At 72.8% G+C, this 57,379-nt stretch carries 43 protein-coding genes, 1 other RNA gene and 1 pseudogene; 23 read left to right on the forward strand and 22 right to left on the reverse strand.

Features of this window, described 5'->3' with window-relative positions; genetic code table 11:
• Nucleotides 1–350: 350 nt before the first annotated feature.
• The 7 genes and pseudogenes from IO30_RS44810 to IO30_RS0124325 form a co-directional block, all read right to left on the reverse strand.
• Nucleotides 351–482, reverse strand: a pseudogene (locus IO30_RS44810) (IS5/IS1182 family transposase); the annotation flags it as partial.
• Nucleotides 483–566: 84 nt separating this feature from the next.
• Nucleotides 567–908, reverse strand: coding sequence for a hypothetical protein (locus IO30_RS0124300; protein ID WP_031146143.1), 342 nt, complete (start codon nt 906–908; stop codon nt 567–569).
• A 109-nt stretch (nt 909–1,017) separates the two neighbouring features.
• Nucleotides 1,018–2,328 (reverse strand): DUF58 domain-containing protein, encoded by a 1,311-nt coding sequence (locus IO30_RS0124305; RefSeq protein ID WP_031146145.1) that lies wholly within the window; start codon nt 2,326–2,328, stop codon nt 1,018–1,020.
• Entirely contained in the window at nt 2,328–3,308 is a 981-nt protein-coding gene (locus IO30_RS0124310; protein WP_031146147.1) for an AAA family ATPase, read from the reverse strand. Before IO30_RS0124310 ends, IO30_RS0124305 begins: the two co-directional genes overlap by 1 nt.
• Entirely contained in the window at nt 3,305–4,510 is a 1,206-nt protein-coding gene (locus IO30_RS0124315; protein WP_031146149.1) for a DUF4350 domain-containing protein, read from the reverse strand. Before IO30_RS0124315 ends, IO30_RS0124310 begins: the two co-directional genes overlap by 4 nt.
• The gene (locus IO30_RS0124320) at nt 4,507–5,187 is read right to left on the reverse strand and encodes a DUF4129 domain-containing protein (RefSeq protein ID WP_031146151.1); all 681 of its coding nucleotides are present in this window, start codon (nt 5,185–5,187) and stop codon (nt 4,507–4,509) included. The genes IO30_RS0124315 and IO30_RS0124320 overlap by 4 nt, the downstream gene beginning before the upstream one ends.
• A gap of 7 nt (nt 5,188–5,194) precedes the next feature.
• Nucleotides 5,195–6,547 (reverse strand): hypothetical protein, encoded by a 1,353-nt coding sequence (locus IO30_RS0124325; protein ID WP_031146153.1) that lies wholly within the window; start codon nt 6,545–6,547, stop codon nt 5,195–5,197.
• 235 nt (nt 6,548–6,782) lie between these two features.
• On the opposite strand from IO30_RS0124325, the gene mtrA reads away from it, so the two are divergent.
• The 6 genes from mtrA to IO30_RS0124355 all read left to right on the forward strand — a co-directional run bounded on the left by mtrA (nt 6,783) and on the right by IO30_RS0124355 (nt 14,151).
• Nucleotides 6,783–7,472: a two-component system response regulator MtrA gene (gene mtrA, locus IO30_RS0124330; protein WP_189973359.1), complete on the forward strand. Its 690-nt coding sequence runs from the start codon at nt 6,783–6,785 to the stop codon at nt 7,470–7,472.
• 1 nt (nt 7,473) lies between these two features.
• The gene (gene mtrB / locus IO30_RS0124335) at nt 7,474–9,414 is read left to right on the forward strand and encodes an MtrAB system histidine kinase MtrB (protein ID WP_373316497.1); all 1,941 of its coding nucleotides are present in this window, start codon (nt 7,474–7,476) and stop codon (nt 9,412–9,414) included.
• Nucleotides 9,404–11,329: an LpqB family beta-propeller domain-containing protein gene (locus IO30_RS0124340; RefSeq protein ID WP_234321922.1), complete on the forward strand. Its 1,926-nt coding sequence runs from the start codon at nt 9,404–9,406 to the stop codon at nt 11,327–11,329. Before mtrB ends, IO30_RS0124340 begins: the two co-directional genes overlap by 11 nt.
• Before the next feature lie 101 nt (nt 11,330–11,430).
• Complete coding sequence (locus IO30_RS0124345) at nt 11,431–12,165, forward strand: ComF family protein (protein ID WP_037895016.1); 735 nt, start codon at nt 11,431–11,433, stop codon at nt 12,163–12,165.
• 345 nt (nt 12,166–12,510) lie between these two features.
• On the forward strand, nt 12,511–13,206 hold the full coding sequence (hpf, locus tag IO30_RS0124350; RefSeq protein WP_031146164.1) for a ribosome hibernation-promoting factor, HPF/YfiA family: 696 nt from the start codon (nt 12,511–12,513) through the stop codon (nt 13,204–13,206).
• Nucleotides 13,207–13,410: 204 nt separating this feature from the next.
• The gene (locus tag IO30_RS0124355; RefSeq protein WP_031146166.1) at nt 13,411–14,151 is read left to right on the forward strand and encodes a response regulator; all 741 of its coding nucleotides are present in this window, start codon (nt 13,411–13,413) and stop codon (nt 14,149–14,151) included.
• Between the two features lie 52 nt (nt 14,152–14,203).
• Here IO30_RS0124355 and IO30_RS0124360 read toward each other — a convergent pair whose 3' ends face one another.
• Together IO30_RS0124360 and IO30_RS0124365 are read right to left on the reverse strand one after the other, a co-directional pair.
• Nucleotides 14,204–15,397 carry a winged helix-turn-helix domain-containing protein gene (locus tag IO30_RS0124360; protein WP_031146168.1) on the reverse strand — a complete coding sequence of 398 codons (1,194 nt, stop codon included), beginning with the start codon at nt 15,395–15,397 and terminating at the stop codon, nt 14,204–14,206.
• 9 nt (nt 15,398–15,406) lie between these two features.
• Nucleotides 15,407–15,988 (reverse strand): GNAT family N-acetyltransferase, encoded by a 582-nt coding sequence (locus tag IO30_RS0124365; RefSeq protein ID WP_031146170.1) that lies wholly within the window; start codon nt 15,986–15,988, stop codon nt 15,407–15,409.
• Nucleotides 15,989–16,228: 240 nt separating this feature from the next.
• Here IO30_RS0124365 and secA point away from each other — a divergent pair, with 240 nt between their 5' ends.
• On the forward strand, nt 16,229–19,033 hold the full coding sequence (gene secA, locus IO30_RS0124370; RefSeq protein WP_031146172.1) for a preprotein translocase subunit SecA: 2,805 nt from the start codon (nt 16,229–16,231) through the stop codon (nt 19,031–19,033).
• Nucleotides 19,034–19,206: 173 nt separating this feature from the next.
• On the opposite strand, the gene IO30_RS48160 is transcribed toward secA, so the two are convergent.
• On the reverse strand, nt 19,207–19,467 hold the full coding sequence (locus IO30_RS48160) for an Rv3235 family protein (RefSeq protein ID WP_031146174.1): 261 nt from the start codon (nt 19,465–19,467) through the stop codon (nt 19,207–19,209).
• A 1,219-nt stretch (nt 19,468–20,686) separates the two neighbouring features.
• Here IO30_RS48160 and IO30_RS0124380 point away from each other — a divergent pair.
• From IO30_RS0124380 to IO30_RS0124390, 3 genes are all read left to right on the forward strand, one after another.
• Nucleotides 20,687–21,187: a DUF6912 family protein gene (locus tag IO30_RS0124380; RefSeq protein WP_031146176.1), complete on the forward strand. Its 501-nt coding sequence runs from the start codon at nt 20,687–20,689 to the stop codon at nt 21,185–21,187.
• Nucleotides 21,184–21,852, forward strand: coding sequence for an HAD family hydrolase (locus IO30_RS0124385; protein WP_031146178.1), 669 nt, complete (start codon nt 21,184–21,186; stop codon nt 21,850–21,852). The genes IO30_RS0124380 and IO30_RS0124385 overlap by 4 nt, the downstream gene beginning before the upstream one ends.
• A gap of 356 nt (nt 21,853–22,208) precedes the next feature.
• A complete protein-coding gene (locus tag IO30_RS0124390) occupies nt 22,209–27,191 on the forward strand; it encodes an NAD-glutamate dehydrogenase (protein WP_031146180.1) in 4,983 nt (1,660 codons plus the stop codon).
• 67 nt (nt 27,192–27,258) lie between these two features.
• Here the strand turns inward: IO30_RS0124390 and IO30_RS0124395 are convergent, their stop codons facing one another.
• The 3 genes from IO30_RS0124395 to IO30_RS0124405 are packed head-to-tail and all read right to left on the reverse strand — an operon-like array spanning nt 27,259 to nt 29,382.
• Nucleotides 27,259–27,639: a hypothetical protein gene (locus IO30_RS0124395; protein ID WP_199921126.1), complete on the reverse strand. Its 381-nt coding sequence runs from the start codon at nt 27,637–27,639 to the stop codon at nt 27,259–27,261.
• 53 nt (nt 27,640–27,692) lie between these two features.
• Nucleotides 27,693–28,463 carry an ABC transporter ATP-binding protein gene (locus IO30_RS0124400; RefSeq protein ID WP_031146184.1) on the reverse strand — a complete coding sequence of 257 codons (771 nt, stop codon included), beginning with the start codon at nt 28,461–28,463 and terminating at the stop codon, nt 27,693–27,695.
• Nucleotides 28,456–29,382 carry an ABC transporter permease gene (locus IO30_RS0124405; RefSeq protein ID WP_051902557.1) on the reverse strand — a complete coding sequence of 309 codons (927 nt, stop codon included), beginning with the start codon at nt 29,380–29,382 and terminating at the stop codon, nt 28,456–28,458. The genes IO30_RS0124400 and IO30_RS0124405 overlap by 8 nt, the downstream gene beginning before the upstream one ends.
• A 169-nt stretch (nt 29,383–29,551) precedes the next feature.
• Between IO30_RS0124405 and IO30_RS0124410 the strand changes: the two genes are divergently transcribed.
• Nucleotides 29,552–30,163: a TetR/AcrR family transcriptional regulator gene (locus IO30_RS0124410; RefSeq protein WP_031146187.1), complete on the forward strand. Its 612-nt coding sequence runs from the start codon at nt 29,552–29,554 to the stop codon at nt 30,161–30,163.
• A gap of 19 nt (nt 30,164–30,182) precedes the next feature.
• On the opposite strand, the gene IO30_RS0124415 is transcribed toward IO30_RS0124410, so the two are convergent.
• From IO30_RS0124415 to IO30_RS0124435, 5 genes are all read right to left on the reverse strand, one after another.
• Complete coding sequence (locus IO30_RS0124415; RefSeq protein ID WP_031146189.1) at nt 30,183–32,456, reverse strand: bifunctional glycosyltransferase/CDP-glycerol:glycerophosphate glycerophosphotransferase; 2,274 nt, start codon at nt 32,454–32,456, stop codon at nt 30,183–30,185.
• Nucleotides 32,457–32,585: 129 nt separating this feature from the next.
• The gene (locus tag IO30_RS0124420) at nt 32,586–33,524 is read right to left on the reverse strand and encodes a carbohydrate ABC transporter permease (RefSeq protein ID WP_051902551.1); all 939 of its coding nucleotides are present in this window, start codon (nt 33,522–33,524) and stop codon (nt 32,586–32,588) included.
• Nucleotides 33,521–34,882, reverse strand: a complete 1,362-nt coding sequence (locus IO30_RS0124425; protein ID WP_078904374.1) for a carbohydrate ABC transporter permease — start codon at nt 34,880–34,882, stop codon at nt 33,521–33,523. The genes IO30_RS0124420 and IO30_RS0124425 overlap by 4 nt, the downstream gene beginning before the upstream one ends.
• A 5-nt stretch (nt 34,883–34,887) precedes the next feature.
• Complete coding sequence (locus tag IO30_RS0124430; RefSeq protein ID WP_051902553.1) at nt 34,888–36,249, reverse strand: ABC transporter substrate-binding protein; 1,362 nt, start codon at nt 36,247–36,249, stop codon at nt 34,888–34,890.
• Between the two features lie 125 nt (nt 36,250–36,374).
• Complete coding sequence (locus tag IO30_RS0124435) at nt 36,375–39,431, reverse strand: FHA domain-containing protein (protein ID WP_031146198.1); 3,057 nt, start codon at nt 39,429–39,431, stop codon at nt 36,375–36,377.
• Between the two features lie 447 nt (nt 39,432–39,878).
• On the opposite strand from IO30_RS0124435, the gene IO30_RS0124440 reads away from it, so the two are divergent.
• Nucleotides 39,879–41,645, forward strand: coding sequence for a serine/threonine-protein kinase (locus IO30_RS0124440; protein WP_031146200.1), 1,767 nt, complete (start codon nt 39,879–39,881; stop codon nt 41,643–41,645).
• 159 nt (nt 41,646–41,804) lie between these two features.
• Nucleotides 41,805–43,055, forward strand: coding sequence for a serine/threonine-protein kinase (locus IO30_RS0124445; RefSeq protein ID WP_031146202.1), 1,251 nt, complete (start codon nt 41,805–41,807; stop codon nt 43,053–43,055).
• Between the two features lie 53 nt (nt 43,056–43,108).
• Here the strand turns inward: IO30_RS0124445 and IO30_RS0124450 are convergent, their stop codons facing one another.
• The gene (locus IO30_RS0124450; RefSeq protein ID WP_031146203.1) at nt 43,109–44,119 is read right to left on the reverse strand and encodes an isopenicillin N synthase family dioxygenase; all 1,011 of its coding nucleotides are present in this window, start codon (nt 44,117–44,119) and stop codon (nt 43,109–43,111) included.
• Nucleotides 44,120–44,432: 313 nt separating this feature from the next.
• Here IO30_RS0124450 and prfB point away from each other — a divergent pair, with 313 nt between their 5' ends.
• A complete protein-coding gene (gene prfB / locus IO30_RS0124455; RefSeq protein ID WP_031146205.1) occupies nt 44,433–45,542 on the forward strand; it encodes a peptide chain release factor 2 in 1,110 nt (369 codons plus the stop codon).
• A gap of 109 nt (nt 45,543–45,651) precedes the next feature.
• On the opposite strand, the gene IO30_RS0124460 is transcribed toward prfB, so the two are convergent.
• Nucleotides 45,652–45,843 (reverse strand): hypothetical protein, encoded by a 192-nt coding sequence (locus IO30_RS0124460; RefSeq protein ID WP_031146207.1) that lies wholly within the window; start codon nt 45,841–45,843, stop codon nt 45,652–45,654.
• 236 nt (nt 45,844–46,079) lie between these two features.
• On the opposite strand from IO30_RS0124460, the gene ftsE reads away from it, so the two are divergent.
• The 5 genes from ftsE to ssrA all read left to right on the forward strand — a co-directional run bounded on the left by ftsE (nt 46,080) and on the right by ssrA (nt 50,029).
• The gene (ftsE, locus tag IO30_RS0124465; RefSeq protein ID WP_031146209.1) at nt 46,080–46,769 is read left to right on the forward strand and encodes a cell division ATP-binding protein FtsE; all 690 of its coding nucleotides are present in this window, start codon (nt 46,080–46,082) and stop codon (nt 46,767–46,769) included.
• Nucleotides 46,770–46,786: 17 nt separating this feature from the next.
• A complete protein-coding gene (gene ftsX / locus IO30_RS0124470; protein WP_031146211.1) occupies nt 46,787–47,752 on the forward strand; it encodes a permease-like cell division protein FtsX in 966 nt (321 codons plus the stop codon).
• Between the two features lie 67 nt (nt 47,753–47,819).
• Nucleotides 47,820–49,034, forward strand: a complete 1,215-nt coding sequence (locus IO30_RS0124475; protein WP_031146213.1) for a S41 family peptidase — start codon at nt 47,820–47,822, stop codon at nt 49,032–49,034.
• Nucleotides 49,035–49,052: 18 nt separating this feature from the next.
• Nucleotides 49,053–49,538: an SsrA-binding protein SmpB gene (gene smpB / locus IO30_RS0124480; RefSeq protein WP_031146214.1), complete on the forward strand. Its 486-nt coding sequence runs from the start codon at nt 49,053–49,055 to the stop codon at nt 49,536–49,538.
• Between the two features lie 102 nt (nt 49,539–49,640).
• Nucleotides 49,641–50,029: a transfer-messenger RNA gene (gene ssrA, locus IO30_RS42670) on the forward strand.
• Nucleotides 50,030–50,094: 65 nt separating this feature from the next.
• Here ssrA and IO30_RS42140 read toward each other — a convergent pair.
• Nucleotides 50,095–51,315, reverse strand: coding sequence for an SH3 domain-containing protein (locus IO30_RS42140; RefSeq protein WP_157853369.1), 1,221 nt, complete (start codon nt 51,313–51,315; stop codon nt 50,095–50,097).
• Nucleotides 51,316–51,361: 46 nt separating this feature from the next.
• A complete protein-coding gene (locus IO30_RS0124490; protein WP_078904806.1) occupies nt 51,362–52,732 on the reverse strand; it encodes an MFS transporter in 1,371 nt (456 codons plus the stop codon).
• A 93-nt stretch (nt 52,733–52,825) separates the two neighbouring features.
• Here IO30_RS0124490 and IO30_RS0124495 point away from each other — a divergent pair, with 93 nt between their 5' ends.
• The 4 genes from IO30_RS0124495 (at nt 52,826) to IO30_RS0124510 (ending at nt 57,209) form a co-directional block, all read left to right on the forward strand.
• Nucleotides 52,826–53,824, forward strand: coding sequence for a LysR family transcriptional regulator (locus tag IO30_RS0124495; RefSeq protein WP_373316498.1), 999 nt, complete (start codon nt 52,826–52,828; stop codon nt 53,822–53,824).
• Between the two features lie 97 nt (nt 53,825–53,921).
• Nucleotides 53,922–55,289: a nitrate/nitrite transporter gene (locus tag IO30_RS0124500; protein WP_031146222.1), complete on the forward strand. Its 1,368-nt coding sequence runs from the start codon at nt 53,922–53,924 to the stop codon at nt 55,287–55,289.
• Between the two features lie 109 nt (nt 55,290–55,398).
• Nucleotides 55,399–56,550 (forward strand): uroporphyrinogen-III synthase, encoded by a 1,152-nt coding sequence (locus IO30_RS0124505; protein WP_031146224.1) that lies wholly within the window; start codon nt 55,399–55,401, stop codon nt 56,548–56,550.
• Between the two features lie 110 nt (nt 56,551–56,660).
• Complete coding sequence (locus IO30_RS0124510) at nt 56,661–57,209, forward strand: GNAT family N-acetyltransferase (protein ID WP_031146226.1); 549 nt, start codon at nt 56,661–56,663, stop codon at nt 57,207–57,209.
• Nucleotides 57,210–57,379: the final 170 nt, after the last annotated feature.

The following is a 57,379-nucleotide window of genomic DNA, read 5'->3' on the forward strand; positions in this document are numbered from 1 at the left end:
GATGGTACTGCAGGGGGGACCCTGTGGGAGAGTAGGACGCCGCCGAACAATCATTGTGGGAAAGCCCCGCACCTTATGGTGCGGGGCTTTTCTGCGTTCCGGGGCAGAATCCCGTGTGGCGGGGGGTCCACGACGACGCCGGTCACCGGGTTGCCCATGTCGTGTCGCTGAGGGTCGCGCGTCAGCAGTCTGGGCCTCGATCTGACGGTGCAGCCGCATCACGTTCAGCCCGTGGGGAGCCGTGGGGCTTCCTCACTGTGAGGAAAATCTGACACACCCCCCTAAGGGCTGTCCCGCAATTGATCTTTGACGGTGGCAGGGGAGTCCCGCCTATCGGCGGCAGATCCGGACTACGCGGCCTGGAGGAGGTTGTGGAGGTGGGCGATGCCGAGCATGGCGTGATGGACGCCATCGCCCTTGAGGCGCCAGTCGCGCAGGATCTTCCAGGTCTTCATCCGGGCGAAGACATCCTCGACACGGGCGTGCGGAACTCTCGCGGGCTCAGCCCGGTGAACGGGGCTGTCCAGGACGACTCCGACGCCGTGATCACACCAGCCATGCCAAGATCATTCCACTGCTTCGGGATCCTCCTGCGCGTAGGCAGCCCGGCAGCGTTCGACCTGCTCGGTGACCTGCGCCATGAACCAGCGCATGATCTCGTATGGGATGACGTGCTCGTCATGGCTGTGGATGTGGACGGTCGGCTCCAGAGTCGGATCCTCGTCAGGGACGAACGCCGCCAGAAAGCCAACCCCGTGCGTGTGAGTCGGGCTGCCGGGGATCTCGGCCCACGCTGCCGGCGCTGGCACGGCCTCGCTCAGCTCCAGGGTCCAGGCGTCGTCAGGTCCCGCGTAGATGGACAGGACGGCGTAGTGCCGGCCCGCGTGTTCTCTCAGCTCTGCTGGCATGTCCGCAGGCTGTCACAGCTGTCCGTCCGGAGTCGCACCGATATCCGGCCGAGGACCCGCTCCTCGGAGCCTCAGCCACGCGGCTCAACCAGCGGTTACGGGACAACCCTCAGAGGCGGCCGGCGGCCTTGAGGGCCAGGTAGGCGTCGGCCAAAGCCGGGGGCAGGTCGTCCGGGGTGGCGTCGACCACGTGCACGCCGTGGCGGGTGAGCTGCTCGGCCGTGCGGCGGCGCTGCGACTGGGACTGGGTGCCGGCCGCGGCCTCGTAGACCGCGTCCACACTGCCCCGCGCCTTTGTCATGTCCGCGACGTGCGGGTCGGCCACCGAAGCCAGGATGACCGTGTGGCGCTGGGTGAGGCGGGCGAGGACGGGGAGCAGGCCCTCTTCGACGGGGGCCTTGTCCAGGCTCGTCAGGAGGACCACCAGGGAGCGGCGCGGGGCACTGCGCAGGATGGTGGACACCAGCGAGCGGGAGTCGGTCTCCACGAGCTCCGGCTCCAGCGTCGCCATCGCGTTCACGAAGGACGGCAGTACGTCGGCCGCGGGGCGGCCCTGGACCTGGGCGCGGGGGCGGCGGTCGTGGGCCAGGAGGTCCACGCGGTCGCCGGCGCGGGTGGCCAGGGCGGCCAGCAGCAGGGCGGCGTCCATCGCGGAGTCCAGGCGGGGGGCGTCGCCGACGCGGCCCGCCGAAGTACGGCCGGTGTCCAGGCAGATGAGGATGTGCCGGTCGCGTTCGGGGCGCCAGGTGCGGACGGCCACCTTGTTCTGGCGGGCCGTGGCCCGCCAGTCGATGGAGCGGGTGTCGTCGCCGGGGACGTAGTCGCGGAGGCTGTCGAACTCGGTGCCCTCACCGCGCGTCAGGAGGCTGGTGCGGCCGTCCAGTTCGCGCAGTCGGGCGAGCCGGGACGGCAGGTGCTTGCGGCTGGTGAAGGGCGGCAGGACGCGGACCGTCCAGGGCACCACGTGGGCGCCCTGGCGGGCCCAGAGGCCCAGCGGCCCGTACGAGCGGACGGTGACCCGGTCGGCCGTGCGGTCGCCGCGGCGGGTGGGCAGCAAGTGGGTCGTGAGGCGCCGTCGTTCGCCCGCCGGGACGGTGAGCTCGTGGCGGGACGCCGCGGCCTCGGTGCCGGGCAGCCAGCTGCTGGGGGGCCATCCGTCGCGGACGCGGGCGCGGAGCTTGCGGCCGCCGGGGTTGGTGACGGTGAGGTGGACGTCCGCGGGTTCGCCGAGGCGGACCGAGGTATCACCCGAACGGCTCAGTCCCAGCGTGCGGACCGGTGTGGCCAGGGCGTGGTCGATCGCGCAGGCGAGGGCCAGGGGCCCGTTGACGGCGATGATCCCCGCCCAGCTCGGGTCGATGATCCCGACGGGGATGCTGCTGAGGGCCGCGATCAGGGCGGCGCGTCCCGTGATGGCCATCAGCGCGGTACGGGGACGTGGGAGAGGATCGCGGTGATGACGGCGTCGGCCTTGACCCCCTCCATCTCGGCCTCGGGGCGCAGCTGGACGCGGTGGCGGAGGGTCGGCAGGGCGAGGGCCTTGACGTCGTCGGGGGTGACGTAGTCACGGCCGGTGAGCCAGGCCCAGGCGCGGGAGGTGGCCAGCAGGGCGGTCGCACCGCGGGGGGAGACGCCGAGGGTGAGGGACGGGGACTCGCGGGTGGCGCGGCAGACGTCGACGACGTAGCCGGCGATCTCGGGGGAGACGGACACCTTGGCGACGGCCTCGCGGGCGGCTTCGAGCTCTGCGGGTCCTGCGACCGGGCGGACGCCCGCGGAGTGCAGGTCGCGGGGGTCGAAGCCGGCGGCGTGCCGGGTCAGGACGCCGATCTCGTCCTCGCGGGAGGGCAGCGGGACGGTGAGCTTGAGGAGGAAGCGGTCCAGCTGGGCTTCGGGGAGGGGGTAGGTGCCCTCGTACTCCAGCGGGTTCATGGTGGCGGCGACGAGGAAGGGCTCGGGCAGCGGGCGGGCGGTGCCGTCGACCGTGACCTGGCGCTCCTCCATCGCTTCGAGGAGCGAGGACTGGGTCTTGGGGGGTGTCCGGTTGATCTCGTCCGCGAGGAGGAGGTTGGTGAAGACCGGGCCGTTCTGGAAGGAGAACTCGGCGGTGCGGGCGTCGTAGACCAGGGAGCCGGTGACGTCGCTGGGCATCAGGTCCGGGGTGAACTGGACGCGCTTGGTGTCGAGTTCGAGGGAGGCCGCGAGGGCCCGTACGAGGAGGGTCTTCGCGACGCCGGGGACGCCTTCGAGGAGGACGTGGCCGCGGCACAGGAGTGCGACGACGAGACCGGTGACGGCGGAGTCCTGACCGACCACGGCCTTGCCGATCTCGGTGCGGAGCGCTTCGAGGGAAGCGCGGGCGCTGTCCGCGGCGGCGGATTCGGTGGCCGGGTACGTCATGACGTGCGGACCTCTCTTTCGAGGGCGTCGAGGTGGTCGGCGAGCGCGACGAGGGCCGCGTCGTCGGAAGGGGTGGGGCCGAAGAGGAGGGCGGTCGTGTCACGGGACCCGTCGGGGAGCCGGGTGGAGACCGCGGGGACCAGTGCGGCGGGGTCGTGGGCCTGGGACTGGGGTACGCCGACCAGCGCGGCCAGGCGTTCGCGGGCGGCGGCGCGCAGCACGGTGGCGGCGCGGTCGCGGGCCCCGGCCTTGCGGTAGAGGCGGGCGCGGCCCTCGGTGGCCTCGGAGGCGCGGATGACGACGGGGAGGTTCTCGGTGACGAGGGGTCCCAGGCGGCGGGCGCGCCAGAGGGCGGCGAGGACGGCGGCGGCGAAGAGCTGGAGCAGGGCCCAGGACCAGCCGGCGGGGACGAGGTCGAAGAGGGACTTGTCCTCGTCCGCGGACGTGGCGTCCGGGTCGGTGTCGGAGAGGGTCGGCAGGTACCAGACGAGGTCCGGGTGGGCGCCGAGGAGCTGGAGGGCGAGGGAGGCGTTGCCCTCCTGGGCGAGGTTCTCGTTGAGGAGGATCGACTCGGAGCCCAGGACGACGGTGTCGCCGCCGGTGGTGCCGGTGGGCAGGACGAGGAGGGTGGGGTGGCCGTTGCCGGGGTAGCAGGCGGTGGCCCCGGGGCGGGTGGTGCTGTAGCGCAGGCCGGTGCCGGTGGTGGCGCGGCCGGCTGAAGTGGCGGCGGGGAGGGCGCAGCCGGGGGCGAGGTCGTCGGCGGACCAGCCGTCCTCGGTGCGCACGCCGGGGGCCAGGGCGGCCAGGGCGGTGCTGCCGGGGGCGAGGAGGACCGTACGGCCGCCGGAGAGGTCCATGGCGGAGCGGACGGTGCGGCGCTGGGCGTCCCCGAGCAGTTCGGGGTCGGTGACCAGGAGGGTGGTGCGGGGGCCGGAGGCGGCGGCGGCCTCGCGGGCGGTGGTGACGACCCGGGTGGTGACTCCGCGGTCCTCCAGGAGCTGGGCGAGGGCCCGGCTGCCGGTGGGGTCGGCGGAGCGGGGGTCGAGGTAGCCGTGCCGGGTGCCGCTGTCGAGGGCGGCGAGGGCGACGGCGGAGGCGAGGAGGAGGACGAGGAGGGCGACGATGCCGCGGGCGCGGCGCCAGAGCTGTGCGGCGCCGAGGGCGGTGGAGGTGGTGGCCGGGGGCGCGGTGGGGCCGGTCATGCGGTGGGTCCCGTCAGGAGCGGCTTGGCGCGGTCCAGGGTGAGGTCGAGGGCGCGCAGCCGCTCGTACGTCGCGGCGTCGCCGGTGCGGCCGCCGTAGGTGACGTCGTCGAAGGCGCGGGCGGCGGCGCGCAGGTCCCCGGCGTGGCCGGGGAGGGAGACGGCGGCTTCGGCGGCCGCTTCGTCGGCGGTGCGGCCGGGGCGCGGGTCGAGGAGGGTGCGTTCCTCCAGGGAGCGGACGACGGCGCGCATGCGTTCCTGGACGGCTTCGGTCCAGCGGCCCGCGGCGGCGTGGGCGTCGGCGCTCCTGCGGTGGTCGGCGGCGCTGCGTATGCCGTCGTCGAAGAGGGTGGCGGCTGCGGTGGTGATCCGGCGGGGGGCGCCGAGCCGCCACCACAGGGCGGCGACGGCGAGGACGACGACGAGGAGGATCACGAGGAGGCCGACGGGGCCGCCGGGGGTGGCCCCGGAGGCCCGTTCGAAGAGTCCGTCGATCCAGTCCCAGAACCGGTCCAGTGCGCGGTCGAGCAGGCTGGGGTCGTTCTGGTGGTAGAGCCGTTTGGACAGCTCCTGCTCGGCCGCTTCCCGGGCCGGGTCGCGCGGTGTCGTCACCGGTGGTGTCTCTGCTGCGGGCAGCAGGGACGCGGCGCGGTCGATGAGGCCCCCCGTACTCATCATCGGTGCATCAGCCTCCGGTGACCGGTCCGCCGGCGGTCTGTGCGGCGGAGGTGCCGGGGGTGTCGGTGCCGGCGGCCCGGACCAGTTCGAGGTCGAGTGCCTCGCGGCGGATGCGCTGGTCGACGTAGAGGAGGGTGGTGACGCCGGTCTGCATGGGCAGGGTGACGGCGGCGCCGACGACCGAGCCGACGGCGGCGATGATCAGGAAGGTCCAGCTCTGGGTGGCGGAGCCGTCGAGGAAGGAGCCCATGCCGCCCGGTGCCACGAACATGGCGACGATCGCGAAGGGCATCACCATGATCATGGCCGTGAGCTTGGCGATGAGGGCGGTGAGCAGGCTGATGCCGAAGATCCGCCACCAGGAGCCCTTGACGAGCTTGGCGGAGCGCTTGAGGGCGGCGCCGATGGAGCCGCGCTCCAGCATCAGTGCGGGCGGTGCCAGCAGGAAGGACACGTAGAACCAGGCCAGCAGGACGACCCCGACGGGGAAGCCGAGCGCGATCAGGCCCGGGCTGTCCGCCAGGATGCCGGGGAGCATCGGCAGCATTCCGGCGGCGAGGGCGCCGAGGAACAGGACGAGGGTCAGGCCCAGGAGGCGGCCCGCCAGGGGGCGCAGGGTGCGCAGGGTCGAGGAGACCGTGGTCCCGTGGCCGAGGACGGCGGCGCTGACGACGGGTGCGAGGAGCGCGGTGACCAGGAACAGGCCGAGGATCTCGGTGTAGTAGCTGAACGCGTAGAAGACCATGGCGTCGCCCATGGCGTCGAGCAGCTCGGACGGGCCGGCCGTCTCGTCGGTGGTGAACGCGTAGGTGTCCATGGTGGCGCGCTGGACGAGGAGCAGGGCCAGCTGGAACAGGGCGGCGACGACGAGGGTGACGGACAGGACCGTGCGCCAGTGCTTGCGCAGGATGCCGACCGCGCCGTCGAGGATCTCGCCGAGGCCCAGGGGGCGCAGCGGGATGATGCCGGGCTTGGCGGCGGGGGGCTTGCCCCACTGGCCGGTGCCGCCCGGGTAGCCGTAGGGCGTGCCGGGCTGGGGGTACTGGCCGGGGTAGGGGCCGTTCTGCGGGCCGCCGGGGTGCTGGCCGGGCTGCTGGCCGTACGAGCCCCAGCCTGCGCCCTGAGGTGCCTGTGGGGCGTTCTGGCCGGCGTCGCGGGGTGCGTCGGTGCCCGGGCTCGACCACTGGCCGGGCGGGGGCTGCTGGGCGGACCACTTCTGGTCGCCTGCGGGCTGCGCGGGCTGCTCGGGACCGGCAGCCGGCTGGGTGGTGCCGGAGCCTGACTGGTCGGCTGGTGCCCCCGGCCGCTCGCCGTCGGACGGAGAGGATCCGGGCGTAGCCCAGCCCGGAGAGTCGTTCATCGTCGCTCCTTCACGTGCACGTGCTGCGGCGGGGGCGCCGGTCGCTGCCATCGTGCCACGTGGGGTACACGAACGGACCAGCCGTCCCCCCCGGATCTTGGGCAGCCCGTACCTTCAATTGTCACCCGGATCCGGGGCAGACTGGTCGACCTGATCTCCACGCAGGTCCGAGGGGCGATTTCCAGCCCTTTTGGCTGTGGGACAGCTCACCGCCAGGTAACGATTAGCTAATGGGATGATGTCAAGCATGAAGGGACGAGTCCTTGTCGTCGACGACGACACCGCGCTGGCCGAGATGCTCGGCATTGTGCTGCGTGGAGAAGGTTTTGAGCCGTCGTTCGTAGCTGACGGTGACAAGGCACTGGCTGCCTTCCGGGAGGCGAAGCCCGATCTGGTCCTGCTCGACCTCATGCTCCCCGGAAGGGACGGCATAGAGGTGTGCAGGCTGATCAGGGCCGAGTCGGGGGTGCCCATCGTCATGCTCACGGCCAAGAGCGACACGGTGGACGTCGTGGTGGGCCTGGAATCCGGTGCCGACGACTACATCGTCAAGCCGTTCAAGCCGAAGGAGCTGGTGGCCCGCATCCGGGCCCGTCTGCGCCGGTCGGAGGAGCCCGCCCCCGAGCAGCTGGCCATCGGTGACCTCGTCATCGACGTGGCCGGGCACTCGGTCAAGCGGGACGGTGCCTCCATCGCCCTGACCCCGCTCGAGTTCGACCTGCTGGTCGCCCTCGCGCGCAAGCCCTGGCAGGTGTTCACCCGTGAGGTGCTGCTGGAGCAGGTCTGGGGCTACCGGCACGCGGCGGACACCCGGCTGGTGAACGTGCACGTGCAGCGCCTGCGCTCCAAGGTCGAGAAGGACCCGGAGCGCCCCGAGATCGTCGTGACGGTGCGTGGTGTCGGCTACAAGGCCGGACCCAGCTGACGTGCAGCCCGGCCGGGACCGGGGCGCCTCCGGCCGGGGGATCCTGCGGGGCGGCCGGCTGCTCCACGAACGGGCGGCCGCCGGGCCGCTGCTGCGGCTGTTCGTGCGCCTCGTGCGACGGCCGCTGCTCCCGGCTGTCCGGCTGTGGCGGCGCAACATCCAGCTCCGGGTGGTCGCCGCCACCCTGCTGATATCGCTGGCCGTGGTCCTCGCGCTCGGTTTCGTCGTCATCGCCCAGGTCAGCACGGGCCTCCTCGACGCCAAGGAGGAGGCCGCGCAGAGCCAGGCCGCGGGCGGGTTCGCGGTCGCGCAGGAGAAGGCCAACACCCCGGCGACCGTGGACGGGCCCGACGCCACCGACAACAAGGTCGGCCGCGACGCGAGCACCTGGATGAACTCGCTCGTCAAGCAGCTGGCCAGTGGCGGCCAGACCGCCTTCGAGGTGGTCGCGCTCGGCGCGGGCACCGGGGTGGAGCAGGGCGGCCCCAACGCGCTCGGCGTCCGCGGCGCGCGCGCCTCCGGCAACGTCGACCCGACCGCGAGCGTCCCGCTGGGGCTGCGCCAGGCCGTCAACCACGCCACCGGGGCCTTCAAGACCTTCTCCGAGATCCGCTACACGGCCGGATCCGGGGAGAAGGCGCCCGAGCCCGCGCTGGTCGTGGGCAAGCGGCTCACCGACATCAACGGGGAACCGTACGACCTCTACTACCTCTTCCCGCTGACCCAGGAGGAGGAGTCCCTCAACCTGGTCAAGGTCACCATCTCCACCGCCGGCCTGTTCGTCGTCGTCCTGCTCGGCGGCATCGCCTGGCTCGTCGTGCGCCAGGTCGTCACCCCCGTGCGGATGGCCGCCGGGATCGCCGAGCGGCTCTCCGACGGGCGGCTCCAGGAGCGGATGAAGGTCACCGGCGAGGACGACATCGCGCGCCTCGGCGAGGCCTTCAACAAGATGGCGCAGAACCTCCAGAACAAGATCCAGCAGCTGGAGGACCTGTCGCGGATGCAGCGCCGCTTCGTCTCGGACGTCTCGCACGAGCTGCGGACCCCGCTGACGACGGTACGGATGGCCGCGGACGTCATCCACGACGCCCGGGTCGACTTCGACCCGGTCACCGCGCGCTCCGCCGAACTGCTGGCGGGGCAGCTCGACCGCTTCGAGTCGCTGCTGTCCGACCTGCTGGAGATCAGCCGCTTCGACGCGGGGGCCGCCGCCCTGGAGGCGGAGCCGATCGACCTGCGGGACGTCGTGCACCGCGTCATCGGCGGGGCCGAGCCGCTCGCCGAGCACAAGGGGACCCGGATCCGGGTCCTGGGCGACAGCCAGCCCGTCATCGCCGAGGCGGACTCGCGGCGCGTGGAGCGGGTGCTGCGCAACCTCGTCGTCAACGCCGTGGAGCACGGGGAGGGCCGCGACGTCGTGGTCCGCCTCGCGTCCGCGGGCGGTGCCGTCGCGGTCGCCGTGCGGGACTACGGGGTCGGCCTCAAGCCGGGCGAGGCCACCCGCGTCTTCAACCGCTTCTGGCGGGCCGACCCGGCCCGCGCCCGGACGACCGGCGGGACCGGCCTCGGCCTGTCCATCGCCGTCGAGGACGCCCGGCTGCACGGCGGCTGGCTTCAGGCCTGGGGCGAGCCCGGCGGCGGCTCGCAGTTCCGTCTGACGCTGCCGCGGACCGCCGACGAACCGCTGCGGGGCTCGCCGATCCCGCTGGAGCCCGAGGACTCCCGGGCCAACCGGGCCAGGGCCGCCTCGGAGGCCGCGGGCAGCGCGGCGGACCGCCGGCCGCCGGAGGGCGGTGACCGCTCGCCGATACCGCCGAGGTCCGCGGTGGCCGGGGCGATGCCGGTGCCCGCCGACCCGACGGCCCTGCCCGGCAGCGGTGCGCGGGTGGTGGCCAGGCCGGCCGAGCAGTCAGCACAGGAGGACCGAGCCGATGGAGGCTGAGCCCATGGCCGGGCGGGCGGGGAACGAAGGGGCGGGGAGCGCAGAGGCGGGGAACGAAGGGGCGGGGAACGTGCGGGACGGCGGCCGGGTCCGGATGCGCGGGCGGCGCCCGCGCATCCTGAGGGCGTACGCCCTCGCACTGGCCGTGCTGCTGACGGCGGGCTGCGCCTCCATGCCCGACCACGGCGAGATCCGTCCGGTGGAGGCCTCGCAGGGCGTCGACTCCCAGGTGCGGGTCTTCAGCGTCCCGCCCGCCGACAAGGCCAGCGCGGCCGAGATCGTCGACGGCTTCCTGGAAGCCATGACCAGTGACGACCCGCAGCTGGAGACGGCCCGCAAGTACCTCACCGAGGACGCCGCCAAGAGCTGGAAGCCCGGCTCCGCCGTCACCGTCCTGTCCGCGGGCCTCGACCGGCGCTCGGTGCAGGGCGAGAAGGACCCCGCGGGGCCCCGCTGGAAGGTCACCGGCAAGAAGCTTGCGACGGTCGACGAGCGCAGCGCCTACCAGCCGGAGACCGGGGACGAGCAGTACGAGGAGTTCCTCCAGCTCACCCAGGAGAACAAGCAGTGGCGGATCACGAGCCCGCCGAGCACCCTGGTCCTGTCCGAGTCCGACTTCCAGCGCATCTACATGCCCGTCAACAAGTACTACTTCGCCGGCGGCACGCTCGTCGCCGACCAGGTGTACGTGCGCCAGCGCAACGACCCCGAATCGCGCATGGACCCCACCACGCAGACCGTGCAGTCGCTGCTCGCGGGCCCGTCCAAGTGGCTCGGACCGGTCGTCGCCTCCAGCTTCCCCACCGGTACGGAGCTGCGCCAGGGCACCAAGTCCCTCTCGTACGACGGCCAGAACACGCTGCGCGTGCCGCTCAACGACAAGGCGGACAACGTCGCGCAGCCGCAGTGCCAGAAGATGGCCACCCAACTCCTGTACACGGTGCGGGAGCTGTCGGCCTCTAGGCTGGAGCGGGTCGAACTGCTGCGCTCCGACGCCAAGTCCTCCTCGCTGTGCGTGGTGACCGAGGCCGCCGCGGCCGTGATCGCGAACCGGGTCCGCGCCCCCGAGTACCAGTACTACGTCGACGGCGAGGGCCGGCTGGTCCGGATGAAGCTCGACGTCACCAGTGAGGACCCGCAGAGCCGCCCCGAACGGGTGCCGGTGCCGCTGCCCCCCACCTTCAAGGCGGCCTCGGCGGCCGTGGCGCACGACGAGCGGCACGCCGCGGTCGTCTCCGAGGACGGGCACGGGCTGTACGTGGTCCAGCTGTCGGCAGGGGAGAGCGTGCCGCCACCGGCGGTCACCAGCAAGGGGAGCAAGCCGAACGGGCTGAGCGCGCCCAGCTGGGACGCGGCGGGCGACGTGTGGGTCGCGGACCAGGACCCGCAGCACCCCGCGCTGTGGCGGGTGCCGAACGGCACCGCGACCGCGGAGAAGGTCCAGGTGGCCGGACTCGACGGCGGGCGCATCCTCTCGCTGAAGGTCTCCTCCGACGGGGTGCGGATCGCGCTGCTCGTGGAGCGCGGCAGCCGCAAGACCCTCTACATCGGGCGGATCGAACGCCCCGACGGCAAGGGGGACACCTCGGCCGTGTCGGTGCGCGAGCTGCGCCCGGCCGCCCCGCAGATGGCCGAGGTGACGGCGATGAGCTGGGCGCCGCGGGGCCGGCTGCTGGTGGTGGGCCGCGAGAGCCTCGGGGTCCGGCAGGCCCGGTACATGCTGGCGGACGGGTCGATGGTCGCGGGCAGCCTGCCCGGGGCCACCGGGCTCATCGCGGTCGCGGCCTCGGAGGACGAGACGAAGGTGCGGCCGGTGGTCGCGTACCTGGAGGACGACGGGATCGTGTGGCTGCCGCCGGGGGCGCAGTGGCGCACGGTGGCGCCGGACGGACGGGCGCCGGTCTACCCGGGCTGACCGGGCTGACCGGGCCGGCCGGGCCGGTCAGCCCGGCCGGGCTACGGGCTCGTCGTCCACAGGGGTGGCGGCTGCCCGCGCCGCCCGGGAGAGTGGACGTCATGCGGGGGTGGTGGCAGGAGCTCGCGGGGCTGGTGCTGCCGGCCGACTGCGCCGGGTGCGGGGCCGCCCGGGCGCTGCTGTGCGCCGTCTGCCGGGAAGCGCTGAGCGGTTCGGGCGCGGGTCCGGTGCGGCCCTGGCCGCGGCCCGCCGGGCTGCCGGTGGTGCATGCGGCCGCCGTATACGAGGAGGCCGTACGGGCCGTCGTGCTGGCCCACAAGGAGCGCGGGGTGCTGCCCCTGGCCGGATGGCTGGGCGGGGCCCTGGCGGTGGCCGTCAGCTCCGTCCTGGCGGGTGCGGGCGGGGAGGTGGCCCTGGTCCCGGTGCCCTCGGCGCGGCGGCAGGTCCGCGCACGCGGGCACGATCCGGCGCGCAGGACCGCGCTGGCGGCCGCGGCGCGGCTGCGGCGGGCCGGTGTCCGCGCGCGGGTGGCGCCCGTACTGCGTCAGCGGCGGGCGGTGGCGGACCAGGCGGGCCTGGGGGCGCGGGAGCGCCGGGAGAACCTCCGGGGGGCGCTGGAGGTGTGCCGGTACGGGGCGCGGGTGACGGCCGGGGCCCGGATCGTGCTCGTGGACGACTTGATCACCACCGGAGCGACCCTCGCGGAGGCGGCGCGTGCGGTGCGGGCTGCGGGCCTGGTGGGGGCCGTTCCGAGGGCTGCGGTGGTGGCTGCGGCGGCGGACTCCTTCGTACAGATCCGGTCGGCAACGCGCAGAGGGCAAAAATCTTGTGAATAGATTTGGAACTGGAGGGGAAGGCCCATCGTTGCAGGTAGTAAGAGTGAACAGCCACCTGAACGGAGGTACGTTCCGGTAGCGGGTGCCGACAACCGCCATTGAGAGATATGTTCGGTTGTGAGGAACTGGCGAACCTTGGGCCCCACGCATCGGATCGCAAGTTTTGGAAATCTTCGTGTCAGGAGGCTGTCTCTCGACTCCGAAGTCGGTGGGGTGCAGATCTTGCCGATGGGGGAGGAGGAGGTGAAAGTCGCCAAGTCCGAGACTCCGGTGTTCATCGGAGTCTGGTGCGAAAGGGAGACGCTTCGCCCCATGAGGCGGAGCTATCCGGGAACGGAGTTCTGCGTGGACATCGTCGTCAAGGGCCGCAAGACCGAGGTGCCCGACCGGTTCCGCAAGCACGTGGCCGAGAAGCTGAATCCGGAGCGGATCCAGAAGCTCGACGCCAAGGTGATCAGCTTGGACGTCGAGGTGTCCAAGGAGCACAACCCGCGCCAGGCCGACCGTTCCGACCGCGTGGAGATCACCCTGCGTTCGCGGGGTCCGGTGATCCGGGCCGAGGCCGCCGCTGCTGACCCGTATGCGGCACTCGACCTCGCTCAGGACAAGCTCGAGGCCCGGCTGCGCAAGCAGCACGACAAGCGCCACACCCGGCGCGGCAGCGGACGCATCTCGGCGGCAGAGGTCGCCGACGTCGTACCGGACGCCGCGGTCCTGAACGGGAACGGAGAGCCGGTCTCCGAGGAGAAGGCGGACGCGATTCCGACCACGAGGATCGGATCGCTGGAAGTGCAGGGCGAAGGCCCGCTGATCGTCCGCGAGAAGACCCACTCGGCCGCACCCATGTCGCTCGACCAGGCCCTGTACGAAATGGAACTGGTCGGCCACGACTTCTATCTGTTCGTCGACTCCGAGACCAAACTGCCCAGCGTCGTCTACCGGCGCCACGCCTATGACTACGGAGTCATCCACGTGAACCCGGACGGTGCCTCCAGTTCCGAGGAACCGCGCGGCGGTGCCGGCGGAGCGCTCGGCGGCTGAGCACATCCATTTCTTTGCCCCTGCGGGTCGCCGAGGCGTCCCGCAGGGGCACCTGTATGAACGCGTATGCGCCAGAGGCTTGCCGACAGACCCCCGCGCCGTGGTGCGGGCATGGAATCATGGCGGGCAGTCAACCGGCGGCGGTGCCCTTCCGGTTGGTCCAGCAGTTCGGGCACACGCAGGGCACATGCAGGGGGAGGAACGATGGCGGACAGCTTCGGGCCGGTGCGCGGTGACGACGGCGCGGGCTGCCGTGAGGCGGATCCGGCGGGGGTTTCGGCCGGTGAGCCCATCCGGGTGCTCGTGGTCGACGACCACGCACTCTTCCGGCGCGGGCTGGAGATCGTCCTCGCGCAGGAGGAGGACATCCAGGTCGTCGGCGAGGCCGGGGACGGCGCGGAGGCGGTGGACAAGGCCGCGGACCTGCTGCCGGACATCGTGCTGATGGACGTGCGGATGCCCCGGCGCGGCGGCATCGAGGCCTGCACCTCGATCAAGGAGGTGGCCCCCTCCGCGAAGATCATCATGCTGACGATCAGCGACGAGGAGGCGGACCTCTACGACGCGATCAAGGCGGGCGCGACCGGATACCTCCTCAAGGAGATCTCCACCGACGAGGTCGCCACGGCGATCCGGGCGGTGGCGGACGGGCAGTCGCAGATCAGCCCCTCGATGGCCTCGAAGCTGCTCACCGAGTTCAAGTCGATGATCCAGCGCACCGACGAGCGGCGGCTGGTGCCGGCGCCGAGGCTGACGGACCGCGAGCTGGAGGTCCTGAAGCTGGTGGCGACGGGCATGAACAACCGGGACATCGCCAAGCAGTTGTTCATCTCCGAGAACACGGTGAAGAACCACGTGCGCAACATCCTGGAGAAGCTCCAGCTGCACTCCCGCATGGAGGCCGTGGTCTACGCGATGCGGGAGAAGATCCTGGAGATCCGCTAGCCGCTCTCCCCGGCGGGGGCCCTGGCGGGGCCCCGGCGAGGGCCCCGGCCGGTCACGGGCGCTGCGCGCGGAGCTCCGCGGTGACGGCGGCGGCCTCGGCGGGGGAGGCCGCGCGTTCGACGCGTACCTCCTCGCAGCCCACCCAGCGCGCGGCCTCCCACAGGGCCCCGGCCATGGCGGCAGCGGCGCGGGGAGTCTCCAGGGAGAGCTGACGGGCGACCAGGGTGGTGCCCTCGCGGGCCGGGTCCACGCGGCCCTGGAGCCGGCCGCCTGCCAGCAGCGGCATCGCGAAGTACCCGTGCACCCGCTTGGGCTTGGGGACGTACGCCTCCAGGCGGTGCGTGAACCCGAAGATCCGTTCCGTGCGCGGGCGGTCCCACACCAGGGAGTCGAACGGGGAGAGCAGCGTGGTGCGGTGGCGGCCCCGGGGGACCGTCGCGAGCGCCTCGGGGTCCGCCCAGGCCGCCTTGGACCAGCCCTCGACCTCCACAGGGACCAGCCCGGAGTCCGCGATGACCGAGTCGACCTGTGCGCCGCCCAGGCGGTGGTAGTCGGCGATGTCGGCACGGGTGCCGACGCCGAGGGACCGGCCGGCCAGGGCGACGAGGCGGCGCATGCACTCGCGGTCGTCGAGGTCGTCGTGGAGCAGGGCGTCGGGCACGGCCCGCTCGGGCAGGTCGTAGACCCGCTTCCAGCCGCGGCGCTCGCCGCACACCACCTCGCCGGTGTCGAGCAGCCACTCCACGGCGATCTTGGTCTCGGACCAGTCGAACCACTCGCCGCCGTTCTTGGTGCCGCCGAGCTCGCTGGAGGTCAGCGGACCGTCGGCCTTCAGGCGGTCCAGGACCGTCTGCGTCGAGCGGTCCTTGTCCTGGAGCACGTGCCAGCGGTGGCCGCGCACCCGGTTGGCCCGGCGGCGGAAGGCGAAGTGCGGCCACTCCTCGACGGGCAGGATGCAGGCGGCGTGCGACCAGTACTCGAAGGCGTGCCGGTCGGACCAGTACGCCGCCTCCACCGTGTCGCGGCCGACCGCGCCGAGGCGGGCGTAGGGGATCAGCTCGTGCGACCGGGCCAGGACCGAGATCGTGTCCAGCTGTACGGCGCCCAGGTGCCGCAGGACCCCGCGCACCCCCGCGCGCCGGTCGGGGGCCCCGATGAACCCCTGGGCGCGCAGCGCGATGCGCCGGGCCTCGTCGGCGGACAGGGACAGGGTCGGCTGCGGCTGGCCGGGCAGGGTCGCGGTCATGCCCGGAGCCTAGAGGCCGCCACTGACAGCGGGCAGGTACGGGAGCGCGGGCGTCAGCCCGAGGTCCGAGGGGAGCAGGGCGCCGACCCAGGAGTCCCGGGCGGTGCCGTTCCTGACCAGGGCGGCCCGCAGCAGCCCTTCGATGCGGAAGCCGGCCTTCTCGGCGACGGCGCGCGAACCGTCGTTGCCGACCTCGGCGCGCCATTCCAGCCGTACGGCGCCCAGCTCGGTGAAGGACCAGCGGGCGACGGCCCGTACGGCCTCGGTCATGTAGCCGCGGCCGCGGTGCTCGCGGACCGTCCAGTAGCCGATCTCGTACGCGTCCGCTTCGCGGCGGTGCACGCCGAGGGCGGCGACCAGCGGGCCGCCGGGGCCCAGGCGCACGGCGAAGCTGTGGGCGGTGCCGTCGCGCCAGCCGTCCGGGACGACCTCGGTCACGAAGCGGCGGGCGTGCTCCCGCTCGTAGGGGGAGGGGACCATCGTCCAGCGCTGGATGCCGGGGTCCTGGGCGGCCGCGTGGACCTCGTCCTCGTCGGCGGGGCCGAAGGGCCGCAGGTCCAGCCGGTCGGTGAGCAGGGTGGTGGGTTCCATGAACGGATTCTGCTGGCGGCCGGGGGAGGAGGCGAAGGCTTTTCCGCAAAGAGGCGGCGTGAACCGCGGCACCTTCGGGGGCCCCCGTACGTTCTCATTCCGGGCGCCCGTGCCCTGGCGGTACGGCGGACCTCCCGACGCGACCACGTCCTCGCTTACGATGGCCGTTGCGGTGGGGCCCACCTGCCGTGCCCGTGTACGTACAGTGCCCAGGCCCGACCGGCAAGGAGACAAACCTCGGTGTCCGTCTTCAACAAGCTCATGCGTGCAGGCGAAGGCAAGATCCTGCGCAAACTGCACCGCATCGCGGACCAGGTCAACTCCATCGAAGAGGACTTCGTCAACCTCTCCGACGCCGAGTTGCGTGCGCTCACGGACGAGTACAAGCAGCGCTTCCAGGACGGCGAGAGCCTGGACGACCTGCTGCCCGAGGCCTTCGCGACCACGCGCGAGGCCGCGAAGCGCGTCCTCGGCCAGCGGCACTACGACGTCCAGATCATGGGTGGCGCCGCGCTGCACCTCGGCTACGTCGCCGAGATGAAGACCGGTGAGGGCAAGACCCTCGTCGGCACGCTCCCCGCGTACCTGAACGCGCTGTCCGGCAAGGGCGTCCACCTGATCACGGTGAACGACTACCTCGCCGAGCGCGACTCCGAGCTGATGGGCCGGGTGCACAAGTTCCTCGGCCTGGAGGTCGGCTGCATCCTGGCGAACATGTCGCCGGCGCAGCGCCGCGAGCAGTACAACTGCGACATCACGTACGGCACGAACAACGAGTTCGGCTTCGACTACCTGCGCGACAACATGGCGTGGTCCCAGGACGAGCTCGTCCAGCGCGGCCACAACTTCGCCGTGGTCGACGAGGTCGACTCGATCCTCGTCGACGAGGCCCGTACCCCGCTTATCATCTCCGGCCCGGCCGACCAGGCCACCAAGTGGTACGGGGACTTCGCGAAGCTCGTCACCCGCCTGACCAAGGGCGAGGCCGGCCAGCCGCTCAAGGGCATCGAGGAGACCGGCGACTACGAGGTCGACGAGAAGAAGCGCACCGTCGCCATCCACGAGGCGGGCGTGGCGAAGGTCGAGGACTGGCTCGGCATCGAGAACCTCTACGAGTCGGTGAACACCCCGCTCGTCGGTTACCTGAACAACGCCATCAAGGCGAAGGAACTGTTCAAGATCGACAAGGACTACGTCGTCATCGACGGCGAAGTCATGATCGTCGACGAGCACACCGGCCGTATCCTCGCCGGCCGCCGCTACAACGAGGGCATGCACCAGGCGATCGAGGCGAAGGAAGGGGTGGACATCAAGGACGAGAACCAGACCCTCGCCACGATCACCCTGCAGAACTTCTTCCGCCTCTACTCGAAGCTGTCGGGCATGACCGGTACGGCCATGACCGAGGCCGCCGAGTTCCACCAGATCTACAAGCTCGGCGTCGTCCCGATCCCGACCAACCGCGCGATGGTCCGCAAGGACCAGGCCGACCTGATCTACCGGACCGAGGTCGCGAAGTTCGCCGCCGTCGTCGACGACATCGCGGAGAAGCACGAGAAGGGCCAGCCGATCCTCGTCGGTACGACGTCGGTCGAGAAGTCCGAGTACCTCTCGCAGCAGCTCTCCAAGCGCGGCATCCCGCACGAGGTCCTCAACGCCAAGCAGCACGACCGGGAGGCGACGATCGTCGCCCAGGCCGGCCGCCGCGGCGCCGTCACCGTCGCCACCAACATGGCCGGCCGCGGTACCGACATCAAGCTCGGCGGCAACCCGGACGACCTCGCCGAGGCCGAGCTGCGCCAGCGGGGTCTGGACCCCGAGGAGCACATCGAGGAATGGGCGCACGCCCTGCCCGAGGCGCTCACGCGGGCCGAGGCGGCCGTGAAGGCGGAGTTCGAGGAGGTCAAGGAGCTCGGCGGGCTGTACGTGCTGGGCACCGAGCGCCACGAGTCGCGCCGTATCGACAACCAGCTGCGCGGCCGCAGCGGCCGTCAGGGCGACCCGGGCGAGTCGCGGTTCTACCTGTCGCTGGGCGATGACCTGATGCGGCTGTTCAAGGCGCAGATGGTCGAGCGCGTCATGGCGATGGCCAACGTGCCGGACGACGTGCCGATCGAGAACAAGATGGTGACGCGCGCGATCGCGTCGGCCCAGTCGCAGGTGGAGACCCAGAACTTCGAGACGCGCAAGAACGTCCTGAAGTACGACGAGGTCCTCAGCCGCCAGCGCGAGGTCATCTACAGCGAGCGCCGCCGGGTGCTGGAGGGCGAGGACCTCCAGGACCAGGTCCGCCACATGATGGACGACACGATCGACGCGTACATCGCGGCCGAGACGGTCGAGGGCTTCGCCGAGGAGTGGGACCTGGACCGGCTGTGGGGCGCGTTCAAGCAGCTCTACCCGATCAAGGTCACGGTGGACGAGCTGGAGGACGCCGCGGGCGACCGCGCGGGCATCACCGCCGAGTTCATCGCGGAGTCCGTCAAGGACGACATCCACGAGCAGTACGAGGCGCGCGAGAAGACGCTCGGCTCCGACATCATGCGCGAGCTGGAGCGGCGCGTGGTGCTGTCGGTCCTGGACCGCAAGTGGCGTGAGCACCTGTACGAGATGGACTACCTGCAGGAGGGCATCGGCCTGCGGGCGATGGCCCAGAAGGACCCGCTGGTCGAGTACCAGCGCGAGGGCTTCGACATGTTCAACGCCATGCAGGACGGCATCAAGGAGGAGTCCGTCGGCTACCTGTTCAACCTGGAGGTCCAGGTCGAGCAGCAGGTCGAGGAGCTTCCGGTGCAGGACGCGGCGCCGTCCCTGACCAAGGACTCGGCCGTGGCCACCGCCACGCGTCCGGAGATCCGTGCGAAGGGGCTGGACGCTCCGCAGCGGCCGGACCGGCTGCACTTCTCGGCGCCGACCGTCGACGGCGAGGGCGGTGTGGTCGAGGGCGACTTCGACAACGGCTCCGCGGGTGACGGCGACGGGCTGACGCGGGCGGAGCGCCGCAAGGCGCAGAAGGCCTCCGGCGGGCGCCGCCGCAAGAAGTGACCCCGCTGGGGTCGTGAGCCACCGGCCGGGGCCGGGCACCTTCGCGGTGTCCGGCCCCGGCCGTTTCGCGTCCCGCGTGGGGTCGGGGCCGGGTGGCGGGCCGGGTGCGGCGTCGTTGCCGGGGCTCCGCCCCGGGCCCCTGTGCCGCGCGTGCCTGCGGGGCCGGGGGCACGTCACGGGCGCGGGCCCTGGATCTCCACGGCCGCGCAGCGCCAGCGCAGGTCGGGGCCCTGTTCCAGGCGGAAGGCCATCGCAGTGACGCGGTCGCCCGTCACGATGCGGGCGAAGGCCTCGATGACGCCCGGGCCGGGGATGAAGCGGCCGCACCGGCGGATGACGGGGGACAGCCGCTCGCCGCCCGCGGGGTCGGCCGGGGCCAGGGTGACCAGCTGCTGGTAGGCGGGGCCGACGGTGTGCCCGAGGAGCGAGTGCACGGGGCGGCGGCCGCTGACGACCGCCAGGAGGCGCTCGGCGAACCAGTGGTGGGGCCCGCTGCGGGCCGTGGGCGGCGGGCCGACGGGGCGGCGCGGGGCGACGGGCCGCAGACTTCCGACCGGAGCCGGCGGCCCTGCGGGGGGCCGTACGACGGCCGTGCGCGGGGGGTCGGCGGGGCGGCGGGTGCCGGGCGTGCGCGAGACGTCTGCCGGGCGCCCGGGCGGCGGCGCGCCTGCCGGCCGCCGGGTGCCGACGGCACGCGAGGGGTACGCCGGGGACCCCTTCGCCGGCGGGCCGGCGGGGCGCCGGGTGCGGGACGTGCGCGAAGTGGGGGCCGGGGTTGTGGGGTGCGTGTGCGGAGGGTCCGCCGGGGACCCGTTCGGCGGCGGGCCTGCGGGGCGCCCGGTGGTCGTAGGCGGGCTGGTGGGGCGTTCTGCGACGGTCGTGGGTCGCTGGTCCGTGGCGCGTGCGGTGCCTGCGGCGCGCCGGGGGTCTGCTGCGGGGCGGCCCGTCGGCGGCGCGTCGGTGGTGCGCCGTGCAACGGCTGCGCGCGGGTCCGAAGGGAACCCGGCGGGCGGGGGGCTTGTGGTGGGCCCTGTGACGGCCGCGGGCGGTGGGTCAGCAGGCTGTCCAGCGGGCGGCGGCGGGCCTGCGGGGCGGCCTGTGGTGGCCGCGGGCGGCCCAGCGGGCGGCGGCGGTCCTGCGGGGCGCCCGGCGGCGGCCGTGGGTGGCTGGTCCGTGGGGCGTGCGGCGCCTGCCGGGTGCGGAGGGTCTGCCCGGTGTCCGGGGCCGGCCGGGCCGGTTTCTGCCGCCGGGCGGGGCGGGGCGGCGGGGCCCTGGCGGGTCGTGTTGCTCCCGGTCGTGCCGCGTGTCGTGGTGTCCATCGCGATCTGCCCCCGAACAGGCCGGGCCCGGAGTGGTACCGGGCGGTAACTTGATGGGGATCTTCTACGGCCGCCGCACACGCTCCGCAACCGCCCGCAGGCCCCGTACCGACCGGCGGGCCCCTTCACCTATCCGGGTGCCCGCGGCCCGCGCACCCCCCGCCGGGGCCCTTGGAGGGCCCTCACCGGCGTACGGGGGTGGACGGGGGTGGACGGGCGGCGCGGACGGCCCGGCACCCCGATGGGGGACGCGGTCCGTCACCCCACCGGAGCCGTCCGTCCCGGCCTTCGGTCGTATCCTGGGGACGTTCCCGACTACCGAAAGCAGCCGGCCATGCGCGTGTACGTCCCCCTGACCCTCCCCGGGCTCGCCGAGGCGCACAAGGCGGGTGAGCTGGGCCCCGCCCCGCTGCGTGCGTACGCCGTCACCCCCGGGCTCCGCGAGTGGTACGTGTCGGACGACATCGAGGAGCTGGAGTACGCGGCCCTGAGCCGGGCCGCCGAAGCCTCCCTGCGGCTGATCGCCGAGGACGACGGCGCCCCGCGCCGCCGCGTGGTCGTCGCCCTGGACGTCGCCGACAAGGCCGCCGGCGCCACCCCCGGGGTCGACGAGGCCACCCTCGGCCAGGTCACCCTGGCCGCCGCCGTACGGCTCTCCGTGGCCGCCGCCGTGCACGTGGACGCCGACGACGCCGAGGCGGACGTGGCCGCCGCGGCGGCCGCACTGGCCGCCGCCGACGCCGGGGACGACGACGCGCGGTTCACCGTCGACGGCGCCGAGGACCACGAGCTGCTGTGGTTCGGCGTCCAGGAGATCCCGGGGCTGCTCAAGTGACGGCGCACACCACCCACATCGTCTGGGACTGGAACGGCACGCTGCTGCACGACATCGATGCCGTCATCGTGGCGACCAACGCCTCCTTCGCCGAGCTCGGACTCCCGCCGATCACCCTGGCGACCTACCGCGACATGTACGTCGTACCCGTGCCGAAGTTCTACGAGCGCCTGATGGGAAGGCTGCCCACCGACGAGGAATGGCTCGTCATGGACGAGGCCTTCCACCGTCACTACTGGGCCGCCGCCGAGGACTCCGGGCTCGCCGAAGGCGCCCGGGAACTGCTCCGGGACTGGCAGCAGGACGGCCTCACCCAGTCCCTGCTGTCGCTCGCGCCCCACGAGAAGCTCGTGCCGCTGGTGCAGTCCCACGGGATCGACCGGCACTTCCTGCGCGTGGACGGCCGCACCGGCCCCTCCCACACCAGCAAGGCCGGTCACCTCGTACGCCACCTGGCCGCCCTGGACGGGACGGGCGTGACGGCGGCCCGTACGGTGCTCATCGGGGACGCCGTGGACGACGCGCTCGCGGCGGCCCACGTCGGCGCCCGGGCCGTTCTGTACACGGGCGGTTCGCACAGCCGCAGCAGTCTGGAATCGGCCGGTGTGCCCGTCGTGGACTCCCTGGCCGAAGCCGTACACACAGCTCGCGAGCTGGCCGAATAGCAGCGGGCACGGAACGCGGCGCGCGTCGCTGTCCAGAGTGTCAAAGTTCCACCCCCGGTTTTGTACACATACAGCTCATGACGGGCTGGGGGTGCGGGGAGATAGCCTTGTACCCGTGATCAGCGCGATAGTCATCGGGGGCACCGACGCCCCCGGCCTGCGCCCGGCGCACCAAGGTGCCCGGGCCTTCGCTGATCCCCGCTGCCGGGACCTCCTGCCGATCATGGCTGATTCCCTCCCGGTCGGCTCTCTCGACGGCATAGCGTCGATCCCGAACGCGCATCCCGCATCGCGGCGCTATGCCATTCCTTCCTTCACCTACGTCACGCAATGGCGCGCGACAGGAGCCAGAGGACATGCAGACCAAGCTGGACGAAGCAAAGGCCGAGCTGCTCACACGGGCGGCCCGGGTAGCTGAGCACAGCCCGGCCGGGGGGCTACTTCCGACTGGGTCCGAGCAGGGGGAGCGTCCCGGCAGGGACTCCGTGCTCTCCTACCTCCAGCGCTACTACCTGCACACCGCCCCAGAGGACCTCTTGGACCGGGACCCGGTCGACGTGTTCGGCGGTGCGCTCTCGCACTACCGGCTCGCCGAGAACCGGCCGCAGGGCACGGCGAACGTGCGCGTGCACACCCCCACGGTGGAGGAGAACGGCTGGACCTCCAGCCACTCCGTCGTCGAGGTCGTCACCGACGACATGCCCTTCCTCGTGGACTCCGTCACCAACGAGCTGTCCCGGCAGGGCCGCGGCATCCACGTCGTGATCCACCCGCAGGTCGTCGTCCGCCGTGACGTCACCGGCAAGCTCATCGAGATCCTCGGTCCCGACTGCGACGCGCACGGCCCCCGTACCGCGCGCCCCCACGACTCCCTCGTCGAGTCCTGGATCCACGTCGAGATCGACCGCGAGACCGACCGGGCCGACCTCAAGCAGATCACCGGCGACCTGCTGCGCGTCCTGTCCGACGTGCGCGAGTCCGTCGAGGACTGGGAGAAGATGCGCGACGCCGCGCTGCGCATCGCCGAGGGCCTGCACGAGGAGCCCACCGCCCCCGACCTGCGTGAGTACGAGATGGAGGAGGCCGGCGAACTGCTGCGCTGGCTCGCCGACGACCACTTCACCTTCCTCGGCTACCGCGAGTACAACCTCGTCGACGGCGACTCCCTGTCCGCCGTGCCGGGCACCGGCCTCGGCATCCTGCGCGCCGACCCGCACCACAGCGACAAGGAGGACGGCCACCCGGTCTCGCCGTCCTTCAACCGGCTGCCGGCCGACGCCCGCGCCAAGGCCCGCGAGCACCGCCTGCTGGTGCTGACCAAGGCCAACAGCCGCTCCACCGTGCACCGCCCCTCGTACCTGGACTACGTGGGCGTCAAGAAGTTCGACGCGGACGGCAACGTCGTCGGCGAGCGCCGCTTCCTCGGCCTGTTCTCCTCCGCCGCGTACACCGAGTCGGTGCGCCGCGTCCCCGTCGTCCGCCGCAAGGTCGCCGAGGTCCTGGAGGGCGCCGGCTTCGCGCCGAGCAGCCACGACGGCCGCGACCTGCTGCAGATCCTGGAGACCTACCCGCGCGACGAGCTGTTCCAGACCCCCGTCGACCAGCTCCGGGCGATCGTCACCTCCGTCCTGTACCTGCAGGAGCGCCGCCGACTGCGGCTGTACCTGCGCCAGGACGAGTACGGGCGCTACTACTCCGCACTGGTCTACCTGCCCCGCGACCGGTTCACCACCGGCGTCCGGCTGCGTCTGATGGACATCCTGAAGGAGGAGCTCGACGGCACCAGCGTCGACTTCACCGCCTGGAACACCGAGTCGATCCTCTCCCGCATCCACTTCGTCGTCCGCGTCCCGCAGGGCAAGGAACTGCCCGTCCTCACCGACGCCGACGTCGAGCGCATCGAGGCCCGCCTCGTCGAGGCCGCCCGCTCCTGGGCCGACGGCTTCGGCGAGGCACTGGTCGCCGAGCTGGGCGAGGAGCGCGCCGCCGAGCTGCTGCGCAAGTACGGCACCTCCTTCCCCGAGGGCTACAAGGCCGACCACTCGCCGCGTGCGGCCGTGGCCGACCTCTGCCACCTGGAGCGGCTCTCCGCCAGCGACAGCGAGTTCGCGCTCTCGCTGTACGAGCCGGTCGGCGCGGGCCCCGGCGAGCGCCGGTTCAAGATCTACCGGACCGGCGAGCAGGTCTCCCTGTCCGCGGTCCTGCCGGTGCTCCAGCGCCTGGGCGTCGAGGTCACCGACGAGCGCCCGTACGAGCTGCGCCGCTCCGACCGGGTCAGCGCCTGGATCTACGACTTCGGTCTGCGGATGCCCGTCTCCTCCGGGAACGGCGACAACGGCGCGAACGCCCACTACATGGGCGATGACGCCCGCGAGCGCTTCCAGGAGGCCTTCGCCGCGGTCTGGCAGGGCGACGCCGAGAACGACAACTTCAACACCCTGGTGCTGGGCGCCGGGCTCACCTGGCGCCAGGCCGTCGTCCTGCGCGCGTACGCCAAGTACATGCGCCAGGCCGGCTCCACCTTCAGCCAGGACTACATGGAGGACACCCTCCGCAACAACGTCCACACCACCCGGCTGCTGGTCTCGCTCTTCGAGGCGCGGATGTCCCCCGGCCGCCAGGCCGCGGGCAGCGAGCTCGTCGACGCCATGATGGAGGAGCTGGACGGGGCCCTGGACCAGGTCGCCTCGCTGGACGAGGACCGCATCCTGCGGGCCTTCCTCACCCTCATCAAGGCGACGCTGCGCACCAACTTCTTCCAGACGGACTCGGCGGGCGATCCGCACTCCTACGTGTCGATGAAGTTCGACCCGCAGGCCATCCCGGACCTCCCGGCGCCGCGCCCGGCCTTCGAGATCTGGGTGTACTCCCCGCGCGTCGAGGGCGTCCACCTGCGCTTCGGCAAGGTCGCCCGCGGCGGGCTGCGCTGGTCCGACCGGCGCGAGGACTTCCGTACGGAGATCCTCGGCCTGGTCAAGGCGCAGATGGTCAAGAACACCGTCATCGTGCCGGTCGGCGCCAAGGGCGGCTTCGTCGCCAAGAACCTGCCGGACCCGTCGGTGGACCGCGACGCCTGGCTCGCCGAGGGCATCGCCTCGTACAAGATCTTCATCTCGGCGCTGCTCGACATCACCGACAACATGGTCGCGGGCGAGGTCGTGCCGCCCACCGGCGTGGTCCGCCACGACGAGGACGACACCTACCTCGTCGTCGCCGCCGACAAGGGCACCGCGACCTTCTCCGACATCGCCAACGGGGTCGCGGAGGCGTACGGGTTCTGGCTCGGCGACGCCTTCGCCTCCGGCGGCTCGGCCGGCTACGACCACAAGGGCATGGGCATCACGGCCCGCGGCGCCTGGGAGTCCGTCAAGCGGCACTTCCGCGAGCTCGGCCACGACACCCAGACCCAGGACTTCACGGTCGTCGGCGTCGGTGACATGTCGGGCGACGTCTTCGGCAACGGCATGCTGCTCTCCGAGCACATCCGCCTGGTGGCCGCCTTCGACCACCGGCACATCTTCATCGACCCGGCTCCGGACGCGGCCACCTCGTACGCGGAGCGCCGCCGGCTGTTCGAGCTGCCGCGCTCCTCGTGGGCCGACTACGACACCTCGCTGCTGTCCGCGGGCGGCGGCATCCACCCGCGCAGCGCCAAGGCGATCCCGATCAACGCGCAGGTCAGGGCGGCCCTCGGCATCGAGGCGGGCGTCACCAAGATGACCCCCGCCGACCTGATGCAGGCCATCCTCAAGGCCCCGGTCGACCTGCTGTGGAACGGCGGCATCGGTACGTACGTCAAGGCGACGGCCGAGACGCACGCGGACGTCGGCGACAAGGCCAACGACGCCATCCGCGTCAACGGCTCCGACGTCCGGGCCAAGGTCATCGGCGAGGGCGGAAACCTGGGTCTGACCCAGCTCGGCCGCATCGAGTTCGCACGGACCGGCGCCGACGGCGAAGGCGGCAAGATCAACACCGACGCCATCGACAACAGCGCGGGCGTGGACACCTCCGACCACGAGGTGAACATCAAGATCCTGCTCAACGCGGTCGTCGCGGACGGCGACATGACCGTCAAGCAGCGCAACAAGCTCCTCGCCGAGATGACCGACGAGGTCGGGCACCTGGTGCTGCGCAACAACTACGCGCAGAACCTCGCCCTCGCCAACGGTGCGGCGCAGGCCCCGAGCCTGCTCCACGCCCAGCAGCGCTTCATGCGCCGCCTGGAGCGCGCCGGGCGGCTCGACCGCCAGCTGGAGTTCCTGCCCGCCGACCGGCAGATCCGCGAACTGCTCGGCAACGGAAAGGGCCTGACCCAGCCGGAGCTGGCCGTCCTGTTCGCCTACACCAAGATCACGGTGGCGGACGAGCTCATCGCGACGGAGCTGCCGGACGACCCGTACCTGCGCCGCCTGCTCTTCGCGTACTTCCCGTCCGCACTGCGCGAGAAGTTCCCCGAGCAGGTCGACGGGCACGCGCTGCGCCGGGAGATCATCACGACCATCCTGGTCAACGACACCGTCAACACCGGTGGTTCGACCTTCCTGCACCGGCTGCGCGAGGAGACCGGGGCCTCCACGGAGGAGATCGTGCGGGCGCAGCTCGCGGCCCGCGAGATCTTCGGCCTGGCCGAGGTGTGGGACGCGGTCGAGGCGCTGGACAACAAGGTCGCGGCCAGTGTCCAGACCCGGATCCGGCTGCACTCGCGGCGCCTGGTCGAGCGCGGTACGCGCTGGCTGCTGAACAACCGGCCGCAGCCGCTCCAGATGACCGAGACCATCGACTTCTTCGCGGAGCGGGTCGGGCACGTCTGGGCCGAGCTGCCCAAGCTGGTGCGCGGCGCGGACCTGGACTGGTACCAGTCGATCATGGACGAGCTGATCGGCGAGGGGGTGCCGGAGGAACTGGCCGCCAAGGTCGCCGGCTTCTCCTCCGCCTTCCCGACGCTGGACGTCGTCGCGATCGCGGACCGTACCGGCACGGCCCCGCTGGACGTGGCCGAGGTCTACTACGACCTCGCCGACCGCCTGGACATCACCCAGCTGATGGACCGGATCATCGAGCTGCCGCGGGCCGACCGCTGGCAGTCCATGGCCCGCGCTTCCATCCGCGAGGACCTGTTCGCGGCGCACGCGGCCCTGACCGCCGACGTGCTGTCGGTGGGCGACGGCACCTCGACTCCCGAGGAGCGCTTCCAGGCGTGGGAGGAGAAGAACGCGGCGATCATCGGCCGGGCCCGGACGACCCTGGACGAGATCCGCGGTTCGGACGACTTCGACCTGGCGAACCTGTCGGTGGCCATGCGCACGATGCGCAGCCTGCTGCGCGCGCACAGCTAACCGCTGCACGACGAAGGCCCCGGCCCCCGGATCGCGATCCGGGGGCCGGGGCCTTCGTGCTGTCCGCTCAGTCGTCGGCGAGGGCTTCGCAGGTGCAGTAGTAGCCGGTGCACGGGGTGCCGGCCTCGGAGCCGTAGGGGCCGAGGCCGGCCATGAGCCGCAGGACCTCCGCACGTTCGGCCGCGCTGAGCACGGGCCTCGGCGGGGTGCCGGGCCGGTGCCAGTCGGCCGGGAGGTCCTCGATGTCGGCGACGCGCCGCCCGTCGACGAAGAAGGTGTGGAGCGGGTGGTCGGGGAAGCCGTTGAGCCGCAGCACCCACCACCGGCCCTCGGCCCGCGCCGCGTGGGGGAAGACGTTCGAGCCGGTGGCGTGCCAGACGGCCCCCGGAGGCAGCGGGGGCAGCGGGATGCCACCCGCCACGTCGGGCCAGTTCCGGTTTCTCGTCATGCGCCCATCCTCGGGGCCGGGGGCCTGAGCGGGCAAGATCCGGGAGGGGCTGCCTAGCGGCGCGTGAAGGCCTCGTAGGCGGCGCAGACCTCGGCGGAGGGGCCGTCCATGCGCAGGACGCCGGACTCCAGCCAGATGGCCCGGTCGCAGGTCTCGCGGACGGTGTTGATGCCGTGGCTGACGAGGAAGACGGTGCCGGCGTGTTCGCGGAGTTCTTCGATGCGGGCCTGGCTGCGGCGCTGGAAGGCGGCGTCGCCGGTGGCCAGGGCCTCGTCGATCATCAGGACGTCGTGGTCCTTGGCGGCGGCGATGGAGAAGCGCAGCCGGGCGCCCATGCCGGAGGAGTACGTACGCATCGGCAGGGAGATGAAGTCGCCCTTCTCGTTGATCCCGGAGAAGTCGACGATGCCCTGGTAGCGCTCGCGGATCTGCTGCTTGGTCATGCCCATCGCGAGGCCGCCGAGGACGACGTTGCGCTCGCCCGTCAGATCGTTCATCAGGGCGGCGTTCACGCCCAGCAGCGAGGGCTGGCCGTAGGAGTAGATCCGGCCGCGGGCCGTCGGCTGGAGTCCGGCGATGGCGGCGAGCAGGGTGGACTTGCCGGAGCCGTTGGAGCCGATGAGGCCGATCGCCTCGCCCTTGTACGCGGTGAAGCTGACGCCCTTCACGGCGTGCACCTCGCGCACACCGGGTGCGGGCTTGCCGGAGAAGATCCGGCTGAGGGCGGCGGTGGCACCGCCCTTGCGGCCGCCGCCGTTGACCTTGTAGACGACGTGGACGTCGTCGGCGATGACGGTGGGGGTCCTCACAGCGGTGTCAGCCACGGCCGTACGCCTCCTCGGCCTTCCAGAAGTAGATGAAGCCGCCGACTCCGGCGAGCAGGGCCCAGCCGATGGCGACGGGCCACACGTGGGGCGGCAGGGAATGGGCGTTGAAGCTGTCGATCAGGGAGAAGCGCATCAGGTCGATGTACACGGCCGCGGGGTTGTTCTTGAGCACGACCAGGACCCAGTGCGGCAGGTCGTCCGTCTTGAGCATCTGGTCGATGGACCACATGACCCCGGAGGAGTACATCCAGGTGCGCAGGACGAACGGCATCAGCTGGCTGACGTCGGGGCTCTTGCTGCCGATGCGGGCCATGGTCATGGCGCAGCCGGCGGCGAAGACGGCCATCAGCAGGAGGGTGGGGACCGCCAGCAGCCAGGCCGGGCCCGGGGTCTGGCCGAAGGCGAGGAGCAGCACGACCAGGGCGCCCATGGTGACGAGCAGTTGCTGGAAGAGCTGGACGACGGTGGAGATCGGCAGGCTGGCGCGGGGGAAGTGCAGGGCGCGGACCAGGCCGAGGTTGCTGTGGACGGCGCGGGTGCCGGCGTTGATGGAGCTGCCGATGAAGTCCCAGACGAACACGCCGGTGATCAGGAACGGCAGGTAGTCGGGCACGTTGTGGCTGGCCTTCATCACGATGCCGAAGATGAAGTAGTAGACGGCCGCGTTGAGCAGCGGCGTCACCAGGTGCCAGACCTGTCCGAGCTTCGCGTTGCTGTACTGCGCCTGCATGCGGGCGGTGGCGTACGCGGTCACGAAGTGGCGCCGGCCCCACAGCTGGGCGACGTAGCGGGGGAGCGTGGGGCGGGCGCCGCTGAGCGTCAGGCCGTGGGCGGCCGCGAGCTCCGCGCGCTGGGCGGAGGTGGTGGGCTGCGGGGGCCGGCCGGGTGTGGTCGGGCGTGCGGTCGCGGTGGTCACAGGAGTCGCTTTCGCCGGGGTCGGGGCGTCGCTGGCGATGCAGGACGTCTCCCGGCAGGCCGCGGCCATGACGCCGGGACGGGTCCGTATCGTCGCTACGGTGAGGTTAGAGCGAGGAGCGTCGGAACGCAACCGTATCGTCGTGACGGGGCGAGGCTATGCTCTCTGCATGACCACGGACCCTGCCGCCCCTGCCCGCCGTGCCCCCGCCGGGGCCGCCGTCCTGCGCGAGGACGTCACCGAGGCGATCCGCAGCGCGGTGGTGGCGGAGCTGGCCGCGGTCGGGTTCTCGAAGATGTCGATCGAAGGGATCGCCCGGCGGGCGGGCGTCGGCAAGACCGCCGTCTACCGACGGTGGAAGTCCAAGCTGCACCTGGTGCTGGACCTCGTCGGAGCCTTCGCCGTGGACGGCCTGCCGGTGCCGCAGACCGGCTCGCTGTACGGGGACGTACGGGCCCTGCTGGAGGTCATGTCACACGTGCTGCGGCACCCGGTGGCCTCGGCGGTCATCCCCGACCTGCTGGTCGAGGCCGCACGGAACCCGGAGATCGCCGACGCGGTCCGCGGCGCGCTGCTCGACGGTCAGCGGCGGATGGCGCAGGGCATCGTCTCCGGCGCGGTCGAGCGCGGCGAGCTGGCTGCGGGCACGGACCCGGGACGGGCGCTGGACCTGGCGATCGGCCCGCTGTACTGGCGGCAGGTCGTCGTCCGGGACGAGGTCACCGCCGACTACCTCGACGGCCTGGCCCGGTCGGTCGTGGCGGGGCTCCAGGCCGTCTGAGCCCCGCCGCCCGCGGTTCTCAGAAGGGGAAGCGGCCGCTCGCGAGGGCCGACAGCGTGGGCTCCGGGACGGGCGCCGGGGCCGAGGGCGCCGGGCGGCGCTCCTCCAGCGGGACCACTGCCGGGACCGGGACGGACTGCCCCAGGAAGACCCGGCGCACCACCCGCTCCGCCGCGTGCCCGTCGTCGTGGGAGCAGAAGCGCGAACGGAACGCCGCCCGCAGCTGGGCGGAGCGCGAGCCCTGCCAGTGGCCGGTGGCGAAGATGTCCACCAGCTCGTCCTCGGTCCGGGCGATCGCGCCCGGCGGACACGCCCGCAGGTCGAAGTAGGTGCCGCGGGCGGCTTCGTACGCCTCCCAGTCGTCCGCATGGATCACGATCGGCCGGTCCAGGGACGCGTAGTCGAACATCAGGGACGAGTAGTCCGTCACCAACGCGTCCGAGGCCAGGCAGAGTTCCTCGACCGACGGGTACCCGGAGACGTCGATCAGGCGCGGATGGGCCTCAGGGGCCGCGCCCGCGTCGCCCGCGTACGTCAGGTGGGTGCGCGTCAGCAGCGTGAAGCGCGGGCCGAGGTCGCGCAGCACCCGCTCGAAGTCCAGGTGGTCGGGGCGGCTGCGCCGGTAGTCGCGGTGCGTGGGCGCGTACAGGATCGCGGTGGAACCCGGCGGGATGCCGAGCCGCTCGCGCAACTCCAGCACGTCGGCCTGGCTCGCCGTGTGGAAGACGTCGTTGCGCGGGTAGCCGTACTCCAGGGTGGTGTACGAGGAGGGGAGGGCCTTCTCCCAGACCAGGGTGGAGTGCCGGTTCGCGGAGAGCAGGTAGTCCCACTGGTCGGCGCCGCGCAGCAGCCCTGCGAAATCGGTGGTCGGGGTGGCCGCCGGACGGTCCTGGAGGTCGAGGCCGACCCGCTTGAGCGGGGTGCCGTGCTGGGTCTGCACCAGGATCTGGCCGGGGCGCTTGACGAGCGCCCGCTCGAAGTTGACGTTCGTGACCAGGTACGTGGCCCGGGCCAGGGCGCTCCAGTACGCCGCCGAGCCCGGGCGCAGCGCCGCCGTCCCCCCGGGCAGGGTCGCGGCGTGCTCCGGCTCGCAGATCCACGCCGTCCGCATCCGCGGGGCCAGCTCCCGCAGCTTCGCCTCGATCGCCGCCGGGTTGCAGGCGTAACCGCCGTGCCAGTACGCGGAGAAGACCGCCAGCTCCGGGCGCAGCGGCAGCAGCCGCTGGATCCGGTAGTGCAGGCGCAGGAAGGTCTCGTGCAGCCCCCGCCCCACGGCCCTCGCCCCCCGGCCCGCCGCCAGCGCGGCCGACCGCAGCGCCGACAGCAGCCGGTAGGTGCGCCGGGTGCCCAGCCTCATCAGGGTGTGCCGGACCCGGTCGGTCCGCGACAGCGACAGCGGCAGCGATCCCGGGCCCCCGGGGGCCCGGTAGCGGCGCAGCAGCGCGGCCGCCCGGGCGAAGAACTCGGCCCGGCTCGCGCGCGGCAGGCGGCGCGGGTCGGCGTACAGGGCGCAGAAGTGCTCGGCCATCCGCCGGTGCACGGCCGGCCGCCAGCGCTCCAGCTCGGGGCGGCCGGCGAGGTAGCCGAAGACCCGGTCGTACTGGTCGAAGATGTCGAGGTGGCGGCGGCTGGTGGTGGTCAGGATCGACCCCGTCCGGCGCTGGCGGTAGTGCACGCAGACCCGGTCCAGGACGGCCACGGACTCGGCGGCCAGCAGCGCCGGGTAGGTCCAGGGGGTGTCCTCGTAGAAGCCGGGCGGGAAGGAGAAGCCCTCGCGCTCCACGTACTCGCGGCGGTACGCCTTGTTCCAGACCACCATCAGCATGCCGAGCAGCGCGGGGCGGTCGGCGAGGCGGAAGCTGGCCGGGCCCTCCTGCGAGAGGCGGTCCGACAGGCGGTTGCGCACCAGTTCGCCCGTCCAGAAGGTGCGCGCGTAGTCGTAGACCAGGACGTCCGGCGAACCGGTCGCCTTCAGCCGGTCGGTGATGGCCTCCAGCGCGCCCGGCGCGAGGGTGTCGTCGCCGTCGAGGAAGATCAGGTAGTCGCCGGTGGCCCGGGCCAGACCCGCGTTGCGGGCCGGGCCCAGGCCCAGGTTGTGCGCCAGGTGCACGGCCGTGACCCGGGGGTCCCGTGACGCGTACTCGTCGATGATCGAGCCGCAGGCGTCCGGGGAAGCGTCGTCGACCGCGATCAGCTCCAGATCCGGGTACGACTGCGTCAGGACCGAGTCCAGACTCTCCTGGAGGTACGCCTGGACCTTGTACGCGGGCACGATGACGCTGAACCGGGGCACGGCACATCCAGGGGTCGGCGGGCGGGCATATGGCCCAGGAACCCCCGGCGTGGTGATCGGGTTACGCAGGGTGTGGCATTCGGGTTACGCAGTGTCAACGGCGCACGTCAACCGGGGCGCGCGGGCACGTCACTTGATCGCCCCCGCCATCACCCCCGAGACGAACTGCCGCTGGAAGGCGAAGAAGACGACGAGCGGGACCACCATCGACAGGAACGCCCCGGGCGCCAGCACGTCGATGTTGTTCCCGAACTGCCGCACCTGCTGCTGGAGCGCGACCGTGACCGGCGGGTTCGCGGAGTCCGCGAAGACCAGCGCGACGAGCATGTCGTTCCACACCCACAGGAACTGGAAGATGCCCAGCGAGGCGATCGCCGGACCGCCCAGCGGCAGCACCACCCGGGCGAACAGCCGCAGTTCGCCCGCCCCGTCCAGGCGCGCCGCCTCCAGCAGCTCGCGCGGGATCTCCGCGAAGAAGTTGCGCAGCAGGAACACCGCGAAGGGCAGCCCGAAGGCCGTGTGGAAGAGCACCACCCCGGCCGTGGTCTCGAACAGGCCGATGGAACCGAAGAGTTCGGAGACCGGGATCAGCGCCACCTGTACGGGGACCACCAGCAGGCCGACGACCAGCAGGAAGAGCCAGTCCCGGGCCGGGAACTCCAGCCAGGCGAAGGCGTATCCGGCGAACGCGCCCAGGACGAGCACGAGGAGGGTGGCGGGGACGGCGATCGCGACGGTGTTCAGCAGCGAGCCGGTGATCGTGTCGTCGGCCAGCAGCCGCTCGTAGTTGTCCGCGGTCAGCCGTGCGGGCGCGGTCAGCGCCTGCCACCAGCCGCCGCTGTTGAGGTCGGTGGGGGAGAGGAAGGAGGAGATCAGCAGGCCGAGCGTGGGCAGCAGCCAGAAGAGCCCCGCCAGGACCAGGAAGACGCGCAGCGCCCCGCCCGCGAGGACGCCCGCGGCGCGCTTGGCCACCGGGGTCCGCGCCGCAGGGGGCCTCGCACCGGTGGCGGCCGCCGCGACGGCCTGCGCGGGAGGGGACGGGGCCGGGGCGTGGTCGGGGCCGCTCATCGGGAGCCCTCCTTCCGGAGCCTGCGGATATTCACCAGCATCACCGGCACCACCAGTACCAGCAGCAGGACCGCGATGGCGCTGCCCAGCCCCGGATGGGCATCCGTGCCGAAGGAGGTCCGGTACAGCTGGAGCGCGAGCACGTTCGCGTCGTCCTGCACCGCGCCCGGCGCGATCACGAAGACCAGGTCGAAGACCTTCATCACGTTGATGACGAGGGTGACCAGGACGACCACCAGCACCGGCCCGAGCAGCGGCACGGTGATCCGGCGGAACACCTGCCACTCGTTCGCCCCGTCCACCCGCGCCGCCTCCAGCAGCTCGCGCGGTACGGCCGCCAGCCCGGCCCCGATCAGCACCATCGCGAAGCCGGCCCACATCCACACGTACGCCCCGATGACCGCCGGGGTCACCAGCGTCGGCCCCAGCCACTGGACCCCGCCGTACGCCTCCCGGAAGTTCGAGGCGGGCAGCCGCAGCAGGGCCCCGTCGGCCTTCGCGGACAGGCTGAAGGTGCCGTCGGCGCGGGCGGTCGCCGAATCCACCACCCGGCCGTCCCTGACGGCCTCGATCCGCATCCCGGAGAAGCCGGACTCGGTCGGGTCGACCTCGTTGGTGCGCCCGCCCCCGCCCCGGGTGAAGTCCTGCCAGGCCGTTCCGGTGACCCGGCCCGGCTCGGCCGCCGCCGCCTTCGCCGTACGGGTCCCCTCCGGCAGCTCCTCGGGGGCCACGCCGACCAGCGGGAGCAGCACCGGCGTGCCCGCCCGTACGGGAGTGCTCGTCACGAAGGCTCCCCCCTCGGCGGGCACCAGCGGGGAGTCCCGGCCCGGGCGGGCCTTGGGGAAGGCCGAGGACTCCGCGAAGGTGTCGTGGACGCCGACCCAGACCGCGTTGGCGACGCCCCGGTCGGGGTCGTGGTCGTAGACGAGCCGGAAGATGATGCCCGCCGCCAGCATCGAGATCGCCATCGGCATGAAGACCAGCAGCTTGAACGCCGTTCCCCACCGCACCCGTTCGGTGAGCACCGCGAAGATCAGGCCGAGGGCGGTGGCCGTGGCCGGGGCGAGCACCACCCACAGCGCCGTGTTCTTCAGGGCGGTGCGGATGGTGTCGTTGCCGAGTATCTCCCGGTAGTTGTCCGCGCCGACGAAGGCGGAACCCGAGCGGTCGAAGAAGCTGCGGTAGAGCGAGTAGCCGATCGGGTGCACGACGAGCGCGCCGAGCAGGACCAGCGCCGGGAGGAGGAAGGCCGCGGCGACCAGACGGCGGCGCCTGGCCTCCGCCGAGCGCGCGCTGCGAGGGCTCCTCCCGGTTCCCGCGGTCCTCTCCTTGTCCGAGGTGGTGACCGTGGCCGTCACCGGGATCAGTTCCCGTAGGCCTTGGCCGCGTCCGCTTCGAGTTTCGCCTGGGCGCCCGCCACGTCCGAGGGGTTGGCCAGGAAGTCCTGGAGCGCCTTCCACTCACCCGCGCCCGGAGTCCCGCCGAAGGCGGCCGGAGCCTGGTCCGACATGTCGAAGCGGAAGTCGTCGCCCGCCGCGATCAGCGCCTTCGCGATGTCGCGCTGGATGTCGTTGGGGTAAGCCGACGGATCGACCCCCTTGTTCGGGGAGATGAAACCGCCCTGCCGGGCCTGGATCTGCGCCGCGTCCGGCGAGGCCAGGAAGGTCAGCAGCGCCTGCGCGCCCTTGGAGGGTTTCAGCGCGACCGCCACGTCACCGCCCGAGACCACCGGGGCCTTCGCGCCGACCGCCGGGAAGGGGAAGACCAGGGCGTCCTCACCCACCTTCGCCTCGGTCTGCGCGATGTTCACCGCCACGAAGTCGCCCTCGAAGACCATCGCGGCCGCCGGCCGGTCGCCGCCCGTGAAGGTCTGGGTCACCGACTTCGGGAACTCCGTCGACAGGGCCCCGGCGGGCCCTCCCGCCAGGAAGTCCTTGCGCCCGAACAGCTCGCCGAGCGTGGTGAGCGCCTGCTTGACGCTGTCGTCGGTCCACTTGATCTTGTGCTGGGCCAGCTGGTCGTACTTCTCCGGGCCCGCCTGGGAGAGGTAGACGTTCTCGAACCAGTCGGTGAGGGTCCAGCCGTCCGCGCCGGCCACCGAGACCGCCGGGGTGCCGGAGGCGGAGAGGGTGTCGGCCGCCGTCAGCAACTCCTTCCAGGTGGTGGGGGGTTTGACGCCCGCCGCCTCGAAGGCCTTCGCGTTGTACCAGATCAGCGACTTGTTGGCGGCCTTGTAGTACACGCCGTACTGGGTCCCCTCGACCGCGCCGAGGTCCTTCCAGCCGGCCGAGTAGTGCGCGTCCAGCTGGGCCTTGGCCTCTGGGCCCACCGGCTGGGCCCACTTGTTCTGCACCGCCGAGACCAGCGCCCCGACCTGCGGCAGCAGCGCCACGTCCGGGGGCTGCCCGCCCGCGATCTTCGTACCGAGGAAGGTGACGATCGGGTCCTGGGCCGGGACGAAGGTGACGGTGGCGCCCGTCCGCTTCTCGAACTCCTTGAGGACCTTGGTGAAGTTCTCCTGCTCCGGGCCCGTCCAGACGGCCGCGACCTCCAGCTTCTCGCCGTCCAGCCGGGGTAAGGAGACCGTCGGCGCGGACGGTTCGCCGCTGCCGCCGGGACCTTCCTTCGGCGCCGGGTCGCCCCCGCACGCGGTGAGTGCGAGCGCGCCCGCGGCGGCCAGGGCCGCCCAGGTGATCGTCGTACGGCTCGTTCCGTGCTTGCGCATGGCTGTGCCCCCGAGGTTCATGGTGTGTCCCGGACCACAGGTCTACGCCCGACCCGCCCGCCCCGCAATACCGCCTCGCCCGGAAGGGGCGGGCAGCGGGAGCCGGGGGCGGGACGGGAAGCGGGTCAGGGGGACGGCGGGAACAGCACGGGTATCGCCGAGACCAGGTGAGCGGCCCGGTCCAGAGCACTGGCCAGCAGCGCGAGGTCGGTCGGCCCGTTGCCGAGCTCCCGGACGGGCCGGCGGGCCGGAGGATCGCCCATCCGCTCCCACTCCACCGGGACCACGGTGGGCCGCAGGGTCGCGGTGCGCGGGATCCGGCCGGTGACCCGGCCCGCCTGGAACGGGACCGTCCGGCCGTCGGCGTACCGCAGCAGACCGCGGCCGGGGCCCGGCTGGTCGGGGGCGTCGAGCTCCACCCGCAGCGTGGTCATCCGGGCCAGCCCGGTGTCGGCCGTACGGTCCGGGCGGGCCGTGGTGGCCACCAGGTGCACGCCGAGCCGGGCGCCGTCGCGGGCCACCGCCTCCAGCGCCCGGACCACCGAACCGGCGGCGGGGCGGCCCGTACTGCCCAGGCCCGGCGCGACCAGTGCGTCCAGGTCGTCGACCAGGACCACCAGCCGGGGCAGCGGACCGGGCCCGGCCGGATCGGTGCGCGGAGCCGCGGAACGCAGCCGGAGCGTGCCCGACCGCGGGGGGTCCAGATCGCCGCGCTGCTCCCCGGGGCCGGGCTGGCGGGGCGAGACCATGCGCCCGGAGAGGTCGCCCTGGGCCTCCCCGGCCCGGAAGGCCGGGGGGCGGCCGTGCCACTCGGCGAACGGCACCCCGTCCAGGAGTTCGGCGCGGCGCTTGAGCTCCGCGCCGAGGGCCTGCGCGAACTCCCGCATGCGCAGCGGGTCGGTGGCGACGAGGTGGGCGGACACGTGGGGCAGTTCGGTGCAGGGCGCCAGCCCGTCGCCGCGTTCGCCGCCGGCCCCGTCGAGGAGGACCAGCCCGAGCCGGTCGGGCCGGGCGCCCGCGGACAGGGAGGCGGCCACCGACCGCAGCAGCTCGGTCCGCCCGCTTCCGGCGGGACCCTCGATGAGCAGGTGCGGGCCGTCCTGGACCAGCTCCGCGCCCACGGCCCCGCGCCGCCCGCTGCCCAGCACGATCTCGGCCAGGCCGCCCGTGCCCTGCCCCTGGTCGGTGGCGGCGGCCCAGCGGGCCATCAGGGACGCGGGGGTCGCGCGGGCCAGCCCCAGTTCGTCCAGCAGCCGTGCGGTGGGCGGCAGGGCCGCGGAGGTGGGCCGGTGCGGCTCCTGGGAGCCCCCGTCGGCGCGCAGCGGGGCCAGGGCCCGGGCGAACCGCTCGGCCCAGGCCACGGACACCGCGTCGGCGGTGGCACCGGCTCCGGAGGGGACGGGCCGGCCCCCGCTGACCGCGAAGGTCCGTACGGTCGTGGCCACGTCGCCGCTGAGCAGGGCCACGGCGCCGCAGTCCCGGAAGGCGGGGTTGTTCGCGCAGGCGCTCTCGTAGGTGTCGGCGACCGGGGAGGCGGGCGTGGCGGCCGGGGCCTCGGCGAGCGCGAGGACGTGGATGCCGGCGGCCGGACCGTGCGAGGCGAGCCGCCCGGTGACGTCCCGCAGGGCCCCGGTGCCGGGGTCGCCGTCGACGATCACGAGGGTGTACGGGCCCTCGTGGACCCGGGCGGCCTGCCGGACGCCCTCCGGGTCGGCGGCGGCCCAGTGGGTGCCGAGCGGGCCTTCGTCCAGCCGCCGGGTCAGCTCGCCGGTGCGGGCGGCGGCCTGGTCGCGGTCGTAGGCGAGGAGCAGGCGGCAGTCCTGGCCGTGCGCGGGCCGCAGGTGCGGCAGCCAGCCGAGCCAGCCCCAGTCGCGGCGCCGTTCGGCGAGTCCGCGGGAGCGGTCGGCGGCGATCAGGACGATCTCCAGCTGGGCCGGGCCGTGCAGGGCCGCCAGCTGGGCGACCACACAGCGGGCCACCCCGGCCAGCCTGGCCCGGGGACCGGCGATGCCGAGCGAGCCGACCGTGCGCAGGGCCACCCGGCTCCCGGCCCCGAGGCCCACGTCCAGCACCCCGGAGTGCCCCGGTGCCCTGGACCAGAGGCGTTCGGTGGGTCCGAGGGCCGCCAGCAGCAGCGCGGCGGGGTCGTCCGGGTCGGGCGCGGCAGCGGCGGCGGCCACGGCCTCCGGCTCGGGCAGCGGCTCCGCGGCCTCGTCGCCGCGCACCCACTTGCGGGCCCAGGCGCCGAGCCCCTTGCGGCGGCCGGCGCCGGCCCCGCCCGAAGCATCGGTTCCGGTACGCGGTCCTGCCGTCGGCTCGGGGGCGGCGCCCGGGCCCGGCTGCGCCCCTCGCGGCCCGGCGGGGGGCGCGGCCGGCTCCGGGGCGGGGTGCGCTGCGGCCGAGGGGCCCTTTTGGCGGGGGACGCCGCCCTGAGGTCCGGCGGGGGGCGCCGGGTGCTGCCCGGAGGCGGCGGCCGGAGCCGGGCCGCTCCCGTGCCCGGCGCCTTGGCCGGCGCCGGGGGCGAGCGGTGCGCGGCCGGGGAGGGCGAGGTGCCCCTCCAGGTCCGGGGTCACCGCCAGCGGGACCGCCGATCCGGCGGGGGTCAGGCGCAGGGTGGACTCGCCGACCCGCAGCAGGGCCCCCGGCGGCAGGGCCACCGGCTGGGGGCCGACGGGGGCGCCGTCCAGAGTGGTGCCGTTCGTCGAGTCCAGGTCGGCCACGGCCACCCGGCCGTCCGGCAGCACCGTGACCGCGCAGTGCAGCCGGGACACGTCGGGGTCGTCCAGCGGGACGTCGGCGTCGGCGGACCGGCCCACCCGGATCTGGCCGCTGTGCAGCAGGTGCACGCCGCCCGCGTCGGGACCGGCGACCACCTGCAGCTGGGGCGCGCCGAGGCTCTCCTCGGGCAGGACGTCCGGAACCGGACCGTGCAGCGCCAGGACCGCGCCGTCCACCAGCGGGGGCTCGCCCAGGATCCGTCTCTGGAGGTCGAGGCGTTCGGCGCCGGCGTACAGCACGACCGTGCCGCCGGTGTCGGGGCCGCCCACGGTGGCCGCGAGCCCGGAGGCCACCGCGGCCAGCGCGGTACCGGCGGGCGCCGTGACGAGTACGTCACAGCTCGCGGGTGCGGTCGCGGTCTGGTGGCCGCTGCGCGACCCGAGGACGGTCAGCCGGATCTGCATCGCCGTCAGCGGTCCCTTCTGCGCGGTGCGCGGTGCGTGCGCCCGGCAGGGAGGATCCGGGACGTGCCCGCCCGATCACCCCCCGCCCGGCACGGACGCGTCGTCCGGTCAGGTCTGCCCGGAAGGCGGGGCTCCCGTCCCGTGCCGTCCGTACGGGTGCATCCTCGCACCTGTCGCCCACAACACGCCCGGCACCCGGCAACAAGTGATCTTGATCGGTCGCGGCGCCGTACAGATCCGGACAGCAACCCCGGCAATGGCGGGGAAAGCCGGGGAAAATCGCCTCCGGCATACCCGACGAACATCACCCTTCGTACATATGTACGGCAACCAACCTTCGGTGCGCCGCGTCTTCCACCGGGACACCCCCTAGAGTGGGCCGGAAAAAAGCAAGCAGGACCACCCAGGATCAAGCAGCGGGACGACTACAGCAGGGGAGCGCGAGACGTGCGGCCAGTCGGCAGCAAATACCTGCTCGAGGAGCCGCTCGGGCGCGGCGCCACGGGCACCGTCTGGCGTGCGCGCCAGCGCGAGACCGCCGGCGCCGAGGCGGCCGTCGCCGGGCAGCCCGGCGAGACCGTGGCCATCAAGGTCCTCAAGGAGGAGCTGGCCCAGGACGCGGACATCGTCATGCGCTTCCTGCGCGAGCGCTCGGTGCTGCTGCGCCTGACGCACCCCAACATCGTCCGCACCCGCGACCTCGTCGTCGAGGGCGATCTGCTGGCGCTGGTCATGGACCTCATCGAGGGTCCGGACCTGCACAAGTACCTCCGCCAGAACGGCCCCTTCACCCCCGTCGCAGCGAGCCTGCTGACCGCGCAGATCGCGGACGCGCTCGCCGCCAGCCACGCCGACGGCGTGGTGCACCGCGACCTCAAGCCCGCCAACGTCCTGCTCGACGAGCGCGGTGGCCAGATGAAGCCGATGCTCACCGACTTCGGCATCGCCCGCCTCGCGGACTCCCCGGGCCTGACCCGCACCCACGAGTTCGTCGGCACCCCGGCCTACGTCGCCCCCGAGTCCGCCGAGGGCCGCCCGCAGACCTCCGCCGTCGACATCTACGGCGCCGGCATCCTGCTCTACGAACTCCTCACCGGCCGCCCGCCGTTCGCCGGCGGCACCGCGCTCGAAGTGCTCCACCGCCACCTCAGCGAGGAGCCGCAGCGCCCCTCGACCGTGCCCGAGCCGCTGTGGACCGTCATCGAACGCTGCCTGCGCAAGGAGCCGAACGAGCGCCCCAGCGCCGAGAGCCTGGCCCGCGGGCTGCGCGTGGTCGCCTCCGGCATCGGCGTGCACTCCTCGGCCGCCGAGGTGGAGGCCGCGCTCGGCGTGGGCGCCCTGCTCGCCCCCGACCCCTCGCCGGCCCCGGTGCCGCAGACCCCGGGCGCCGCCGACCCCACCCAGGTGCTGCCCGGCGGGGCCCCGTCGCCGATGGGGGCCTACGACCCGAACGCCATGACCTCCGTCATGCCGCCGGTCGGCGCGGCCGACGCCACCTCGGTGCTCCCGACGGGGGGAGCGGGAGCCCCCGGGGCCGACCCGACCTCCGTCATGCCCCCGGTGCAGCAGCCGGACCAGCCGCACCCCTGGCAGTCCCAGATGCGGGCGGTCCGCGACCGCAACGAGCAGACGCAGGTGCAGTACCTCGACCCGAACGAGGACCCGCTGCGCCGCCGTCCGCAGCGGCAGGCGCCCCCGCCGCCGCAGCAGCAGCCGCGCCGGCCCCAGCAGCAGCCCCAGCAGCAGCAGCCGTACCGCCAGGGCCCGCCGCCGCAGCACTACCAGCAGCAGCCGCAGCCGCAGCAGCCCCCGTATCCGCAGCAGTACGCGCCTGCGCCGCCGCAGCACTACCAGCAGCAGCACCAGCCGCAGCCGTACCAGCAGCAGCAGTCCCAGCAGCAGCCCCAGTACCGGCAGCCCCAGCAGCAGCCTCCGCAGGGCCCGCCGCCGCAGCAGCAGGCCCCGCGGCCCCCGCGCGAGCCCCGCAGGCGCAGCGCCAACCCGGTGCGCATCCCCGGCCTCGGCTGCCTCAAGGGCTGCCTGGTCATGATCCTGCTGTTCTTCGTGGCGGGCTGGCTGGTCTGGGAACTGACCCCGCTTCAGGAATGGGTCGGCACCGGCAAGGGATGGTGGGACCAGCTGTGGAGCTGGGGCTCCGGCGTCGCCGACTGGGTCGGTTCCGTCGGCGACTCGGCGGGCGGTACGCAGCCCTGAACCGGCTCCCGTAGCGCCGAGTTCGTGGATTTGTCGACTTCTGGGACATGATTTCGCCCGCAGAAGTGAAGGTCGCCGCGAATCGGGCCCCCTACTGGCCGCCAACCCCCACCCGGCCGCGTAGCTTTGGTGCGTACGCCAGCCGCTGAGGGAGCAGTCGTGGCACGGAAGATCGGCAGCCGGTACACCGCGCACCAGATCCTGGGGCGCGGCAGCGCGGGCACGGTGTGGCTGGGTGAGGGGCCCGACGGGCCCGTCGCCGTCAAACTGCTGCGCGAGGACCTCGCGTCCGACCAGGAGCTGGTCGGACGGTTCGTCCAGGAGCGCAGTGCGCTGCTCGGGCTGGACCATCCGCACGTGGTCTCCGTCCGCGACCTCGTCGTCGACGGCAACGACCTCGCCCTCGTCATGGACCTCGTCCGCGGTACGGACCTGCGCACGCGCCTGGACCGCGAGCGCCGCCTCGCCCCCGAGGCGGCCGTGGCGATCGTCGCGGACGTCGCGGACGCGCTCGCCGCGGCCCACGCGGCCGGCGTCGTGCACCGGGACGTCAAGCCGGAGAACGTCCTGCTGGACATGCAGGGCCCGCTCGGCCCCGGCGGCGCGCACCCGGCCCTGCTCACCGACTTCGGCGTGGCCAAGCTCATCGACACCCCGCGCCGCGCCTCGGCGGGCCGGACCTCGGCCCCCACCACGCGGATCATCGGCACGCCGGACTACCTGGCGCCGGAGATCGTCGAGGGTCTCCCGCCGCGGGCCGCGGTGGACATATATGCCCTGGCCACCGTCCTGTACGAGCTGCTGGCCGGGTTCACCCCCTTCGGCGGCGGCCACCCGGGCGCGGTGCTGCGCCGCCACGTGACGGAGACGGTCGTCCCGCTGCCCGGGATCCCCGACGAGCTGTGGCAGCTGGTCGTGCAGTGCCTGGCCAAGGCCCCGGCCTCGCGGCTGCGGGCCTCGGAGCTGTCGGCCCGCCTGCGGGACCTGCTGCCGCTGCTGGCCGGGATGCCGCCGCTGGACGTGGACGAGCCGGACGACGCCGAGCCGGAGCCGGAGCCCTCGGAGGAACCGGCCGCCGATCCGGTGCGCCGCCGGGGCGTGGTCCCGCTGGTGCCGGGCTCCGCGACCGACTCCAACCGGGACACGCACACCTCGATGCGGGTGCCGGGGCCGGACGAACTGGCGGGCGGCGCCCTGGGCACCGCCCGCGTACCCCGCCCGGCGGGCGGCCACCGCCCGGGCTCGGCCCGGCACCGGGCGGAAGCGGCCCGCAAGCGCAGGCTGGTGCTGTCCGTCTCGGCCGTGCTGCTGGCCGCCGCGGTCGGAGTGGGTACGTGGCTCGCCGTTTCCGGTGGCGACGAACAGGCGCCGCAGCAGGACAGCAAGCAGTCGGGCCCGCGCACCCCTTAGAGGGTGTTCTCGCAGGCCCGCCGGGCCCCTGGGGGCTGTGGCCGCCCGGCGGGCTACGCCGGGACCAGCTCGGGGTGCCAGCGGCGCGCGACGGCCGGGTGGGCGCGGACCCAGCCCTTGAGCTCGTTGCGGCCGTACTCCGCGTGCAGCGGGTTCGTCGCGTCGTGGGCGACGCCCGGGGCGGAGTGCAGGTAGTCGCCCGGGACCGTCTCCACCACCGCGTCCAGGCGCGGGTTGTAGAAGAAGGGGACCGAGTACCGCTCCACCGCCCCCGGAGGGCTGACCACGCGGTGGTCGGTGGCCGTCAGGTACCCCTCGGTGGCGATCTCCAGCAGCTCGCCCAGGTTGACCACGAAGGCACCCGGCATCGGCGGCACCTCCACGTACCCGCCGTCCCGGACCACCTGGAGCCCGCCCACCGAGTCCTGGAGCAGGAGCGTCAGGAAGCCGTAGTCCTTGTGCGCACCGACGCCCTGGCCGGCGCCGGAGGTGGCGGAGGGGTCGGACCCGGGGTAGCGGACCAGCTTGGTGTGCAGGTGCGGCCGGTCCGCGAAGGCCCCGTCGAAGAAGTCGGCCGGGGCGCCGATGGAGACCAGGAGCTCCTGGAGCAGCCGGTGGGCCACCGCCGCCAGCCGCGCCTGCCACTCCAGGACCACCGTCCGCAGCTCCGGGAGGGCCGCCGGCCACTGGTTGGGCCCCTCCAGCCAGAGGTACGCCGGGTCGTCCGGCCCCAGCACCGGCGCGGGTCGCTCGGCGCCGACGTCCAGCTGGTCCCGCCAGTCGCTGGCCCCGCCGGTCAGCTCGTGGCCGATCCGGGTGTAGCCGCGGAAGTGCGGGGAGTTCAGATTGCTCACGGCGAGCCGGTCGGCCTCCGGGAGGGCGAAGAAAGCCCTGGTCAGGTCCAGGATGCGGGCGGTCTCGGCGGCGGTGACGCCATGGCCGGTGAGGTGCAGGAAACCGGTGTCCCGGGCTGCTGCGTGCAGCTTCTTCAGGAAATCGGCCCGCTGGGCCGGGTCGTCCGCCTGGGAGAGGTCCAGGACGGGGAGGGAGTGCGCGGACGGCATGACGGCTCCGTTTCGGATGTCACGGGGTCCTGTTCCCCGGAGATGGCGGGGATCGCGGATGGGGAGGGCTCCGGCAGGGATGGCGCCGGTAGCGCGTGAGCCGCGTACAGGACCAAGTCGGATCGGGGTGGATCAGGCTTGGGGATGGTCCGGCGGCCGACAGCTCGTCGTCGTGACACGCATGTGGTCCACATGGCGGCGCTTGACGAGGCGAACAGTCATACGGTGAGGGTACGCCCGTACGAGGTTCCATCAGTACGGGTGAATCGGCCTGCCCGGACGGCGCCCTCCGCGGACCGGCTACGCTGGACCCGTGGCAGTCGTCGATGTTTCCGAAGAGCTGAAGTCCCTCTCCTCGACCATGGGGTCGATCGAGGCCGTCCTGGACCTCGACAAGCTGAGGGCAGATATCGCCGTGCTCGAGGAGCAGGCCGCCGCGCCGTCCCTGTGGGACGACCCGGAAGCCGCCCAGAAGATCACGAGCAAGCTTTCGCACCTCCAGGCCGAGGTCCGCAAGACCGAGAACCTGCGCAGCCGCATCGACGACCTCGCGGTCCTCTTCGAGCTCGCCCAGGAGATGGAGGACGCGGACACCCTCGCGGAGGCCGAGACCGAGCTGGTCGCCGTCCGCAAGGCGCTGGACGAGATGGAGGTCCGGACCCTCCTGTCCGGCGAGTACGCCGAGCGCGAGGCCCTGGTCAACATCCGCGCCGAGGCCGGCGGCGTCGACGCCTCCGACTTCGCCGAGCGCCTCCAGCGCATGTACCTGCGCTGGGCCGAGCGGCACGGCTACCCCACCGAGGTCTACGAGACCTCGTACGCGGAAGAGGCCGGCATCAAGTCGACCACCTTCGTGGTCAAGGCCCCGTACGCCTACGGCACCCTCTCCGTCGAGCAGGGCACGCACCGCCTGGTGCGCATCTCCCCCTTCGACAACCAGGGCCGCCGCCAGACCTCCTTCGCGGGCGTCGAGGTGCTGCCGGTCGTCGAGACCAGCGACCACGTGGAGATCGACGAGGCCGAGCTGCGCGTGGACGTCTACCGCGCCTCGGGCCCCGGCGGCCAGGGCGTCAACACCACCGACTCGGCGGTGCGCATCACGCACCTGCCGACCGGCATCGTGGTGTCCTGCCAGAACGAGCGCTCGCAGATCCAGAACAAGGCCAGCGCGATGAACGTCCTCCAGGCCAAGCTGCTCGAACGGCGCCGCCAGGAGGAGAAGGACAAGATGGACGCCCTCAAGGACGGCGGAAGCTCCTGGGGCAACCAGATGCGGTCCTACGTCCTGCACCCGTACCAGATGGTCAAGGACCTGCGGACGGAGTTCGAGGTCGGCAACCCGCAGGCGGTCCTCGACGGCGAGATCGACGGCTTCCTGGAGGCGGGCATCCGCTGGCGCAAGCAGCAGGAGCAGACCGCGTAACCCGCACGGCCGGGCCCCAGGGCCCGTGACCACGTGAGACGTGAGGGAGGGGCCCGGACACCTACGGTGTCCGGGCCCCTCCGCTCTGTGCGATCGGTACGCGGCGCGGCTAGGCCGTCTGCTGGGCCACCAGCGCGAGGGCCGCCACGAGGACCACCAGAAGCGCCACGAGCGCCACGGGGTTCAGGCCGGAGAAGGGGCCCTCCTGCTGGAGGCGCTCCCGGTTCGCCCGGCACACCGGGCAGCGGCCCTGGCTGACGGGTGCGGCACAGTTCGCGCACACGAGCCGGTCATATGTCATGCGCTCCTCCTCTCGTCCCCTTGGTCTCCCCTGGGAGACAACGGCGCGGGGAACGAGACGGTTCCCCCTACCACTGTGCCAGCTCCGGCGACATTCGGCGCGGCCCGTCCAGTCAATCGCGATCGGGCACCACCGGGACCCGAGGACATATCGGTCATCTCTGGATGCCGGGTCCACACCCCGCGCCCGTTCGCGTATGGTCACGCACACCTACTCCCGGCGACCGTGGTGCACCCGTGATCCGATTCGACAGCGTCTCCAAGTCCTACCCGAAGCAGAGCCGTCCCGCACTCAGAGATGTCTCCCTGGACATCGCCAAGGGCGAGTTCGTCTTCCTGGTCGGCTCCTCCGGCTCCGGCAAGTCCACCTTCCTGCGGCTCCTCCTGCGCGAGGAGCGGGCGAGCCACGGCCAGGTGCACGTCCTGGGCAAGGACCTCGCCAAGCTCTCCAACTGGAAGGTCCCGCAGATGCGGCGCCAGCTGGGGACCGTGTTCCAGGACTTCCGCCTGCTGCCCAACAAGACGGTGGCCGAGAACGTCGCCTTCGCGCAGGAGGTCATCGGCAAGCCGAGGGGCGAGATCCGCAAGGCCGTCCCGCAGGTCCTGGAACTGGTGGGCCTCGGCGGCAAGGAGGACCGCATGCCGGGCGAGCTCTCCGGCGGTGAGCAGCAGCGCGTGGCCATCGCCCGCGCCTTCGTCAACCGCCCCGCCCTGCTGATCGCGGACGAGCCCACCGGCAACCTCGACCCGCAGACCTCGGTCGGGATCATGAAGCTGCTGGACCGGATCAACCGGACCGGCACCACCGTGATCATGGCCACCCACGACCAGCAGATCGTGGACCAGATGCGCAAGCGCGTCATCGAACTCGAACAGGGCCGACTCGTGCGCGACCAGTCGCGCGGCGTCTACGGCTACCAGCACTGAAAGGTCCCTGAGACGCAATGCGCGCCCAGTTCGTCATGTCGGAGATCGGCGTCGGTCTCCGGCGCAATCTCACCATGACCTTCGCGGTCATCATCTCCGTGGCCCTGTCGCTGGCCCTGTTCGGTGGTTCCCTGCTCATGCGCGAGCAGGTCAGCCGGATGAAGGGCTACTGGTACGACAAGGCCAACGTCTCGATCTACCTCTGCAACAAGCAGGACGCCGAGGAAGCGGGCGGTGCCAACAAGCCGGACTCCGCGGAAGCCCGCGCCGCGGGCGTCGCCACCTGCTCCAAGGGCGCGGTGACGGCGGAGCAGAAGCAGCAGATCGAGTCCGAGCTCAAGCAGATGGACCTGGTCAAGTCCGTCGCCTACGAGTCGGCCGACGAGGCCTTCAAGCACTACCAGGAGCAGTACGGCCACACCGCGCTGGCCTCCTCCATCACCCCCGACCAGATGCAGGAGTCCTTCCGGGTCAAGCTCAAGAACCCCGAGAAGTACAAGGTCATCACCACCGCCTTCGCGGGCCGGGACGGCATCCACACCGTCGACGACCAGCGCAAGGAGATCGACGACCTCTTCCGCATCCTCAACTACCTCAACTACGCCGCGCTCGGCATCATGATGGTCATGCTGATCGTGGCGCTGCTGCTGATCGTCAACACGGTGCGCGTCTCGGCGTTCAGCCGTCGGCGGGAGACCGGGATCATGCGGCTGGTGGGCGCCTCCAGCTTCTACATCCAGGTCCCCTTCATCATGGAGGCGGCCGTCGCAGGCCTGATCGGCGCCGTCTTCGCCTGTCTCATGCTGGCCTCCGGCCAGTACTTCGTCATCGACCACGGGGTCGGGCTGCGGGACAAGATCCAGCTGATCGACTTCATGGGCTGGGGATCGGTGCTGGGCAAGCTCCCCTACGTCCTGTTCATCGGCCTCCTGATGCCCTCCATGGCCGCCTTCATCGCATTGCGCAAGTACCTGAAGGTGTGACAAGCGCCCCGCGCGTGGTCCGGTCAACCTTCCGTACCGGCACGGGGCTTGTCCTAGACTCGGCGCCATGCCGGGCCGGCCGAGTCTTCCCGCCTTCTGTCTCCGGCCCCGCGACCACCGTCGCGGGGCCGTCTTGACGTTGGTCTTCCTCGCGTCCGTCGTCACCGCCGCGGGCACCGGCTGCTGGGACCGGGAGGAAGCCGCCGCAGCTTCCGCTTCGTCTTCCGCTTCCGCGCCCGACGCCGGGGCGGACGGCCCGCCGGGGGAGCCCTCCCGCACCCCGGGCACCGTCGACCGCGAGGCCGTCGCCCGCGCCGTCGCCGAGGCCGTCGCCGAGGGGAAGTCCGGGAAGAAGGCCGCCGAGGAGGTGGTCAGCCGCAGCGGCGACCGCTGGGGCACCGTCTACGACCAGGGCGAGTACGCCGCCTTCAGCGAGGGCCTCGACGGCAGCTGGACCGGCGTCGGGATCTGGGCCGGCCGCGGCCCCGGCGGTACGGTCGCGGTCGACAAGGTCCAGCCCGCGAGCCCCGCCGCCCGGGCCGGCCTGCGCGCCGGGGACCGGCTGCTGAGCGTCGACGGCCAGGCCGTCACCGGCCTGGGCGTGACCGATGTGGTCGCCCTGCTGCGCGGCCGGGCCGGCACCCCCGTGGTCCTGCACCTGAGCCGGGACGGCGCCGACCTCACCGAGACCGTCCTGCGCGAGCAGCTGCGCACCGAGCCCGTGACCGTACGCCGGCTGCCGGGCGGGATCACCGTCATCAAGGTGGCCTCCTTCACCCGCGGCTCGGGCGAGCGGGTCAAGGCCGCCGTCCGTGAGGCCCCGCCGGGCGCCGGGGTCATGCTCGACCTGCGCGGGAACCCGGGCGGCCTGGTCACGGAGGCGGTGACGGCGGCCTCCGCCTTCCTCGACGGCGGGCTCGTGGCGACGTACGACGTACGGGGCTCCCAGCGCGCCCTGTACGCGGCCCCGGGCGGGGACACCGCCCGGCCGCTGGTGGCCCTGGTGGACGGCGGCACGATGAGCGCGGCCGAGCTGGTGACGGGCGCCCTGCAGGACCGCGGCCGGGCCGTGGCGGTCGGGACCCGGACCTTCGGCAAGGGCTCGGTCCAGATGCCGACGGAGCTGCCGGACGGTTCGGTGGCCGAGCTGACGGTGGGCACGTACCGCACGCCGGCGGGCCGCAGCCTGGACGGCGGCGGCATCACGCCGGACCTGGCGGCGGGCGAGGGGGTCGAGGAACGGGCCGCGACAGTATTGGGTGGCCTCGGGGTGGGTCCGTAGTGCGAAAATGACCGCACTATGGCTAAGGAAAAAGGGCGCAAGCTGATCGCCCAGAACAAGAAGGCGCGGCACGACTACACGATCATCGACACCTACGAGTGCGGCCTCGTGCTCACGGGTACCGAGGTCAAGTCCCTGCGCCAGGGCCGGGCCTCGCTGGTGGACGGCTTCGTGTCGGTGGAGAGCGGGGAGGCCTGGCTCTACAACGTGCACGTGCCGGAGTACAGCCAGGGCACCTGGACCAACCACAGCGCCCGGCGCAAGCGCAAGCTGCTCCTGCACCGCGAGGAGATCGACAAGCTGGACTCGAAGACGGGGGAGACGGGCAACACGATCGTGCCGCTCTCCCTGTACTTCAAGGACGGCCGGGCGAAGGTCGAGATCGCGCTGGCGAAGGGCAAGAAGGAGTACGACAAGCGGCAGTCCCTGCGCGAGAAGCAGGACACGCGCGAGACGAACCGGGTGATCTCGGCCGTGAAGCGCAAGGAGCGCGGCCAGCTTTAACCTCCTGGCACACGGTGGTCCACTTCGCGTACGATGGCGTCAGCACCACGCGCTTGCGAGTGGTGGCTGTGAGAGCAAGCTCAACTGAACAGCGTGAAACATGGGGATGATCGGTTTCGACAGCGGATGTCGATGCAGGGGAAGCGAGCCGAGGAAGCGGCAATGATCTCGCTAACCACATGTCGCAAAAAATAATCGCCAACTCCAAGAGCGATAACTCCCGCTTCACCCTCGCTGCCTAATAACAGTGAGCTGAAGCCTCTGTGAGGAGCGTCAGCCCGGAAGTGGTCCCGGTCCGGATCCTGGCGTCAATTAGGGATCTAAACCTCTAGCCCCGGTCGCGGGGGTTTGAGGGAAATCAAACAGTGACTGAGCCCGTCGGAGACTTGTCCGTGTGATCTCCGGGGCTGAGAAAAGCGCAGCGGACTGCGCTCGGAGAAGCCCTGCTTCTGCACCGTTGGACGCGGGTTCGATTCCCGCCATCTCCACCACCCCATGTGTACGAAGGCCCCGCAGCTCAGGCTGCGGGGCCTTTGTCATGTCCGGGGGGCGGGGGTCAGCAGAACGGGACCTTGTTGAGGTTCAGGGCGTAGCGGGCGGAGATCCAGCCGCTGCCGTCGGCGAGCTTGTACCAGATCGAATTGCCGTCGACCTTCTCGCCGTTGACCTTGCACTGGAGGGCGACCACGGAGTCGGTCTTCGCCTTGCCCGTCTTCGCGTAGTGCGTGCCGGGGCCGGAGCGGATGCCGAGGCCCTTGCCGGGGGCGACGATGCGGGCCTTCGGGGTCTCGTGGTGGCCGCCGCACGTCTTGCAGCTGCCGGGCTTGCCGGGCTTGCCGGTGTCGCCCTTGGGGCCCTGCGGTCCGGCCGGACCCTGGGGTCCCTTGGGTCCCTGGGGGCCTTGCGGGCCGGGCTTGCCCGCGTCGCCCTTGGGGCCGCGCGGTCCGGGCATGCCGGTGTCGCCCTTGGGGCCCTTGGCGCCGTCGCGGCCGGCCGGGCCGCGGTTGCCCGGGGCACCCTTGTCACCCTTGTCACCCTTGTCGCCCTTCGGGCCCCGGGGTCCCTCGGGCCCCTGGGGTCCGCCCGACGGGCCGCGCGGGCCCTGCGGGCCCCGGGGGCCTTCGGGGCCCCGCGGGCCGGTGAGGCCGGTCTCGCCGCGTTCACCCCGTTCGCCCTGCTCGCCGCGGTCGCCCTTCTCGCCCTTCTCGCCCTTCTCGCCCTTCGGGCCGTGCTTCCCGGGCTTGCCGTGGTGGCCCGGCTTGCCGTCGTCGCCCTTGTCGCCCTTGGGGCCGGTCACCGGGGTGGCGACGGCGAACAGGGCCGGGGCCCCCTCGGCCGGCGCCCACTCGCCGCCGTGCAGCGTCGTCCCCTCGGGAGCGTCCGCGTCGACCCGTACGGACACGCCCAGCCGCGTCTGCTCGTCCGCGGGGAAGGCGAAGCCGGCCCGGGTCCCGGCCTCGCAGGTCAGCAGGCGGGCGTCGGTGGACCGGGTGCACGGCACGGAGGCCCGCCGGCCGTTCCAGTAGAAGCGGTTCTCGGGGAAGGTCGTCCGTTCCGGGGCGACGATCCGGAAGGTGCTGCTGGTCGCCGCGTCCGCCCCGGTGGAGGCCGCGATGACGACCCGGCCGGTGGCGCCGGGGGCGATCGAGGGGACGTACGGCTGGGAGAACCGGATGTTCGACGCGTCGGCAAGGGCCGGTACGGCCGGCACGAGAGCGCTCGCGGTGACGGCTGCGACGACCAGGGCGGCAGGCACGACGGAACGGGAAGCAGACAAGGGTGGTTCCTCCGCTGAGGGAAGGGCGCTGGGGAAGACACCCCAGTTATTGCCGATCTTGAGCGTCGGCCGTGACCACCACGCGGGAGCGATCACCCGGGCGCCGGATCGATCGCCCGGTCACGGTCACCAGAAGGGCCAGCAGCGCCGCGGCGGCGGGCAGGGCGTACGCGGTGCCCGTGCCCAGGTGGTCGACGGTCAGCCCGGCCGTGGCCGAACCGGCCGCGATCCCCCCGAGGATGGCGGTGACCGCGAGGGTCATGCCCTCGTTGAGCCGCCCTTCGGGAGTGACGGCGTGCACCCGGGCCATCGCGGTGACCATCGCCGGGGCCGTGGCCATGCCGGCCAGCAGCAGGGCCCCGGCGAGAGCGGGCAGGGAGCCGGTGCCCGCCGCGGCCCACGGCAGGGCCATGAGGGCGGCCAGGGCGCACACGCAGCTCCGTAGCGAGCGGGGGCGCAGGGTTCCGTAGAGCAGACCGGCCGCGCAGGAGCCCGCCGCCTGGAGGGCCAGGACCGGGCCGGAGGCGGCCCCCAGGCCGTGGCCGGCGAGATGGGCGATCGAGGTGACCTCCATCGAGCCGAAGACCAGCCCCATCGCGAAGAACATGACCAGCAGCGGCCCCAGGGCGCGCAGCGGGGAGCCGAGCCGGGGCGCGGTCGACACCGGCGGCTCGGTGGCGCGCCGGGAGGTGAAGACGGCCATGCCGGTCAGGAGCAGGACGGCGCCCACGAGGGTGCCGGCCTCGGGGAAGACGACGGTGCAGAGGAAGGCCGCCAGGACCGGGCCGAGCATGTAACAGAGTTCGTCCGCGGCCTGTTCGAAGGACATCGCGGTGTGGTGCGAGGCCGGGGAGTCGCGCAGCAGGTGGGTCCAGCGGGCGCGGGCCATGCCGCCGATGTTGGGGGTGGTGGCGGTCGCGGCGTACGAGGCGAAGAGGGTCCAGGCGGGTGCCCCGGTCCGGACGCACACGACCAGGGCGAGCGAGCCGAGGACCGCGATCAGGGTGGCGGGGAGGGCGATCCTGGCCTGGCCGTGGCGGTCGACCAGCCGGGCCGTCCAGGGCGCGACGAAGGCGGTGGCTGCCAGGCCGGTCGCGGTGACGGCCCCGGCGAGGGCGTACGAGCCGCGCTGGCCGGCGATCATCATCACCGCGCTGATCCCGAACATGCCCATGGGGAGCCGGGCCAGGAGGTTGCCGACGGTGAAGGCGCGGGTGCCGGGCAGGGCGAACAGCCTGCGGTACGGCCCGCGGGCGCGGGCCTTCGGCCGGGCCTGGGTCCCGGACCGCGGACGGGCCCGGTCCAGGGCCGGGGCGGGGCCGGCAATGACGAGGGTGCCGCCGGTGACGGTCATCCGGGGCGTACGGGAGGCGGCAGGGGCAGGGGCGGGGGCGAAGGCAGGGGTGGCGGCGGGCATGGGAAAAGCCTCGGGCCGGGCCCCGGTCGCGGTCCAACACCTGTTCCGGGGCCATTCACGCCCCTGCGTTGTTAGTCTCCGGGGGTGATTCCCGTGACGCCCGCGACCTCCCTTCCCGTGACCTCCCGCGACGTGGAACCCCGGCTGCTGCGCGGGTTCGTGGCCGTCGCCGAAGAGCTGCACTTCACCCGCGCCGCCGCCCGGCTGTACGTCGCCCAGCAGGCGCTCAGCCGCGACGTCCGCAGGCTCGAACAGCAGCTGGGGGCGAGCCTGTTCACGCGGACCACCCGGCAGGTGGAGCTCACCGCCGAGGGGCACCGGCTGCTGCCCCTGGCCCGCCGGGTGCTGCGCGCCCACGAGGAGCTGGCCGCCGCCTTCGGCGCGGCGGCCGGGGCGCGCCCGCTGCTCGTCGACCTGAACACCGACGGCCCGAGCACCGGGCGCACCGTGCTGGAGCGGGCCCGGGAACTCGCCCCGGACTGCGAGCTGATGGCCCGCTTCGAGAGCGGGCTCACCCATGCCGCCGCCGAGATCGCGGCCGGGCGGCTCGACGTGTCCTTCGGGTACGCCGACGGCCTCGACCCGGCGCTGCGGGCCCGGCTCGCGCAGTGGCCCGTACGGTACGAGCCGCTCGCCGTGCTGCTGCCCGAGGACCACGCCCTGGCCGGGGACGGCCCCCTGCCGCTGGACGCCCTGGCCGGGCACCGGGTGTACACGGGCGCCGGGAACCCGCGGACCCTGGAGTGGACCGGGCTGGCGGGCGAACTCTTCGCAGGGCGGGGGATCGGGGCGGCGCCGCCCGCGCCGGTGGCGGTGGGCAAGGAGGAGTTCAGCCGGGTGATGGCCAAGACCCGTACCCCGGTGCTGGTGACCGTGGACTTCGCCGACATGCCCGGGTCCGTGAAGCGGCCGCTGACCGCTCCGGTCCCGCTGTCGCCGCTGTCCATGGTGTGGCGGAAAGGTTTCGGCCACCCGGGGCTCGACGCCCTGCGCACCGCGGCGGCCGCGCTGACGGCCGAGCGGGGCTGGCTGCGGGTGCCGCCGGGGAGCTGGCTCCCCGGCGGGCTCACACCCTCCCCGGACGGCGGGTGAGTGCAAGGTTGCGCAGTGGTCATCCGGTGGGGACCGGGGCCGAAACGAGCCCTTCCTACGGTCGTCACCACGGACGCGACAGCTGTGGAGGCGTGTGATGACCGGTACCGCACCGCGCAAGGGGGGCCGCTGGATCGAGCAGTGGGATCCCGAGGACGAGACCTTCTGGAAGGAATCGGGGGAACGGACCGCCCGCCGCAACCTCCTCTACTCGGTCCTCTCCGAGCACATCGGCTTCTCCATCTGGTCGCTGTGGTCCGTGATGGTGCTCTTCATGGGCCCGCAGTACGGGATCGACCCCGCCGGGAAGTTCTTCCTCATCGCCACCGCCACCTTCGTCGGTGCCGTGGTCCGGGTGCCGTACACCTTCGCCGTCGCCCGGTTCGGCGGCCGGAACTGGACGGTCGTCAGCGCCCTGCTGCTGCTCGCGCCCACGGTGGCCGCCCTGGTGGTCATGGAGCCGGGGACCTCCTACGGCACCTTCCTGGCCGTGGCCGCACTGACCGGCGTGGGCGGCGGCAACTTCGCCTCGTCCATGACGAACATCAACGCCTTCTTCCCGCTGCGCAAGAAGGGCTGGGCCCTCGGGCTGAACGCGGGCGGCGGGAACATCGGGGTCCCCGTGGTGCAGCTCGTCGCCCTGCTGGTCATCGGCACCGCCGGAGCCGGACACCCGCGGCTGCTGCTCGCCGCGTACGTCCCGCTGATCGTGATCGCCGCGGCCCTGGCCGCGCTGCGCATGGACAACCTGGCGCCCGTGCGCAACGACACGGGCGCGGTGCGCGAGGCCCTGCGGGAACCGCACACCTGGATCATGGCCTTCCTGTACATCGGCACCTTCGGCTCCTTCATCGGCTACAGCTTCGCCTTCGGCCTGGTGCTCCAGACGCAGTTCGGCCGGACCCCGCTGCAGGCCGCCTCGCTGACCTTCGTCGGACCGCTGCTCGGCTCGCTGATCCGGCCGGTCGGCGGCGCGCTGGCGGACCGCCTCGGCGGGGCGCGGATCACCCTCGCCACCTTCGTGGCGATGGCGGCCGCGACCGGGGTGGTGATCCTCGCGTCGGTGCAGGAGTCGCTGCCCGTGTTCCTGGTCGGGTTCGTGTGCCTGTTCGTGCTGAGCGGCCTCGGCAACGGGTCGACGTACAAGATGATCCCGGGCATCTTCCAGGCCAAGGCGCTGGCCCGCGGCATGACCGGCGAGGACGCGGCGGCCTACGGGCGCCGGCTCTCCGGGGCCTCCATGGGGCTGATCGGCGCGGTGGGCGCGCTCGGCGGGCTCGGCATCAACCTCGTCTTCCGCGAGGCCTTCGCCTCCTCCGGCTCCGGGACGGCCGCCTTCGTGACCTTCCTCGGCTGCTACGCGGTGTGCTGCGCCGTCACCTGGGCGGTATACCTTCGCCGGCCGGCCGCCACCCCGCTCCCGGCCGCCGGGGAGACGGTGAAACCGCAGCTCACGTCGGTGTAACAGCGGTTAACCGCACCGAAATACGGCGGAACCGAGCCTGACACGCCGTGTTGGCAGGCTCGGTCCCCGCGAGGCGACACCGACCCACTGGCAAGGCAGGCAGGTCACCATGGACCACGACAGGCAGACCGGTCCGCTCGCGGGCTTCACCGTCGGAGTCACGGCAGCACGCCGGGCCGACGAACTGATCGCACTGCTGCGCCGCCGCGGGGCCTCGGTGGTGCACGCGCCCGCGCTGCGGATCGTGCCCCTGGCCGACGACAGCGAACTGCTGGCCGCCACGAAGGAACTGATCGCCTGCGCCCCGGACGCGGTCATCGCCACCACCGCCATCGGATTCCGCGGCTGGATCGAGGCCGCCGACGGGTGGGGGATCGGCGAACAGCTGCTGGAGTGCCTGCGGTCCACCGAACTGCTGGCGCGCGGACCCAAGGTCAAGGGCACCATCCGGGCCGCCGGGCTCGTGGAGGCCTGGTCCCCGCAGTCGGAATCGCTCGCCGAGGTGCTGGACCGGCTGCTCGCCGCAGGGGTGGCGGGGCGCCGGATCGCGATCCAGCTGCACGGGGAGCCGCTGCCCGGCTTCGTCGAGTCCCTGCGGGCCGGCGGGGCCGAGGTGGTGGTCGTACCGGTGTACCGGTGGATGCCGCCGGAGGACCTCGGGCCGCTGGACCGGCTGCTCGACGCGGTCATGGGCGGCGGCGTCGACGCGGTCAGCTTCACCTCGGCCCCGGCGGCGGCCTCGCTGCTGTCCCGGGCCGGGCAGCGCGGGGTGCACGAGGAGGTGCTGGCCGCGCTGCGGGGCGGGGTGCTGTCCGCGTGCGTGGGGCCGGTGACGGCCCTGCCCCTGCAGGCGTACGGCGTGGACACGGTGCAGCCGGAGCGGTTCCGGCTGGGCCCGCTCGTGCAGCTGCTGTGCCGGGAACTGCCCGGCCGGGCCAAGGTGCTGCCGGTGGCCGGGCACCGCCTGGAGATCCGCGGGCAGGCCGTGCTCCTGGACGCGGAGCTGCGGCCGGTGCAGCCCGCCGGGATGGCCCTGCTGCGGGCGCTGGCCCGGCGGCCGGGCTGGGTGGTGTCCCGCGCGGACCTGCTGCGGGCCCTGCCGGGGGCGGGCCGGGACGAACACGCGGTGGAGACGGCCATGGCCCGGCTGAGGTCGGCGCTGGGCGCGCCGAAGCTGATCCAGACGGTGGTCAAACGGGGCTACCGGCTGTCCCTGGACGCGGGCGGAGAACTCAAGTACGGCGGCGCCCCCTTGGAGTGACCGTCGGAGTGTCCCTCGGCGCCCCTCGGCGAGACCCTGGCGTGAACCGCCCTCCTCGGCACCGCCCCGACGGGTGGGCAGCCCCGGGCGGCTTCGGCTAGCGTGCCCGGATGGTGATCGACGGGGTCGAGATGAGGGGCCTGGCGCTCGGCGACGCCGCCGGGCTCGCCGAGGCGTTCACACGGAACCGGGCGGCCATGGCGCACGTCGAGCCGGTCCGGGCCGAAGCCTTCTACACCGAACGGGGCCAGGCCGCCCGCATCGAGGGCGCGCTCGCCGAGCGGGAAGCGGGCCGGCTGCTCCCGTACGTGCTCGTCGACACCGCCACCGGCGCGCCCGTCGGGGCGATCAACCTCGGCTCCATCACCCTGGGTCCGCTGTGCAGCGGCGGCATCGGCTACTGGGTGGACCGGGCCTGGCACGGCAGGGGACTGGCCACCGCCGCCGTGGAGGAGGTCTGCCGGATCGCCCGCGACGAGGTGGGACTGCACCGGGTCGAGGCCGGGACCCTCGTCGACAACCTGGCCTCGCAACGGGTTCTGGCGAAGGCCGGCTTCGAGCAGTACGGCCTCGCGCCGCGCTACCTCCACATCAACGGGGCCTGGCGCGACCACCGCCTGTTCCAGCGGCTGCTGCACGACGGCCCCCCGGGCCCGTAGAAGGTCCGGAGGGACCGGTTCGGGGGGTTCCCCCGCGGGCGGCGGGCGGGCACTCTGGTGGGGCGCCTAGATGTGTTGTCCCGGGACGTTGGTGACACGCGTGCTGGGTTCTTGAAATGGGTGAGGGCCTCCGGGTTCGGTGTGGATTGCGACATCTCCACCGAAGACAG

The sequence above is a fragment of the Streptomyces xanthophaeus genome (assembly GCF_000725805.1).
Classification (GTDB): Bacteria; Actinomycetota; Actinomycetes; order Streptomycetales; family Streptomycetaceae; genus Streptomyces; species Streptomyces xanthophaeus.

What these genes read in the sequence shown, in the direction of transcription:
- IO30_RS0124340 (WP_234321922.1), top strand. Translation starts at nt 9,404, where the DNA reads ATGGAGGCTGAGCCCATGGCCGGGCGGGCGGGGAACGAAGGGGCGGGG.
- IO30_RS0124390 (WP_031146180.1), top strand. Translation starts at nt 22,209, where the DNA reads ATGCAGACCAAGCTGGACGAAGCAAAGGCCGAGCTGCTCACACGGGCG.
- IO30_RS0124360 (WP_031146168.1), bottom strand. Translation starts at nt 15,397, where the DNA reads ATGACCGCGACCCTGCCCGGCCAGCCGCAGCCGACCCTGTCCCTGTCC.
- IO30_RS0124315 (WP_031146149.1), bottom strand. Translation starts at nt 4,510, where the DNA reads ATGACCGGCCCCACCGCGCCCCCGGCCACCACCTCCACCGCCCTCGGC.
- IO30_RS0124435 (WP_031146198.1), bottom strand. Translation starts at nt 39,431, where the DNA reads ATGCAGATCCGGCTGACCGTCCTCGGGTCGCGCAGCGGCCACCAGACC.
- IO30_RS0124430 (WP_051902553.1), bottom strand. Translation starts at nt 36,249, where the DNA reads ATGCGCAAGCACGGAACGAGCCGTACGACGATCACCTGGGCGGCCCTG.
- IO30_RS0124365 (WP_031146170.1), bottom strand. Translation starts at nt 15,988, where the DNA reads ATGGAACCCACCACCCTGCTCACCGACCGGCTGGACCTGCGGCCCTTC.
- IO30_RS0124305 (WP_031146145.1), bottom strand. Translation starts at nt 2,328, where the DNA reads ATGGCCATCACGGGACGCGCCGCCCTGATCGCGGCCCTCAGCAGCATC.
- IO30_RS0124460 (WP_031146207.1), bottom strand. Translation starts at nt 45,843, where the DNA reads ATGACATATGACCGGCTCGTGTGCGCGAACTGTGCCGCACCCGTCAGC.
- IO30_RS0124490 (WP_078904806.1), bottom strand. Translation starts at nt 52,732, where the DNA reads ATGCCCGCCGCCACCCCTGCCTTCGCCCCCGCCCCTGCCCCTGCCGCC.
- IO30_RS0124505 (WP_031146224.1), top strand. Translation starts at nt 55,399, where the DNA reads ATGGACCACGACAGGCAGACCGGTCCGCTCGCGGGCTTCACCGTCGGA.
- IO30_RS0124300 (WP_031146143.1), bottom strand. Translation starts at nt 908, where the DNA reads ATGCCAGCAGAGCTGAGAGAACACGCGGGCCGGCACTACGCCGTCCTG.
- IO30_RS0124320 (WP_031146151.1), bottom strand. Translation starts at nt 5,187, where the DNA reads ATGATGAGTACGGGGGGCCTCATCGACCGCGCCGCGTCCCTGCTGCCC.
- IO30_RS0124475 (WP_031146213.1), top strand. Translation starts at nt 47,820, where the DNA reads ATGCCGGGCCGGCCGAGTCTTCCCGCCTTCTGTCTCCGGCCCCGCGAC.
- IO30_RS0124410 (WP_031146187.1), top strand. Translation starts at nt 29,552, where the DNA reads ATGACCACGGACCCTGCCGCCCCTGCCCGCCGTGCCCCCGCCGGGGCC.
- smpB (WP_031146214.1), top strand. Translation starts at nt 49,053, where the DNA reads ATGGCTAAGGAAAAAGGGCGCAAGCTGATCGCCCAGAACAAGAAGGCG.
- IO30_RS0124500 (WP_031146222.1), top strand. Translation starts at nt 53,922, where the DNA reads ATGACCGGTACCGCACCGCGCAAGGGGGGCCGCTGGATCGAGCAGTGG.
- IO30_RS0124395 (WP_199921126.1), bottom strand. Translation starts at nt 27,639, where the DNA reads ATGACGAGAAACCGGAACTGGCCCGACGTGGCGGGTGGCATCCCGCTG.
- IO30_RS0124450 (WP_031146203.1), bottom strand. Translation starts at nt 44,119, where the DNA reads ATGCCGTCCGCGCACTCCCTCCCCGTCCTGGACCTCTCCCAGGCGGAC.
- IO30_RS0124380 (WP_031146176.1), top strand. Translation starts at nt 20,687, where the DNA reads ATGCGCGTGTACGTCCCCCTGACCCTCCCCGGGCTCGCCGAGGCGCAC.
- mtrA (WP_189973359.1), top strand. Translation starts at nt 6,783, where the DNA reads ATGATGTCAAGCATGAAGGGACGAGTCCTTGTCGTCGACGACGACACC.
- ftsX (WP_031146211.1), top strand. Translation starts at nt 46,787, where the DNA reads ATGCGCGCCCAGTTCGTCATGTCGGAGATCGGCGTCGGTCTCCGGCGC.
- IO30_RS0124510 (WP_031146226.1), top strand. Translation starts at nt 56,661, where the DNA reads ATGGTGATCGACGGGGTCGAGATGAGGGGCCTGGCGCTCGGCGACGCC.
- IO30_RS0124325 (WP_031146153.1), bottom strand. Translation starts at nt 6,547, where the DNA reads ATGAACGACTCTCCGGGCTGGGCTACGCCCGGATCCTCTCCGTCCGAC.
- IO30_RS0124310 (WP_031146147.1), bottom strand. Translation starts at nt 3,308, where the DNA reads ATGACGTACCCGGCCACCGAATCCGCCGCCGCGGACAGCGCCCGCGCT.
- IO30_RS0124355 (WP_031146166.1), top strand. Translation starts at nt 13,411, where the DNA reads ATGGCGGACAGCTTCGGGCCGGTGCGCGGTGACGACGGCGCGGGCTGC.
- IO30_RS0124345 (WP_037895016.1), top strand. Translation starts at nt 11,431, where the DNA reads ATGCGGGGGTGGTGGCAGGAGCTCGCGGGGCTGGTGCTGCCGGCCGAC.
- IO30_RS0124420 (WP_051902551.1), bottom strand. Translation starts at nt 33,524, where the DNA reads ATGAGCGGCCCCGACCACGCCCCGGCCCCGTCCCCTCCCGCGCAGGCC.